The 55,841-nt window shown below is 70.3% G+C and carries 57 protein-coding genes (2 of these 57 running past the window's edge); 28 read left to right on the forward strand and 29 right to left on the reverse strand.

Annotated elements, in window-relative coordinates; translation table 11 throughout:
• Together FCN18_RS21980 and FCN18_RS21985 are read left to right on the forward strand one after the other, a co-directional pair.
• Nucleotides 1–621: the 3' portion of a biliverdin-producing heme oxygenase gene (locus FCN18_RS21980; protein ID WP_112264439.1), read on the forward strand. 33 nt of this gene lie to the left of the window's left edge; the window shows 621 of its 654 coding nt (coding positions 34–654); the start codon falls outside the window, past its left edge; its stop codon occupies nt 619–621.
• 141 nt (nt 622–762) lie between these two features.
• Nucleotides 763–1,386 carry a superoxide dismutase gene (locus FCN18_RS21985; RefSeq protein ID WP_112264441.1) on the forward strand — a complete coding sequence of 208 codons (624 nt, stop codon included), beginning with the start codon at nt 763–765 and terminating at the stop codon, nt 1,384–1,386.
• Between the two features lie 189 nt (nt 1,387–1,575).
• Here FCN18_RS21985 and FCN18_RS21990 read toward each other — a convergent pair whose 3' ends face one another.
• The 3 genes from FCN18_RS21990 to FCN18_RS22000 form a co-directional block, all read right to left on the reverse strand.
• Nucleotides 1,576–2,898: an MFS transporter gene (locus tag FCN18_RS21990; RefSeq protein WP_228714077.1), complete on the reverse strand. Its 1,323-nt coding sequence runs from the start codon at nt 2,896–2,898 to the stop codon at nt 1,576–1,578.
• 36 nt (nt 2,899–2,934) lie between these two features.
• Nucleotides 2,935–3,369: a MarR family winged helix-turn-helix transcriptional regulator gene (locus tag FCN18_RS21995; protein ID WP_137095995.1), complete on the reverse strand. Its 435-nt coding sequence runs from the start codon at nt 3,367–3,369 to the stop codon at nt 2,935–2,937.
• 61 nt (nt 3,370–3,430) lie between these two features.
• Complete coding sequence (locus tag FCN18_RS22000) at nt 3,431–4,213, reverse strand: isocitrate lyase/PEP mutase family protein (RefSeq protein WP_137095996.1); 783 nt, start codon at nt 4,211–4,213, stop codon at nt 3,431–3,433.
• Between the two features lie 66 nt (nt 4,214–4,279).
• Between FCN18_RS22000 and FCN18_RS22005 the strand changes: the two genes are divergently transcribed.
• On the forward strand, nt 4,280–4,984 hold the full coding sequence (locus FCN18_RS22005) for an ArsR/SmtB family transcription factor (protein WP_137095997.1): 705 nt from the start codon (nt 4,280–4,282) through the stop codon (nt 4,982–4,984).
• 145 nt (nt 4,985–5,129) lie between these two features.
• On the opposite strand, the gene FCN18_RS22010 is transcribed toward FCN18_RS22005, so the two are convergent.
• A complete protein-coding gene (locus FCN18_RS22010) occupies nt 5,130–6,584 on the reverse strand; it encodes an NCS2 family permease (RefSeq protein ID WP_112264450.1) in 1,455 nt (484 codons plus the stop codon).
• Between the two features lie 44 nt (nt 6,585–6,628).
• On the opposite strand from FCN18_RS22010, the gene FCN18_RS22015 reads away from it, so the two are divergent.
• Entirely contained in the window at nt 6,629–6,901 is a 273-nt protein-coding gene (locus FCN18_RS22015; RefSeq protein WP_228714078.1) for a DUF2530 domain-containing protein, read from the forward strand.
• A 61-nt stretch (nt 6,902–6,962) separates the two neighbouring features.
• Here FCN18_RS22015 and FCN18_RS22020 read toward each other — a convergent pair whose 3' ends face one another.
• Together FCN18_RS22020 and FCN18_RS22025 are read right to left on the reverse strand one after the other, a co-directional pair.
• A complete protein-coding gene (locus FCN18_RS22020) occupies nt 6,963–9,797 on the reverse strand; it encodes a sacsin N-terminal ATP-binding-like domain-containing protein (protein ID WP_112264452.1) in 2,835 nt (944 codons plus the stop codon).
• On the reverse strand, nt 9,775–10,557 hold the full coding sequence (locus tag FCN18_RS22025) for a DUF3027 domain-containing protein (protein WP_112264454.1): 783 nt from the start codon (nt 10,555–10,557) through the stop codon (nt 9,775–9,777). Before FCN18_RS22025 ends, FCN18_RS22020 begins: the two co-directional genes overlap by 23 nt.
• 64 nt (nt 10,558–10,621) lie before the next feature.
• Here FCN18_RS22025 and FCN18_RS22030 point away from each other — a divergent pair, with 64 nt between their 5' ends.
• The 3 genes from FCN18_RS22030 to FCN18_RS22040 are packed head-to-tail and all read left to right on the forward strand — an operon-like array spanning nt 10,622 to nt 13,763.
• Entirely contained in the window at nt 10,622–11,398 is a 777-nt protein-coding gene (locus tag FCN18_RS22030; protein WP_112264456.1) for a glutaminyl-peptide cyclotransferase, read from the forward strand.
• A 42-nt stretch (nt 11,399–11,440) separates the two neighbouring features.
• Complete coding sequence (locus FCN18_RS22035) at nt 11,441–13,249, forward strand: MFS transporter (RefSeq protein WP_112264458.1); 1,809 nt, start codon at nt 11,441–11,443, stop codon at nt 13,247–13,249.
• Nucleotides 13,250–13,259: 10 nt separating this feature from the next.
• Nucleotides 13,260–13,763 (forward strand): DUF2771 family protein, encoded by a 504-nt coding sequence (locus FCN18_RS22040; RefSeq protein ID WP_112264460.1) that lies wholly within the window; start codon nt 13,260–13,262, stop codon nt 13,761–13,763.
• 164 nt (nt 13,764–13,927) lie between these two features.
• On the opposite strand, the gene FCN18_RS22045 is transcribed toward FCN18_RS22040, so the two are convergent.
• Nucleotides 13,928–14,314: a cold-shock protein gene (locus tag FCN18_RS22045; RefSeq protein WP_110343278.1), complete on the reverse strand. Its 387-nt coding sequence runs from the start codon at nt 14,312–14,314 to the stop codon at nt 13,928–13,930.
• Between the two features lie 162 nt (nt 14,315–14,476).
• On the opposite strand from FCN18_RS22045, the gene FCN18_RS22050 reads away from it, so the two are divergent.
• Entirely contained in the window at nt 14,477–14,698 is a 222-nt protein-coding gene (locus FCN18_RS22050) for a hypothetical protein (RefSeq protein ID WP_112264462.1), read from the forward strand.
• On the opposite strand, the gene FCN18_RS22055 is transcribed toward FCN18_RS22050, so the two are convergent.
• Nucleotides 14,695–15,312 (reverse strand): HAD family hydrolase, encoded by a 618-nt coding sequence (locus FCN18_RS22055; protein ID WP_267285371.1) that lies wholly within the window; start codon nt 15,310–15,312, stop codon nt 14,695–14,697. The two genes, FCN18_RS22050 and FCN18_RS22055, sit on opposite strands and share 4 nt — an antisense overlap.
• A 90-nt stretch (nt 15,313–15,402) precedes the next feature.
• On the opposite strand from FCN18_RS22055, the gene FCN18_RS22060 reads away from it, so the two are divergent.
• From FCN18_RS22060 to FCN18_RS22070, 3 genes are read left to right on the forward strand one after another with little or no spacing between them, the layout of a single operon-like run.
• Nucleotides 15,403–15,993, forward strand: a complete 591-nt coding sequence (locus FCN18_RS22060; RefSeq protein ID WP_112264466.1) for a TetR/AcrR family transcriptional regulator — start codon at nt 15,403–15,405, stop codon at nt 15,991–15,993.
• Between the two features lie 16 nt (nt 15,994–16,009).
• A complete protein-coding gene (locus FCN18_RS22065) occupies nt 16,010–16,969 on the forward strand; it encodes a R2-like ligand-binding oxidase (protein WP_112264711.1) in 960 nt (319 codons plus the stop codon).
• Between the two features lie 47 nt (nt 16,970–17,016).
• Nucleotides 17,017–18,048 (forward strand): ion channel, encoded by a 1,032-nt coding sequence (locus FCN18_RS22070; protein WP_137095999.1) that lies wholly within the window; start codon nt 17,017–17,019, stop codon nt 18,046–18,048.
• A 209-nt stretch (nt 18,049–18,257) separates the two neighbouring features.
• Here the strand turns inward: FCN18_RS22070 and FCN18_RS22075 are convergent, their stop codons facing one another.
• Nucleotides 18,258–19,916, reverse strand: a complete 1,659-nt coding sequence (locus FCN18_RS22075) for an AMP-binding protein (RefSeq protein ID WP_137096000.1) — start codon at nt 19,914–19,916, stop codon at nt 18,258–18,260.
• 116 nt (nt 19,917–20,032) lie between these two features.
• Here FCN18_RS22075 and FCN18_RS22080 point away from each other — a divergent pair, with 116 nt between their 5' ends.
• Genes FCN18_RS22080 through FCN18_RS22090 form a run of 3 tightly spaced genes read left to right on the forward strand, consistent with a single transcriptional unit; the run spans nt 20,033 to nt 21,968 of the window.
• Nucleotides 20,033–20,794: a PhzF family phenazine biosynthesis protein gene (locus FCN18_RS22080; protein ID WP_137096001.1), complete on the forward strand. Its 762-nt coding sequence runs from the start codon at nt 20,033–20,035 to the stop codon at nt 20,792–20,794.
• Entirely contained in the window at nt 20,794–21,555 is a 762-nt protein-coding gene (locus FCN18_RS22085) for a PhzF family phenazine biosynthesis protein (RefSeq protein ID WP_137096002.1), read from the forward strand. The genes FCN18_RS22080 and FCN18_RS22085 overlap by 1 nt, the downstream gene beginning before the upstream one ends.
• Nucleotides 21,556–21,590: 35 nt before the next feature.
• Nucleotides 21,591–21,968, forward strand: coding sequence for a YccF domain-containing protein (locus tag FCN18_RS22090; protein WP_112264495.1), 378 nt, complete (start codon nt 21,591–21,593; stop codon nt 21,966–21,968).
• Here the strand turns inward: FCN18_RS22090 and FCN18_RS22095 are convergent.
• A complete protein-coding gene (locus FCN18_RS22095; protein WP_137096003.1) occupies nt 21,924–22,352 on the reverse strand; it encodes a winged helix-turn-helix transcriptional regulator in 429 nt (142 codons plus the stop codon). The genes FCN18_RS22090 and FCN18_RS22095 overlap by 45 nt on opposite strands.
• Nucleotides 22,353–22,447: 95 nt before the next feature.
• On the opposite strand from FCN18_RS22095, the gene FCN18_RS22100 reads away from it, so the two are divergent.
• Nucleotides 22,448–23,290 (forward strand): SDR family oxidoreductase, encoded by an 843-nt coding sequence (locus FCN18_RS22100; protein WP_137096004.1) that lies wholly within the window; start codon nt 22,448–22,450, stop codon nt 23,288–23,290.
• 81 nt (nt 23,291–23,371) lie between these two features.
• On the opposite strand, the gene FCN18_RS22105 is transcribed toward FCN18_RS22100, so the two are convergent.
• Genes FCN18_RS22105 through FCN18_RS22130 form a run of 6 tightly spaced genes read right to left on the reverse strand, consistent with a single transcriptional unit; the run spans nt 23,372 to nt 28,046 of the window.
• On the reverse strand, nt 23,372–24,175 hold the full coding sequence (locus FCN18_RS22105; RefSeq protein WP_137096005.1) for a metallophosphoesterase: 804 nt from the start codon (nt 24,173–24,175) through the stop codon (nt 23,372–23,374).
• A 37-nt stretch (nt 24,176–24,212) separates the two neighbouring features.
• Nucleotides 24,213–25,007 carry an HAD-IIA family hydrolase gene (locus FCN18_RS22110; RefSeq protein ID WP_112264503.1) on the reverse strand — a complete coding sequence of 265 codons (795 nt, stop codon included), beginning with the start codon at nt 25,005–25,007 and terminating at the stop codon, nt 24,213–24,215.
• Nucleotides 25,008–25,017: 10 nt separating this feature from the next.
• On the reverse strand, nt 25,018–26,112 hold the full coding sequence (locus FCN18_RS22115) for a sulfate/molybdate ABC transporter ATP-binding protein (RefSeq protein ID WP_113645131.1): 1,095 nt from the start codon (nt 26,110–26,112) through the stop codon (nt 25,018–25,020).
• The gene (locus tag FCN18_RS22120) at nt 26,109–26,903 is read right to left on the reverse strand and encodes an ABC transporter permease (RefSeq protein WP_113645130.1); all 795 of its coding nucleotides are present in this window, start codon (nt 26,901–26,903) and stop codon (nt 26,109–26,111) included. The genes FCN18_RS22115 and FCN18_RS22120 overlap by 4 nt, the downstream gene beginning before the upstream one ends.
• Nucleotides 26,890–27,645 carry a molybdate ABC transporter substrate-binding protein gene (gene modA / locus FCN18_RS22125; RefSeq protein WP_137096006.1) on the reverse strand — a complete coding sequence of 252 codons (756 nt, stop codon included), beginning with the start codon at nt 27,643–27,645 and terminating at the stop codon, nt 26,890–26,892. The genes FCN18_RS22120 and modA overlap by 14 nt, the downstream gene beginning before the upstream one ends.
• Entirely contained in the window at nt 27,642–28,046 is a 405-nt protein-coding gene (locus FCN18_RS22130) for a TOBE domain-containing protein (RefSeq protein ID WP_112264512.1), read from the reverse strand. The genes modA and FCN18_RS22130 overlap by 4 nt, the downstream gene beginning before the upstream one ends.
• 104 nt (nt 28,047–28,150) lie before the next feature.
• On the opposite strand from FCN18_RS22130, the gene moaA reads away from it, so the two are divergent.
• The 4 genes from moaA (at nt 28,151) to FCN18_RS22150 (ending at nt 31,523) form a co-directional block, all read left to right on the forward strand.
• On the forward strand, nt 28,151–29,215 hold the full coding sequence (gene moaA, locus FCN18_RS22135) for a GTP 3',8-cyclase MoaA (protein WP_113645128.1): 1,065 nt from the start codon (nt 28,151–28,153) through the stop codon (nt 29,213–29,215).
• 3 nt (nt 29,216–29,218) lie between these two features.
• A complete protein-coding gene (locus FCN18_RS22140) occupies nt 29,219–29,524 on the forward strand; it encodes a MoaD/ThiS family protein (RefSeq protein ID WP_112264515.1) in 306 nt (101 codons plus the stop codon).
• A gap of 80 nt (nt 29,525–29,604) precedes the next feature.
• On the forward strand, nt 29,605–30,465 hold the full coding sequence (locus tag FCN18_RS22145) for a phosphatidylinositol-specific phospholipase C/glycerophosphodiester phosphodiesterase family protein (RefSeq protein ID WP_137096007.1): 861 nt from the start codon (nt 29,605–29,607) through the stop codon (nt 30,463–30,465).
• Nucleotides 30,466–30,881: 416 nt separating this feature from the next.
• On the forward strand, nt 30,882–31,523 hold the full coding sequence (locus FCN18_RS22150; RefSeq protein ID WP_112264517.1) for a LysM peptidoglycan-binding domain-containing protein: 642 nt from the start codon (nt 30,882–30,884) through the stop codon (nt 31,521–31,523).
• A 308-nt stretch (nt 31,524–31,831) separates the two neighbouring features.
• On the opposite strand, the gene FCN18_RS22155 is transcribed toward FCN18_RS22150, so the two are convergent.
• The 4 genes from FCN18_RS22155 to FCN18_RS22170 all read right to left on the reverse strand — a co-directional run bounded on the left by FCN18_RS22155 (nt 31,832) and on the right by FCN18_RS22170 (nt 34,967).
• Nucleotides 31,832–32,782 (reverse strand): molybdenum cofactor biosynthesis protein MoaE, encoded by a 951-nt coding sequence (locus FCN18_RS22155; RefSeq protein WP_112264519.1) that lies wholly within the window; start codon nt 32,780–32,782, stop codon nt 31,832–31,834.
• Nucleotides 32,779–33,258: a cyclic pyranopterin monophosphate synthase MoaC gene (moaC, locus tag FCN18_RS22160; RefSeq protein ID WP_112264521.1), complete on the reverse strand. Its 480-nt coding sequence runs from the start codon at nt 33,256–33,258 to the stop codon at nt 32,779–32,781. Before moaC ends, FCN18_RS22155 begins: the two co-directional genes overlap by 4 nt.
• Nucleotides 33,255–34,655, reverse strand: coding sequence for an NAD-dependent malic enzyme (locus tag FCN18_RS22165; protein WP_112264523.1), 1,401 nt, complete (start codon nt 34,653–34,655; stop codon nt 33,255–33,257). Before FCN18_RS22165 ends, moaC begins: the two co-directional genes overlap by 4 nt.
• A 120-nt stretch (nt 34,656–34,775) precedes the next feature.
• Nucleotides 34,776–34,967 (reverse strand): hypothetical protein, encoded by a 192-nt coding sequence (locus FCN18_RS22170; protein WP_112264715.1) that lies wholly within the window; start codon nt 34,965–34,967, stop codon nt 34,776–34,778.
• 75 nt (nt 34,968–35,042) lie between these two features.
• On the opposite strand from FCN18_RS22170, the gene FCN18_RS22175 reads away from it, so the two are divergent.
• Entirely contained in the window at nt 35,043–37,277 is a 2,235-nt protein-coding gene (locus FCN18_RS22175; RefSeq protein WP_137096008.1) for a helicase-associated domain-containing protein, read from the forward strand.
• A 100-nt stretch (nt 37,278–37,377) separates the two neighbouring features.
• Here the strand turns inward: FCN18_RS22175 and FCN18_RS22180 are convergent, their stop codons facing one another.
• The 6 genes from FCN18_RS22180 to FCN18_RS22205 form a co-directional block, all read right to left on the reverse strand.
• Nucleotides 37,378–37,845, reverse strand: coding sequence for a DUF742 domain-containing protein (locus FCN18_RS22180; RefSeq protein ID WP_112264527.1), 468 nt, complete (start codon nt 37,843–37,845; stop codon nt 37,378–37,380).
• Nucleotides 37,846–37,848: 3 nt separating this feature from the next.
• Nucleotides 37,849–38,268: a roadblock/LC7 domain-containing protein gene (locus tag FCN18_RS22185; protein ID WP_110343253.1), complete on the reverse strand. Its 420-nt coding sequence runs from the start codon at nt 38,266–38,268 to the stop codon at nt 37,849–37,851.
• 134 nt (nt 38,269–38,402) lie between these two features.
• Complete coding sequence (locus tag FCN18_RS22190; protein WP_110343252.1) at nt 38,403–39,011, reverse strand: GTP-binding protein; 609 nt, start codon at nt 39,009–39,011, stop codon at nt 38,403–38,405.
• Nucleotides 38,992–39,765 (reverse strand): DUF742 domain-containing protein, encoded by a 774-nt coding sequence (locus FCN18_RS22195; protein WP_206077963.1) that lies wholly within the window; start codon nt 39,763–39,765, stop codon nt 38,992–38,994. Before FCN18_RS22195 ends, FCN18_RS22190 begins: the two co-directional genes overlap by 20 nt.
• 71 nt (nt 39,766–39,836) lie before the next feature.
• Nucleotides 39,837–40,295 carry a roadblock/LC7 domain-containing protein gene (locus FCN18_RS22200; protein ID WP_110343250.1) on the reverse strand — a complete coding sequence of 153 codons (459 nt, stop codon included), beginning with the start codon at nt 40,293–40,295 and terminating at the stop codon, nt 39,837–39,839.
• 3 nt (nt 40,296–40,298) lie between these two features.
• Nucleotides 40,299–43,394 (reverse strand): sensor histidine kinase, encoded by a 3,096-nt coding sequence (locus FCN18_RS22205; protein WP_137096009.1) that lies wholly within the window; start codon nt 43,392–43,394, stop codon nt 40,299–40,301.
• A 640-nt stretch (nt 43,395–44,034) separates the two neighbouring features.
• Here FCN18_RS22205 and FCN18_RS22210 point away from each other — a divergent pair.
• Genes FCN18_RS22210 through FCN18_RS22225 form a run of 4 tightly spaced genes read left to right on the forward strand, consistent with a single transcriptional unit; the run spans nt 44,035 to nt 47,518 of the window.
• Nucleotides 44,035–44,982: an ABC transporter substrate-binding protein gene (locus FCN18_RS22210; RefSeq protein WP_112264719.1), complete on the forward strand. Its 948-nt coding sequence runs from the start codon at nt 44,035–44,037 to the stop codon at nt 44,980–44,982.
• On the forward strand, nt 44,982–45,752 hold the full coding sequence (locus FCN18_RS22215) for an ABC transporter permease (RefSeq protein ID WP_137096010.1): 771 nt from the start codon (nt 44,982–44,984) through the stop codon (nt 45,750–45,752). The genes FCN18_RS22210 and FCN18_RS22215 overlap by 1 nt, the downstream gene beginning before the upstream one ends.
• A 5-nt stretch (nt 45,753–45,757) precedes the next feature.
• Complete coding sequence (locus FCN18_RS22220) at nt 45,758–46,585, forward strand: ABC transporter permease (RefSeq protein WP_170200583.1); 828 nt, start codon at nt 45,758–45,760, stop codon at nt 46,583–46,585.
• A gap of 48 nt (nt 46,586–46,633) precedes the next feature.
• Nucleotides 46,634–47,518 (forward strand): ABC transporter ATP-binding protein, encoded by an 885-nt coding sequence (locus FCN18_RS22225; RefSeq protein WP_206077966.1) that lies wholly within the window; start codon nt 46,634–46,636, stop codon nt 47,516–47,518.
• 16 nt (nt 47,519–47,534) lie between these two features.
• Here the strand turns inward: FCN18_RS22225 and FCN18_RS22230 are convergent, their stop codons facing one another.
• Nucleotides 47,535–47,936 (reverse strand): nuclear transport factor 2 family protein, encoded by a 402-nt coding sequence (locus tag FCN18_RS22230; RefSeq protein WP_112264537.1) that lies wholly within the window; start codon nt 47,934–47,936, stop codon nt 47,535–47,537.
• Nucleotides 47,937–48,019: 83 nt separating this feature from the next.
• On the opposite strand from FCN18_RS22230, the gene FCN18_RS22235 reads away from it, so the two are divergent.
• Entirely contained in the window at nt 48,020–48,571 is a 552-nt protein-coding gene (locus tag FCN18_RS22235; protein WP_137096013.1) for a TetR/AcrR family transcriptional regulator, read from the forward strand.
• A 6-nt stretch (nt 48,572–48,577) separates the two neighbouring features.
• On the opposite strand, the gene FCN18_RS22240 is transcribed toward FCN18_RS22235, so the two are convergent.
• Complete coding sequence (locus tag FCN18_RS22240; protein WP_137096014.1) at nt 48,578–51,070, reverse strand: sensor histidine kinase; 2,493 nt, start codon at nt 51,068–51,070, stop codon at nt 48,578–48,580.
• A gap of 221 nt (nt 51,071–51,291) precedes the next feature.
• Between FCN18_RS22240 and FCN18_RS22245 the strand changes: the two genes are divergently transcribed.
• Nucleotides 51,292–52,938, forward strand: coding sequence for a DNA repair helicase XPB (locus FCN18_RS22245; protein WP_113645119.1), 1,647 nt, complete (start codon nt 51,292–51,294; stop codon nt 52,936–52,938).
• Between the two features lie 139 nt (nt 52,939–53,077).
• On the opposite strand, the gene FCN18_RS22250 is transcribed toward FCN18_RS22245, so the two are convergent.
• On the reverse strand, nt 53,078–53,935 hold the full coding sequence (locus FCN18_RS22250; protein ID WP_112264545.1) for an SGNH/GDSL hydrolase family protein: 858 nt from the start codon (nt 53,933–53,935) through the stop codon (nt 53,078–53,080).
• A 190-nt stretch (nt 53,936–54,125) separates the two neighbouring features.
• Here FCN18_RS22250 and FCN18_RS22255 point away from each other — a divergent pair, with 190 nt between their 5' ends.
• Both FCN18_RS22255 and FCN18_RS22260 read left to right on the forward strand, forming a co-directional pair.
• Nucleotides 54,126–54,893, forward strand: a complete 768-nt coding sequence (locus FCN18_RS22255; protein WP_112264547.1) for a DUF4253 domain-containing protein — start codon at nt 54,126–54,128, stop codon at nt 54,891–54,893.
• 60 nt (nt 54,894–54,953) lie between these two features.
• Nucleotides 54,954–55,841, forward strand: partial view of a DUF72 domain-containing protein gene (locus tag FCN18_RS22260; RefSeq protein WP_228714085.1) — the 5' portion only. Its footprint extends 24 nt past the window's final position; the window shows 888 of its 912 coding nt (coding positions 1–888); the start codon lies at nt 54,954–54,956; its stop codon lies off the right edge, out of view.

Raw genomic sequence — 55,841 nt, forward strand, 5'->3', positions numbered from 1 at the left:
GAGTCCACGAAGCAGGTGCACGACCGCGCGCACGGCTCGGTCTACATGGGCGCCCTGCTCGACGGAGCGCTGAGCCTCGAGGGCTACACCCGGCTCGCCGCGCAGTACTACTTCATCTACTCGACTCTCGAAGCGGCGTCCGACGCGATGGCCGACGATCCGGTCGGCGCGCCGTTCGTGATCGACGAGCTGCGCCGCACCCCCGCACTGGTGGCCGACCTCGAGTTCCTCGCGGGCCCGAACTGGCGGGCCGAGATCGAGCCCGTGCCCGCGACCGAGGAGTACGTGCGCAGGCTGCGCTCGGTCGCGTTCGACTGGGCGGGCGGCTACGTCGCGCACCACTACACGCGCTACCTCGGCGACCTCGCGGGCGGCCAGGTGGTCGGCTCCCTGCTCAAGCGCACCTACGGCGTCACCGGCCCCGGCGCGCTGTTCTACGACTTCGCCACGCTCGGCAGCCCGTCGGTGTTCCGCAAGCGCTACCGCGCGCTGCTGGACGGGGCACCCTGGGACGAGGCCGAGCGCCAGCGCGTCGTGGACGAGACGCTGATGGCCTTCGAGCTCAACATCGCCGTGCTGGCCGACCTCGCCCGCACGATCGAGGACCACCGGGCCGCGTGAGCGTCGTAACACCCTCTTGACCTCCAGTTAGCTCGACATAGCAAGGTCAACTGGCAGCGGCCCGGTTAGCCAGCGAATCGGCTGGCTACTAGGTTTGCAACCTGAAGGACTTGTGTCGAAAGCACGGAAGAAGGAGGGCTAATGCCCACGTACGAGCTCCCCGATCTCGACTACGACTACGGCGCCCTCGAGCCGCACATCTCGGGTGAGATCAACGAACTGCACCACAGCAAGCACCACCAGACGTACGTGAACGGCGCGAACCAGACCCTCGAGAAGCTCGCCGCCGCGCGGGACGCCAACGACTTCGGCTCGATCGTCGGCCTCGAGACCACGCTCGCGTTCAACCTCGCCGGTCACGCCAACCACGTCGTGTGGTGGAAGATCCTGTCGCCGAACGGTGGCGACAAGCCGACCGGCGAGCTCGCCGCGGCGATCGACGACGCGTTCGGCTCCTTTGACAAGTTCAAGGCGCAGTTCACCGCCGTCTGCACCACGATCCAGGGCAACGGCTGGGGCGCGCTGTCGTGGGACCCGATCGGCAAGACGCTGATCACCCAGCAGCTGCGCGACCACCACAACAACCTGATCCTGCCGACCACGCCGATCCTGCTGGTCGACGTGTGGGAGCACGCGTTCTACCTGCAGTACAAGAACGTGAAGCCGGACTACGTCAACGCCCTGTGGAACGTCTTCGACTGGGCCGAGATCGGCAAGCGCTTCGAGGACGCCAAGGCCGGCCGCAACGGCCTGCTCCTCCCCTGACCCAGGGTTAGCACCACCTGCAGTGAAGGCCACCTTCACTGCGTTCAACGCAGTGAAGGTGGCCTTCACTGCGTGCGGGGTGGATACAGGTGCGGACAGGAACGGGGCCCCGGGTCGGTGTTACCGACCCGGGGCCCCGCCGTTCCCGAACTGACTGCCGCTCCCACCACGAAGCGGACATGTATGAGGTTAGCCTAACCTCATCCCGGTACGCAAGGGGGTCCGTCGCGCACGGTAGAGGACCACCGCGCACACCACCACCGCGAGCGCAGCGATCGCCCCGCCGAGGTAGAACGGCGAGCGCCCGCCGAACGTCTCGGCCATCCAGCCCGTCATCGGCCCGCCGACGGGGTTGCCCCCCATCAACACCAGCACGTACAGGCCCATCACGCGGCCCCGCATCTGCGGGCTGACCGACGTCTGCACAAGCGCGTTGGCCGTGTTGAGGAATGTGATCGTCGCGAACCCCAGCGGCACCAGCGCGAGACCGAACGTCAGGTACGTCGGCATGAACGCCGTCCCGAACTCGATCGCCCCGAGCGCGAACGCCGACAGCAGCAGCACCCGCACGCTCGGCTTGCGCCTGCTGCCCCTGCGCGCCGAGGCCAGCGCGCCCGTGAAGGTGCCGACCGCGAGCAGCGTGGAGAGCATGCCGTAACCGTCGGCCTCGGTCCCGAAGACGTTGCCCGCCACGATCGCCAGTGACGTGAAGAACGTGATGCCGAACGTGCTCACGAAGAACACGAGCACCATCACCGTCATGAGATCCGAACGTCCGCGCACGTAGCGAAGGCCCTCGCGAAGCTGCCCCTTCCCGCGCTCGACCGCCGGTCCCCGGAAGAGCTGGTCGGCCTTCATGAGCGCGAGCCCGGCGATCACGGCGAGGGTGCTCACCGCGTTGGCGACGAACAGCCAGCCGGTGCCGACAGCCACGATCGCGAACCCGGCGATGGCGGGCCCGACGATCCTGGCCATGTTGAAGATCGACGAGTTGAGCGCCACGGCGTTGGCGACCTGGTTCTTGCCGACCATCTCGGCGACGAACGACTGCCGCGTCGGCACCTCGAGCGCCGAGAGGATGCCGAGCACGAAGCACAGCAGGTACACGTGCCACAGCACGGCAACGTCGGTGAGCACCAGCACGCCGAGCACGGCGGCCTGCACGAGCGTGCCCGCCTGAATGGCGATGAGCAGCTTGCGCTTGTCGACACGGTCGGCGAGCACCCCGGCCCACAGCGACAGGAGCAGCGTGGGCGTGAACTGCAGTGCGACCGCGATGCCGAGCGCGACCGGGTCGTAGCCGCTCAGCGTGAACACGAGCCAGTCCTGCGCGATTCGCTGCATCCACGTGCCGACGTTGGAGATGATCTGGCCGGAGAAGAACAGCCGGTAGTTGCGCACTCGCAGGGACGCGAACATGCCGCTGCGCGGTTTGTCCGGTCGGGCGGCTACGGCTGATGGCGTAACGGGTTCGGGAACAGATGTCTGAGCTGCGCTACCCGTGATGCTCACGCCGTGTTGTCGCCTCCCGCGACGAGGGTGGGGGCGTCAGCCGTGGCCCGCCATCCTGTCGATGATCTCGGCGGCTCTGGAGAGCACTTCGCGCTCCTCGCCGCTCAGTTCCGCTAGTTTTCCGTCCAGCCAGGCCTCACGCGCGGAGATCGTCGCGTGCACGTACTCGAGCCCCTTGTCGGTGATCGCCACGATCGCCTGGCGGCCATCGGTGGGATGCGGCGTGCGCTCGACGTAGGCCAGTTCTTCGAGCGCCGCGATCACCCGCGTCATCGACGGAGGCTGCACGCCTTCCTTCGCGGCCAGCTGACCCGGGGTCATCGCGCCGCACTTGTGCAAAGTGGACAGCGCGGAGATCTGGGTCAGCGAGAGGTCCTCGCTGGTTCGCTGTGCCCGTAGCCTGCGGTTCAACCGCACGACCGAGAGCCGCAGGTGGCTCGCCAGCGACCGGTCGTGGGCAGGGTCGGACACATGCTTAGCATACCTTACGATCTGGCCGGACCTGCGTCGATGGTGAGCAAGGCAACGACTGTCACCCGATCAGCCGCTGGACGTCGGAGTACGAGGGCGCCGCGAGGGCCGGTTCGGAACCGTCGCGGATCGCCACGGCGGTGTCGACCGTGGCCCCCAGCGCCGTGCGGAACAGCAGCGAGCCGGTGCTGACGCGCCGCACCCCCAGCTGGCCCAGCTCCGCCACCGAAGGGCCGCCGGGCAGGTAGAGCACGTTGAGCGGCAGGTCGACGCCCTCGGCCACGGCCGCGATGTCCGGCAGCCTCCCCGGCACGAAGATCCCGTCGGCCCCGGCGTCGGCGTACCGCCGCGCGCGGTCGAGCGTGGGCGCGAGCGAACCGGTGTCGACACCGAGCCAGTAGGTGTCCACACGGGCGTTGACGAACAGCCCGGGCACCCGGTCCTTGATCGCCGTGATCAACCCGGCCTGCGCGCCCGGATCGGCGAGTGTGCCCTCACCCCGCCCGTCCTCGATGTTGACGCCCACGACGCCCGCTTCGGCCAGCTCCAGAGCCAGCTCGGCGACCTCGCCGGCGTCGTCGCTGAACCCGCCCTCGACGTCCACCGTGAGCAGGCACGGCAGCTGCGTCAGCCGCCGCGCCAGTACCACGGTCTGCTCGCGGGTGCGGCCCTCGCCGTCGGGTAGACCGTGCGCGGCGGCGACGCCGAGGCTCGTCGTGCCGATCGCGGGGCAACCCGCCGCGACCAGCGCGGCGGCGCCGGCGTGGTCCCAGGCGTTGGGCAGCAACAGCGGCTCAGCGCCGTGGTGCAGGTCGTAAAAGGCGGCGAAGTCGGCGGTGCTCATGGCATTCACGGTAGGAGCGGGACTCTTCGGTGTGGGCCGAACCGTCGGCGGCGGAGAATCGTGGCCATGGCCCGCTCGTCCGAACTCGCCGCGTTGGCCCGGCTGCTCGGCGACGACACGCGCGCCCGGTTCTGCCTCGCGCTGCTCGACGGGCGCGCGTGGACGGCCGGTGAGCTGGCCACGCTCGCGGGCGTCAGCGCGTCCACGGCGAGCGAGCACCTCGGCAAGCTGGTCGCGGGAGGGCTGCTCGTCGAGCGCAGGCAGGGCAGGCACCGCTACGTCCAGCTCGCTGGGCCGAGGGTCGCCGAGCTGCTCGAAGGGCTCGTCGCACACCTCGAACCTGCGCCGGAGCGCCCGGCGTCGCTGCGCACGTCGCGGGTTTCGGCCGCGCTCGCGCGGGGCCGAACGTGTTACGACCACCTCGCGGGCAGGCTGGGCGTGGCGATCACCGACGCGCTCGCCGCGCGTGGCCTGCTCGACACGACGGCCGGGTTCGCACTGACCAGCGACGGCGTGGACTGGCTGACCGGCCCGCTCGGCATCTCGCCCGAGGACCTGCGGAGCAGCCGCAGACCGCTCGCGAAGGCGTGCCTCGACTGGACCGAGCGCCGCTCGCACCTGGCCGGCCTCGCGGGCGCCCGGATCTGCGACCGCCTGCTGGCCACGGGCTGGATCAAGCGCATCGGCACCCACCGCGCGGTGACCGTCACCCCGGCCGGCACCGAAGCCCTGCGAACCCTGCTGGACCTGGACCTCACCCAACTGCAGTGAAGGCCACCTTCACTGCGTCGAACCAACACAGCGGCGCGCAGCGTCTCCGTTTGGGCGGCGGCGGGAGACGGGCGGGCGCAGGCATGGTGGCCTTCACTGCAGTTGGGCGCAGGCATGGTGGCCTTCACTGCGTTGGGCAACGGCCTCAGCTGAGCGCGGCCTGGATCGGGCCGATCGCGAAGTAGACGACGAACGCGACCGAGACGATCCACATCAGCGGGTGGACCGTGCGTGCCCGGCCCGTCGCGGCCTGGAGTACCACGTAGCTCACGAACCCGGCGCCGATGCCGTTGGCGATCGAGTACGTGAACGGCATGACCACGATCGTCAGGAAGGCGGGCAGCGCGACGGTGAAGTCCCGGAAGTCGATCTCGGTGATCTGCCTGATCATCAGCGCACCGACAACCACGAGCGCGGGCGCCGCCGCCTCGATGGGCACCACCTCGTAGAGCGGCGTGAAGAACATCGCGGCAATGAACAGCAGGCCGGTCACCACGTTCGCCAGGCCCGTGCGGGCCCCCTCTGCGATACCGGCGGCCGACTCGACGTAGACGGTGTTCGAGCTCGCCGAGGCCGCCCCACCGGCGACGGCGCCGAGCGAGTCGACGAACAGGCCCTTGCCGACGTTGGGCAGCTGGCCGTCCTTGTCGGCGAGCCCGGCCTCGCGGCCGAGCCCGGTCATGGTGCCGATCGTGTCGAAGAAGTCGGTGAGCACCAGGCTGAACACCAGCAGCGCGGCGGTGATCGCCGGGACCTGCACCCAGGCGTCGAAGTTCACCTCGCCGAGCAGCGAGAGGTCAGGGATGCCGAAGACCTCGCCGGGCAGCGCCGGGTAGCCGAGGTTCCAGCCCGTGGCGACCTCACCGTTCGAGGGTCCCGCGTTCACGATCGCCTCGACGACGATCGCCAGCACCGTGCCGAACAGCACGCCCAGCAGGATCGCGCCCTTGATGTTGCGCGCCACCAGGATCGCCATGACCACGAGCGTCACCACGAAGACGGCCGTGGGCCACGACGCGATGGACCCGTTGATGCCGAGCTGCACCGGCGTGCCAGAGCCCGGCGTGACGAACCCGGCGTCCACGAGGCCGATCAGCGCGATGAACAGGCCGATTCCGACGGCGATGCCGACCTTGAGCTGCGGCGGCACCGCGTTGAACACCATCTTGCGCACGCCGGTGATCACGAGCAGCAGCACGACGAGTCCGTTGACGAGCACGAGCCCCATCGCGGCGGCCCAGGTCATCTGTGGCGCGATCGTGTACGCCACGAGCGCGTTGATGCCGAGCCCCGCCGCCAGCGCGAACGGGAAGTTCGCGACGACGCCCATCAGGATCGTCAGCACCCCTGCGACGAGCGCCGTGACGGCCGCGACCTGCGGGACACCGAGGATGGCCCCCGTCGAGTCCGTCTTCGCGCCCGGCCCCTCGGCGCTGAAGCTGCCGAGGATGAGCGGGTTGAGCACGATGATGTAGGCCATCGTCACGAACGTGACCAGTCCGCCGCGCACCTCTCTGCCGACCGTAGAGCCGCGCTCGCTGATCTTGAAGAAGCGGTCGAGCGGCTTCGTCGTCGGCTTCTCGGTGCTCGTCCGTGCCATCGTCACCTGCCTTCAGTCGTACCGGCAGCGGTAGCCTGTCCCACGTGGACGAAGCCAGCAACTCCCCGGGTGTTACAGGTCAGTTTCGCCCGCCGCCGGACCTGCCGAAGGTGCTGGTGGGTCTATGGGCGCCGGTGATCACAGGGACAGTGATCTGGCTCATCGCGTTCGCGGCGATGCTGATCGCCGGCGTCGACGGTGACTGGCTGTGGACCACGCTGGCGGGCGCTGGCCTCGGCTGCGTCGGTTTCGTCATCATCGCCTGGCAGTCGGCGGCCTCCCGCCGCGGCTCCCGTGGAGCCCAGCGCGTCCTCTGACCACCCGCAGTGAAGGCCACCTTCACTGCGTTGAACGCAGTGAAGGTGGCCTTCACTGCGGCTAGGTGAGCAGGGTGCGCGGGTCGGGGTCGTCCAGCAAGGCCTCGATCGTGAGCCGCTCGGCCCAGCGGTCCGCGGCCCAGGCGAACGCCCTCGCCAGTCCCTCCGAGGTGTCGGCCGCGTGCAGGGCGCCGTCGAACCACCACGGCACCGCGCCCGCGCCCACGGTCAGCTTCTCGTGCACGACGACACCGCCGTCCGGCAGCTCGACACCGAGCAGGTCGGCGACCTCGCCGATCGCGGGCAGGTCCCGCCACGCGGCGAGCTCGCCCTCGCTCGTCACCTCGGCCGTCGTGACGTCACCGGCGAGCGGCAGGTCGAACAGCTCGGCCAGCGCCGGGGCGTCGGCGTAACCGGGCAGCGCGACGAGCCGGTTCGCCTGCCACGCCGCCGTCAGCCACGGCGCGTCCAGCACCGCCGCGTCCGCCGCGTCGGCGACGGAGCCGTCGAGCGCGCGAACGCGCGCGGGCGGGTCGACCTCCTCGGCGTACTCCGGCGGCAGGCCGGCCAGCGCCGCGTGCGCCCTGAGCACGAGCCCCGGCGGCAGCACGCGGTCGGGGTCGGCCAGCCGCGCGCACAGGTCCTCCGCGTCCTCGGCTGCCCTCGGCGTCAGGTCGCGGCGCACGCCGAGCGCCTCCAGCAGGTGGGTCGGCAGTCCGACGTCGGGCACCGGCTCGTAGAGCCCCGCCAGGTGCTCGGCCTCCGGCAGCCGCCACTCGCCGGGCGCGCGGTCTTCGAGCAACGCCGCCCGCGCGAGCCACCAGCGCGTGTGCCCCTCGGGTTCGCTCAGCGCGCGCCACGTCTCCGGTCGCGCCGCGAGGAGCCGCACGGTGGCGGGCCAGGCGTCGTCGGCGACCAGGTCGAGGTCGCGCACGGCGAGCACGCGCGCGGGCGGCGTCTCGCGGGAGTCCCACCACTCGTCCTCGTCCGGCAGGTCGTGGTCGGGTCCCGAGGGCTCCTCGTCGTCGACGACCACGAACGTGTCGAGCACGCCCACGCCCGTCAGCACGTCGTCCGGCCAGCGCCGCGCGAACCCGGCGTCCAGCACGTCGAGCGGCGCCTCCTCGCCGAGCGCCTCGGGATCGAGCACGTCCAGCAACGGGGACTCCGGGAGGACGAGCTCGTCGGCCCGCCGCCAGCCATCGCGCGCAGGCAGCGCGAGCGCGCCGAGGTCCTCACCGGAGGTCCCGCCAGCCAGGCGCAGCACGGTCTCCACGAGCGGCAGAACGTCCACTCCGGACAGCGCGTCCTCGACGCTGCGCTCCACGGCCTCCCGCAGCGCGGGCGCGGCCAGCAGGTCTCCGGGCCCGGCGAGCGTGGCGCCGAGCCGCCGCAGCAGCGGGTGCACGGCGTCGGGATGGACGATGTGCAGCCCGACGATGTGGGCGTCACCAACCGGTTCGGGGTCGTCCACCAGCAGCGCGCCCCTCGGCCCCGGCACCGTGCGGCCGTCGGCGAGCGGCACGGGCAGCGCGCCCAGCTCGTGGGGTGCGATCGCGTGCCGCTCGACGGCGTCGAACAGCACGGCGTAGAGCGCGTGCCACCACGAAGGCTCGCGCGTGATGCCGGTGACCGCCTCGACCAGTTCGGCGACGCCCACGGTGCTCGCGCCCACGCTCGCGAGAACCTTCGCGATCTCGGGCCCGCACAACGGGGCGGCGACGAGGCCGGGCAGCACGTCGGCCAGCAGCTCGGTCAGTCGGGGCTCGTCGGCGCCGAGCACGCGCGCCCGCTCGCCGGGCAGCTCGGCGCCCGAGGCGGCGGGTAACCACGAGTCCTCTGCGAGCCGACGCGTCACCAGCTCGCGCAGCTCGGTGTCCACTTCGGACATCGGAAACCCGGCTCTGGGCACGAGGGCGAGCCGGTACCGGGGCGCCACGCTCCGGACGAGTCCCGGGTAAGCCCGTGCCGCCGCGGCGAGCGCGTCACGAGTGGCGGTACCGGCGAGCACCCGGCGGCGCGACGGCTCCACCGGCACCGAGGCCAGCAGGCGGGCGGGCAGCGAGAGCCGCTCGTCGGTGGGCGTCGGCGTGTGGAGCACGTCCTGCTCGACCGGCCGCGGCACCCCGTCGGCGTCCACCGGGACCGCCCACACGCAGGCCTCGCCGGAATGCGTGAGCCAGCGCGTGCCCTGCCCGTCCGGTGCGGTCAGCTCCACGACGTCGCCATCGGCCGAACGCCGCCAGACCTCGCCGTCGACGTCGATCTCCGCGAGCCACGGCAGCGCCAGCAGCAGATCCGGCACCTCGGTACGGATGCGGTCGAGCACCTCGGTGTGCCCCTGGGTGCCCGTGCGCAGCGGCAGGCGCACCTCGGTGTCGAAGCCCTCGGGCACGGGTGGTTCGCCGGCGGTCACCGGCCACGGCAGCCGCAGGATCGGCACGGCCCCGTCCCGTCCGGACTCCGCGCGCGTGCGGTCCTCGGAGAACGCGACCCCGCCGGTGCGGGACACCACGCGCGGCGCCGACGTCACCGCAAGCACCGCGGCGAACCCGACACCGAACCGGCCGACCGCGCCCTCGCGCTTGCCCGACGCCCGCAGCGAAGCGAGCGCGGCCACGCCCTCGGCGTCCAGCGGAGCCCCGGTGTTCGCGACGCGCAGCTCACCGTCCACAACGGAAACCCGAATCCGCCCGGGCTCGCCGGAAGCCGCTGCCGCGTCGGCGGCGTTCTGGGCCAGCTCGACGAAGAGGCGGTCGCGGTAGCCGCCCGCCCTCAGGTCACGCTCGGCGTTGGTGTCCTCGGTGAACCGGGTCGGCGAATCCCGCCAGGCCCGCAGGACCGACGAGCGGAGCGCACCCGTCGCGAAGGGGTCAGGACTCGGCGGGCTGCTCACCGGCCGCCGGTTCCATGTCGAGCAGCGAGTCGTCGTAGACGAGTTCGGCGACCGGCACCGACGACGTCACCTCCACCTCGACCTCGGAGTGCGCGCCGCAGCCGTACTCGGTGTGCACCACGTGCCCGTCGGCTGGCGAGATCTCGTTGCCGCACACTCCGAAGGCCGCGCGCAGCGAGCCGCCGAGCTGGAGGTAGAAGCCGCACGTGCCGCACACGTCGGGGGCGCTGCGCGCCATGTCCGAGCGGGGCCCGAACTCACTTCGGTGCCACCTGGTCGCGGCCTCCTCGCGGCCGTAGCGCGAGAGCACCCGCACCCGGCCGAGACCCAGCTCGTGGGCCGTCTCCTCCACCTCGGGGTCGTCGGAGTCGAGGTAGGCGGGCGCGAGCCGGAGGTCGTCGGCGTCGGTCGGGAAGATGTCGCCGACCCCGAGGTCACCGGGACGCACGCGGTGCTCCCACGGCACCCACCGGGGGGCCACCAGCGCGTCCGGCCCCGGCCGCAGCACGACCTCGCTGACCGTCACGGGCTCGTCGACCCCGGCCGTGGCCACGGTCACCGACCAGTGCCAGCCCCGGTATCCGGCGAGCTTGGAGTCGAACAGGTGGGTCGCCGACACGGCGTCCTCGTGCTCGACGGCGACGTGCTCGCCAACGTGCTCCGCTCCCGCGTCGAGCACGGCGGCCTCACGCGCCAGCTCGACCGCATCGACCAGCTTCTGGCGAATCGCGCCGTCGTCGAGGGTGAGCAGCAGGGTCATAAGCACCAATTGTGCAGCACGTAACCCAGCGCGTTCGTGTCAGGCTGGTGACGTGAAGCGCGTCATGATTGTCGTCGCCGTCGTGGGGGCCGTCGGAGCCTGCGGAGCCGCCGCTGAGGACCCCGCTCCCGGCCCTGGCTCCGCCGAACGGCTGCGGGTCGAGGTGGTCGAGGAACTGCCCCACGACCCCCAGGCGTTCACCCAGGGCCTCGAGTTCGCGGGCGACACCCTCTACGAGGGCACCGGCCTCGTCGGCCGCTCGTCGCTGCGCGCGGGCCCGGCAGGTGGAGAGCCGACGCGGCAGGTCGCGCTGCCCGAGCCGCTCTTCGGCGAGGGCATCACCGTGGTCGACACCACGATCTGGCAGCTGACCTGGCAGAACGGCGTCGCCATCGAGCGCGACGCGCAGACGCTCGCCGAGCGGCGCCGCGTCGAGTACTCCGGCGAGGGCTGGGGAATCTGCCACCAGCCGGACCGCGACCGGCTCGTCATGAGCGACGGCACGTCCACGCTGACGTTCCGCGACCCCCGGACCTTCGCCGAGACGGGCTCGGTGACGGTCGCCGACGCGGGCCGTCGGATCGAGGACCTCAACGAGCTGGAATGCGTCGGCGACGCCGTCTACGCCAACGTCTGGCAGACCGACGAGATCGTGCGGATCGACTCCAGCACCGGCGCCGTGACCGCCCGGATCGACGCCTCCGGGCTGCTCGAGCCCGGCGAGGAGGAGGGCGCCGACGTGCTCAACGGCATCGCCGCGTATCCGGGGACGGACCAGTTCCTGATCACTGGGAAGCTGTGGCCCAAGATGTTCAGGGTGAATCTCGTCCCGGTGTCCTGATCGCGCAGCGCGGGACGCCCTGAGTACGGCAGGATTGGGTACATGCGTTCGAGCAGGAGGGGCAAGCGGAAATGGACGCCCGAACCGGGGGCGAACCAGCCGCCTGCTGAGCGCACCCGCGTCAACCCGCCGCCGAGGCCGACCAGGGCCTACCGCCCCGAGCCCGCTCCGCAGCCGACCGCCGACGACGCCCCGACCGGGGCCGTGCCGGTGCAGACCCCGCCCGCTTCGTCGCAGTCGCAGCCGCCACCCCACCAGCCGCCGCCGGGACCACACCGGGGCGCCCGCCCGTACCCGCCGCCTCCGCCGAGGCCGTGGAACCAGCCGCCACCCCCGCCGCAGCCTCCTCGGAACTACGAGCGCTACGACACCGGCGGCTACGCGCCCGGCCAGCCGAGGGACAGCGACGACCCGGGCAGGCAGGCGGACGACGACAAGACCCGCGCCGAGCACCGCTTCGACGGCGCCGACAACAGCCTGCCGAAGCTGCCGAAGAAGCTCACCGTCACGCGCGTCGCCGCGTTGCGCAGCCGGCAGCTCTCGGGCCAGGCCGTCGACGCCTTCCGCAGGGCCACCAAGGCCGACGGCGCGGAGAAGTCAGGGCTCACGTCGCTGACCTACGCGGTGATGCTCAACTACGCCAGCGACGCCGCCATGGCCGTCGCGCTGGCGAACACGCTCTTCTTCGCGGCCAGCAGCGGCGAGAGCCGCGGCAAGGTCGCGCTGTACCTGCTGATCACCATCGCGCCGTTCGCGCTCGTCGCTCCCGTGATCGGCCCGGCGCTCGACAAGATCCAGCGGGGCCGCAGGCTCGCGATGTGCGTGGCGTCGGCCGGGCAGGCGCTCATGTGCGTGCTGATGGCGCTGAACTTCGACTCGTGGGTGCTCTACCCCGCCGCGCTCGGGAAGATGGTGCTCTCGAAGTCGTTCATGGTGCTCAAGGCTGCCGTGACGCCACGCGTGCTGCCGCCCGAGATCACACTGTCGAAGACCAATGCGCGGCTCGCCGTGTTCGGGCTCGCAGCCGGCGGCGCGTTCGGCGCCGTGGCCGCCGGCATCAACTCCGTCATCGGCTCGGCGGGCGCGCTCTGGTTCACGGCCGCCATCTGCGTGGCCGGTGCGGCGCAGGCGATGCGGATCCCGTCGTGGGTCGAGGTCACCGAGGGCGAGGTGCCCGCGTCCCTCAGCCAGCGCATGCCGGTGCAGAAGAAACGCCAGCCGATGGGCAGGCACATCGTGGTCGCGTTGTGGGGCAACGGGACCATCCGCGTGCTCACCGGCTTCCTGATGATGTTCGCCGCGTTCGCGGTGAAGGCGCAGACCGAGGAGGGCAACTACAGCCCCTTCATGCAGCTGCTGCTGCTCGGCATCATCGGCGCCGCGGCCGGTGCGGGCGGCTTCCTCGGCAACGCGCTGGGCTCGCGCATGCACTTCGGCAAGTCCGACCAGGTGGTGCTCGGCTGCGTCGCGGCGACGCTCGCGTCGACGATCCTCGCGGCACTGCTGGCCGGGCTCGCGACCGCGGCCGTGGTGGGTCTCGTCGGCGCCACCGCGAGCGCGCTCGCCAAGAACAGCCTCGACGCCGTGATCCAGGACGACCTGCCCGAGGAGTCCCGCGCGTCGGCGTTCGGCCGTTCCGAGACGGTGCTGCAGCTGGCGTGGGTGTTCGGCGGCGCGGTTGGTCTGCTGCTGCCGCCGACGTACTGGATCGGCTTCCTGGTGGTGTCGGTCCTGCTCGCGCTCGGGCTCACACAGACCTACCTCGTGCGCAAGGGTTCCTCGCTCGTCCCCGGCCTCGGCGGGGACCGGCCACTGCGCCCCGATCCCGCCGGTGCCAGGCGGGGACCGTAATCTTCGGGCCATGCGACGTGCGGTAGTGGCGGTCCTCGGTGCCGCGGCGGTGGTTCTGGCGGGCTGCTCCGGCACCCATTTCCCGGAGGTCACCTTCTACGCCGACGGCGAGTCGGTGGCAGCCGAGCCGATGGACCAGTACTGCGACGGCATGTTGAAGGAATGCGAGCCCGCGGGTGAGCGCGTGTCGCTGAAGGTGCGGCCAGGCAAGTCCGTCCAGGTGTCGCTGCCCTCGGAGGTCACGAGCACCGTGTGGACGCTGTACGCGGAGTACCGCGACGCGTCCGGCGCCGTGAAGTTGCTGCCCCCGCGCACGTTCACCGACCGCGACGATCCCCAGCAGGCCGTCACGGTCACGCCGGAGAAGCCGACCGACCAGCTGCTGACGGTGGAGATCCAGCAGCTCGGTGGCGTGTACGCCGCCGATCAGCAGGGCAACCCGATCCTCGACGAGAACGGCAATCCCCAGCTGCTCGCTCGCGGCGTGTGGTCGCTGAAGATCGACCCGGCCTGACCCCGTTGACCCGCTGAGCCCGAAGCCCGCGGTGAAGGCCACCATGCCTGCGCCCACCCGTCTCCCACCACCACCCAAACGGAGACGCTGCGCGCCACTGTGTTCGATCAACGCAGTGAAGGTGGCCTTCACTGCGGCTTTGGGGCAGCTGAGGGCTGAGCGGGTTAGGGGTCGAGGTCCCTGGCGACGGCGCGCATGACCTCGGCGATCCGCTTGATGTTCTTGCGGTCCGGGTAACGGCCACGGCGCAGGTCCGGCTGAACCCGCATCTCCAGGAGCTTGATCATGTCCTCGATCAGGCCGTGCAACTCCTCGGCGGGGCGCCTGCGCGCCTCGGCCACCGAGGGCGGCGGGTCGAGCAGCCGGACGGAGAGTGCCTGGGGCCCGCGCCTGCCGTCGGCGACGCCGAACTCCAGCCGCTGCCCGGCCTTGAGGGCCTCCACCCCCTGCGGTAGCGCGGACTTCCGAATGTAGACGTCCTCTCCGCCATCCTGCGTGACGAAGCCGAACCCCTTGTCCGCGTCGTACCACTTGACCTTGCCGGTCGGCACTGCCCTCACCCGTTCCTTCGCTACTCCTGCAACGCGCCCGGCCGCAGTGGCCGGCCCCGCACGACGAACGCGCCCCAGGTGCGTACCCAGGACGCGTATCCACCAAGCCTATCTCGCCACACACCGTACGGAGAAGGACATAACGCGCTCTAAGATGGCGACATGGAGACCGCCGTCCGCGACACCGCCCGTAAGTCCTGGTTGATGAGGCTCGGCATCGCGCTGTTCGCCCTCGGCATGCTGGCCGTGATCGTCGTGTTCGTACTCTTCGCCGCCGGGCTCGAGGACCTGCCCGTGTGGCTGTCGGCGGCCGCGGGCGTGATCACGCCGCTCGGTCTCGGCCTGGGCCTCATCGCGCTGGTCCGCGAACACCGCCAGCGTTAGTCGCTGTTCGCCGCCAGCCAGTCCGGGAACTCGGCGAGCGAGCCGAGCACCACGTCCGCGCCTGCCGCCAGCAGTTGCTCACGCGTGCACGGTCCCGTGACGACGCCGACGGCGAGCGCCCCCGCGGCCTTCGCGCCCTCCATGTCCCCGGTGTAGTCGCCGACGTAGGCCACCGCGCCGTGCTCGGTGAGCGCCACCGCCTTGCCGGTCGCCCACAGGTCGCCCACGAGCGCGTCGACATCGAACGCGAGCGCCTTCACGTGCAGTGCCGCGTTGGGCTCGTACTTGCCCGTCACGACCAGCGTCGTGCCGCCGAGCCGGTGCACGGCTCCCAGCGACTCGGCCGCGCCGGGCAGCGCGACCGTGCGCGGGACCACCACGTCCGGGTAGATCTCGCGGAACCGGGAGACGAGCTCTGGAATGCGCTCCTCCGGGGTCTCGAACCCGCGTAGCACGTGGTCGAGCGGCGGACCCAGGTTGGCCGCGAAGTACTCGCCGTCGAGCGGGTAACCGCTCTCCTCGGCGAGCTCGCCCATGGCCGCGATCATGCCCGACCGAGGGTCGATCAACGTCATGTCCAGGTCGAAACCGACACACCCCACACGTATCCCCACCAGCTCACCGTATCGGGTCGCCGCGTTTGACATTCGAACGGAGGATGTCGAGCTTCTTGACACCAGACGTGTCTGTGTCAAGCTGAATACGTGTCGCAGGTCACTTCATTCACCGAACGCACGAAGGCGTCGCTGCGGGAGCAGCTGCTCGACGCCGCCACCGACCTGCTGCCCGCACGCGGGTACGCGGGGCTGCGGATGGCCGACGTCGCGGCGAAGGTGGGGGTGAGCAGGCAGACCGTCTACAACGAGTTCGGCAGCAAGGCCGCGCTCGTGCAGGCGGTGGCACTGCGCACGATGGCCGAGTTCGCCGAGGGCATCCAGCAGCGGCTCGACGCCGCGGCCGACGTGCTCACCGGTGTCCACGACGCGACCGTGTTCACCATCGAGCACGCGCGGCGCAACCGGCTGGTCGCCGCCGCGCTCGGCACCGAGGCAGGCGAGGACCTGCTGCCCTACCTCACCACGCGCGGCGAGCCGATCCTGCGCGCCGCGGGTGAGGTGGCCGTGGCCTACCTGCGCGACCGGCTGCCCGGACTGTCCGATCCGGACTTCGTCGCCGAGACCCAGATCCGGCTCACGCTGAGCTACCTGGTGTTGCCGACTCACACGGCCGAGGAGGCGGCGGACGGAGTCTGCACCGTGCTGACGGCACTGATCCATTCGTCCACAACGGAGTGAAACGGAAGGGATGACCATGACCGGAACCATCGCACCGCACCGGGAAGGCTTTCAGTCACTGCGCCGCGGCGGGCTCAACTGGGAGTCGTTCCCGCTGCGCCTGTTCGTCAAGGGCAACAAGAAGTTCTGGAACCCCGCGGACATCGACTTCAGCGCCGACCGCGCCGACTGGGAGTCGCTGAACGACGAGGAACGCCGCTCGGCGACGTACCTGTGCGCGCAGTTCATCGCGGGCGAGGAGGCGGTGACCGAGGACATCCAGCCGTTCATGCAGGCGATGGCGGCCGAAGGCAGGCTCGCCGACGAGATGTACCTGACGCAGTTCTGCTTCGAGGAAGCCAAGCACACCGAGGTGTTCCGGCGCTGGATGGACGCCGTCGGGCTCACCGACGACCTCCATCCCTATGTCGCCGAGAACCCCCACTACCGCAAGCTCTTCTACGAGGAGCTGCCCGAGTCGTTGCACGTGCTGGCGAGCGATCCTAGCCCCGTCAACCAGATCCGCGCGAGCGTCACCTACAACCACGTCATCGAGGGCAGTCTGGCGCTCACCGGGTACTACGCGTGGCAGAAGGTCTGTACCGTGCGCGGCATCCTGCCCGGCATGCAGGAGCTGGTCCGCCGCATCGGCGACGACGAGCGCAGGCACATGGCGTGGGGCACCTTCACGTGCCGCAGGCACATCGCGGCCGACGACTCGCTGTGGGAGGTCGTCCAGCAACGCATGGGTGAGCTGCTGCCGCACGCGCTCGGCATGATCGAGTGGGTCAACGCCCAGTTCGAGGAACCGCCCTTCGGCATCGACAACCAGGAGTTCGTCCAGTACGCGGCCGACCGGGCACAGCGCAGGCTCGGCGCGATCGAGTCGGCGAGGGGCGCCGACGTCGCCGCCATCGACGTGGACTACTCACCGGAGCAACTGGAGGAGACCTTCGGTAGCGAGGACGCGAAGGCGTTCGCGGAGGTCGCTGGCTGATCATCGGCTAGGCTGCGCGGAAAAGGGGCGAGAACTCCGGGAGAAGCGTGCCGTTCCTGCTGTCGCGACTGCTTGCCAGGTTCAGCGTGCTCACGAGCTGGGCCACGCCCGTCGCGGTGATCCTGGTCGTCTTCGGGACGAGCTGGCCGCTCATGGCGCTGGCCGAGCCCGCGGGCAGCGAGCTGGTGCGGCCCGGCAACTACTGGTGGTACTTCGTGATCACCACGTCGACCGTCGGCTACGGCGACTTCTTCCCGGAAACGGTGCCCGGCCGCGTGGTGGGCGCCTACGTGGTCGTCGGCGGCATCACCGCGCTCACAACGGTGTTCACCAAGATCGCGTCCGTGCTCGAACGGCGAAGGGGACGGCGAATGCAGGGTTCCGGGACCGTCGACGCGGCAGGTCACGTCGTGCTCATCGGCTACACCCCCGGCCGCACCGAGCGCATCGCGGCCGAGCTGCTGGCCGATACCACGGCGAACAGGCTCGTGCTGTGCGCTTGGGACGACGTCGGCGCGCACCCGATGGCCGACCAGCCCGTCGACTACGTGCGGGGCGACCTCACCGACGACGACGTGCTGCGCCGGGCCGGCGTGCACCGCGCCGCCGGGGTGCTCGTGGACGCCCGCGACGACAACGAGGCGCTCGCGATCGCGCTCGCGGTCGACCACCTCACCCGCGAGGCGCACACCGTGGTGACGCTGCGGGACCTCGCGCGCACGTCGCTGCTCGGCTACATCGGCGAGCGGATCCGCTGCATCCAGTGGCACACGCCCCGGATGATCACCGAGGAGCTGCAGTCGCCCGGCATCGCGGAGGTGTACGCGGAGCTGATGACCCACGGCGGCGCCAACACCTACTCGGTCACGATGCCCGAGGCGGCGGGCGCGGTGCGGGCGGGGCACCTCCGCACCGCGCTGGGCCGCCGTCACGGCGCGACGCTGCTCGCCGCCCGCACCGGAGGCCGGCTCCTGGTCAACCCCGGCTGGGACGACGAGCTGACACCGGGCGCGGTGCTGTACTACGTCGGCTCGCGACGGCTGACATCCGAGGAGGTCGCGGGCGCGTTGCGTGCCTAGGAGCGCTGAACAACCGTTGCCCTGCGCGACGCCCAGACGGCGCCTCGCCGCGTTGCCGGAAATCCCGAGCACGACCCGATAGAGGGCTTCCCTCCGCCTTGCTGGGCTCGGGTGCCCGGTGTCCCGCAAGGACCTCGGGTGGCGAGTGTCCCGCAAGGACACCGCCGCCTGATCGCCGCTCGCTACGGGCGGGGCTGTTCAGCACACTCCTAGGCGTGCTTCAGCCGCGCGACGTCCTCGAGTCCCAGCAGTTCCACGGACTTTGCGCGCATCTCGACCTTGCGGACCTTGCCGGTGACCGTCATCGGGAACTCCTCGACGACGTGGACGTAGCGCGGGATCTTGTAGTGCGCGAGCTTGCCTGCGCAGAACTCGCGCAGGCTCTCGGCGGTCAGCGCCTCGGCGCCCTCCCGCATCCGGACCCACGCCATCAGCTCCTCGCCGTACTTGGCGTCGGGCACGCCGATCACCTGCGCGTCGATGATGTCCGGGTGCGTGTAGAGGAACTCCTCGATCTCCCTCGGGTAGATGTTCTCGCCACCGCGGATCACCATGTCCTTGATGCGACCGGTGATGTTCACGTAGCCCTCGTCGTCCATCACCGCGAGGTCGCCGGTGTGCATCCAGCGTGCCGCGTCGATCGCCTCGGCCGTCTTGTCCGGCTGCTCCCAGTACCCGAGCATCACCGAGTACCCGCGCGTGCACAGCTCGCCCGGCTCCCCGCGCGGCGCGGTGAGGCCCGTCTCCGGGTCGACGATCTTGACCTCGAGGTGCGGGCCGACCCGGCCGACCGTCGAGACGCGGCGCTCGATCGAGTCGTCCGCGCGCGTCTGCGTGGACACCGGCGAGGTCTCCGTCATGCCGTAGCAGATCGACACCTCCGCCATGCCCATCCGCTCGATGACCTGCTTCATCACCTCGACGGGGCACGGCGAGCCCGCCATGATGCCGGTGCGCAGCGACGAGAGGTCGAACGACTCGAACGACGGATCGGACAGCTCGGCGATGAACATCGTCGGCACGCCGTACAACGACGTGCAGCGCTCCGCCTGCACGGCCTCCAGCGTGGCCTTCGGCTCGAAGGACGGCGCCGGGATCACCATGCACGCGCCGTGGCTCGTGGCCGCGAGGTTGCCCATCACCATGCCGAAGCAGTGGTAGAAGGGCACCGGGATGCAGATGCGGTCGGCTTCGGTGTAGCCGCACAGCTCGCCGACGAAGAAGCCGTTGTTGAGGATGTTGTGGTGGCTGAGCGTCGCGCCCTTAGGGAAGCCCGTGGTGCCCGACGTGTACTGGATGTTGATGGGGTCGTCGGCGCTGAGCGTGGCCTGCACCTCAGCGAGCCGCGCGCGGTCGGCCTGCCGCCCGGTGTCCAGCAGCGCCGTCCAGTCGCCGCTGCCGAGCAGGATGACGTCGGTCAACGCCTCGCAGCGCGGTCGGACCTCGGCGATCATGCCGGCGTAGTCGGAGGTCTTGAACTTCTCCGCGGCCACCAGCATGCGGATGCCCGCCTGGTTGAGCACGTACTCCAGTTCGTGCGAGCGGTACGCGGGGTTGATGTTCACGAGAATCGCGCCGATCTTCGCCGTCGCGTACTGCGTGAAGGTCCACTCGGCACAGTTCGGCGCCCAGATGCCCACCCGGTCGCCCTTGCCGATCCCCTTCTCCAGCAGGCCGAGCGCGAGCGCGTCGACCTCGGCGGCCAGTTCGCGGTAGGTCCACCGCTGCCCCTTCGGCCGGTCGACGAGTGCGTCGCGGTCGCCGAAGCTCTGGACGGTGCGGTCGAGGTTGTCGCCGATCGTGTCGCCGAGCAAGGGGACGTCGGAGACACCGGATGAGTAACTGGGAACTGCGGGCGCGTGCGGCATGATGCCCCTCCTCCACGTCGGCTATGACGGCTCGGTCGAAGTCTAGGAACGCCAGGTGGAACCGGCCATCTGCAAATGGAGGGGATCGCGCCACCCGATCGACCTATTGTCGGCGTATGCGCCTGTACCTCGTCGATGCCTTCACCGACCGGCCCTTCTCGGGCAACCCCGCCGGCGTCGTGCTGCTGGACGAGCCCGCCGACGCGGGCTGGATGCAGCACGTCGCCGCCGAGTTGAAGCACTCGGAGACCGCGTTCGTGGTGACGGAGGAGGAGGAACCGAAGCCGCTGCGCTGGTTCACGCCCACCACGGAGGTCGACCTGTGCGGGCACGCGACGCTCGCCACGGCGCACGTCCTCGGCGGCGAGCAGGTGTTTCGCACCCGCTCCGGTGAGCTGCGCTGCACGGCGGCGGATGGCCGCGTTTCGATGGAGTTTCCCGCCGATCCGCCGAAACCGGCCGAGGTGGACGTGTCGGCGGGACTGCCAGGGCTCACGCCCGAGCACGTCGCCAGGGGTGTGTCGGATGTGCTCGTGGTGGTCGGAGACGCCGCACTGGTGCGCGGCGCCGAGCCCGACCTCGGCGCGCTCGCGGAGGTGGACGCGCGCTGCGTCATCCTCAGCGCGCCCGGCGACCGGCCAGGCATCGACTTCGTCAGCCGGGTGTTCGGCCCCGCGGTCGGCGTGCCGGAGGACCCGGTGACGGGCTCCGCGCACTGCACGCTCGCTCCCTACTGGACGGAGCGGCTGGGCCGCACGGAGCTGGTGGGCGAGCAGGCGTCGGCACGGGGCGGCACCGTGCACACGGCTCTGCTGGGTGAGCGGGTCCGGCTCTCGGGCTCCGCCGTCACCGTCGCCGAGGGCGAGCTGCTGGTCTGATGCGTCTCTACGTCGTCGACGCGTTCACCGACCGGGCCTTCGCGGGCAACCCGGCCGGGGTGGTGCTGCTGGACGAACCGGTCGACGCCGAGTGGATGCGGCACGTGGCCGCGGAACTGCGGCACGCCGACACGGCGTTTGTCGTGCTCGGCGAGGAGCCGGAACCGCTGCGCTGGTTCACCCCGCTCGCCGAGGTGAACCTCTGCGGGCACGCGACGCTCGCCACCACGCACGTGCTCGGAGGGTCGCACGTCTTCACCACCCGCGTGGGCGAGCTGCGGTGCGAGTCGCGCGACGGCTGGGTGCACCTCGACCTGCCCGCCGACGTGCCGGTGCCCGCGAGTGACGACGTCTCGGCACTGCTGCCGGGCGTCGGGATCGAGGACGTCACCCGCACCTCCGACGACATTCTCGTGCGGGCGGCCACGGCCGGGCAGGTGCGGGCCGTCGAGCCGGACCTCGCGGGGCTGGCCGTGCTCGAAGTGCCGTGTGGGGTGACGGTGACCGCGCCGGGCGACCGGCCTGGGCTCGACTTCGTGAGCCGGGTGTTCGCGCCCAAGGTCGGCATCCCCGAGGACCCGGTCACCGGTTCGGCACACTGCGCCCTGGCGCCGTACTGGGCGGAGCGACTGGGCCGCACCGAGCTGGTGGGCGAGCAGGCGTCCCCTCGCGGCGGCATGGTCCGCATGCGCCTGCGTGGTGACCGCGTACACCTGTCGGGGCAGGCGGTGACGGTCTTCGCGGGGTCACTGAACTGCTGAGCCGCCGCGACCGGCAAACCGGGCACAATGGGCTCATGAGCTTGTTGCTGAACGTGATCTGGCTGGTGCTCGCGGGTTTCTGGATGGCCGTCGGTTACGTCGTCGCCGGGATCATCTGCTGCATCCTGATCATCACGATCCCGTTCGGGCTCGCCTCGTTCCGCATCGCGAACTACGCGCTCTGGCCGTTCGGCCGCACGCTCACCGACCGCCGCGACGCGGGGGCGTTCTCCCTTCTCGGCAACATCATCTGGATCGTCTTCGCCGGCTGGTGGCTCGCGCTCGGCCACCTGGTCACCGGCATCCTGCTGTGCATCACGATCATCGGCATCCCGCTGGGCATCGGAAACCTCAAGATGATCCCGGTGTCACTGGTGCCGCTGGGCCGCGAGATCGTTCCCGTGCGCGACTGACGCCGGCTCCGCCCTGGCCGCGTCGTAGGCTGCCCTCGCGCCGAGCACCTCGGGCATGCTCGACTCCACGAGCATGATCAGGTCCACGAGCTTCTCGGCGGTCCGCCTGCCCAGTGGCGTGAGGCTGTACTCCACCCTCGGCGGGATGCTCGGCTGAGCGTCGCGGTGCACGAAGCCGTCGCGCTCGAGCGCCTGCAACGTCTGGGCCAGCATCTTCTCGCTCACGCCGTCGACACGGCGGCGCAGCGCGTTGAACCGGAACGACCCTTCATGCAGCGCGGCGAGCGCGAGGATTCCCCACCTGCCGGCCACGTGTTCGACGACACTGCGCGACTCGCACGCGCGCGCGAACACGTCCGGCAGCAGCCGATCCACGTCCTCCATGTCACAAAGATAGCACTAACTCCTGGGTTGCACTTTCCAGAAGTTAGTACACACTCGTAGGTGAGCATTCAACTACCCGCGAGGAGTGAACCCACGTGATCGTCGTGACCGGTGCGAACGGGCACCTTGGCCGCCTGGTGATCGAGGCACTGAAGCAGACCGTCCCCGCCGACCGGATCGTCGCCGCGGCGCGCCGTCCGGAGAAGGCGGCCGACCTCGGCGTCGAGGTGCGCGAGGCCGACTACGACCGGCCGGACACCCTCAAGACGGCGTTCGACGGCGCCGAGAAGGTGCTGCTGATCTCGGGCAGCGAGGTCGGCAAGCGCGTGCCGCAGCACACCGCCGTGGTCGAGGCCGCCGAGCAGGCGGGGGTCTCACTGCTGGCCTACACGAGCGCGCCCAAGGCCGACACGAGCCCGCTGATCCTCGCGCCGGAGCACAAGGCGACGGAGGAGGTCATCCGCGACTCGGGCCTGCCGTACGCGATCCTGCGCAACAACTGGTACATCGAGAACTACGAGCAGAGCATCCGCCAGGCCGCCGAGACCGGCGCCTACGTCGGCAGCGCCGGCGAGGGCAGGGTCGCGGGCGCGACGAGGGCCGACTACGCGGCGGGCGCCGCAGCCGTGCTCGCGGGCGAGGGCCACGAGAACAAGGTGTACGAGTTCTCCGGCGACACGGCGTTCAGCTACGCCGACATCGCGGCCGCGGTCGCCGAGGCGACCGGCAAGGACGTCACCTACCAGGACCTGAGCCCCGAGGACCACAGGGCGGCGCTGCTCGCCGCCGGCCTGCCCGAGGAGACGGCCGGGTTCCTCGTCGCGCTCGACGGCAACACCCGCGACGGCCTGCTCTCCGAGGCCACGGGCGAGCTCGCGCGCCTCATCGGCCGCCCCACCACACCCCTGCGTGACGCGGTGGCGAAGCTGCTCGCGTGACACGCCGCCGACCGCGGTGCCCAACTGCAGTGAAGGCCACCTTCACTGCGTTCAACGCAGGCATGGTGGCCTTCACTGCAGTCAGTCCTGCGGTTCCCAGGGGAGCTTCACGACCAGGCACGGCCCGCCCACGAAGAGGCCGCCGTCGATGCCGAGCGCCTTGCCGCCCGCGTAGAGGAACGGCGCCTCGATCTGGGCCGGATGGATGCCGAGCTGGTCGGCGATGACACTGTGGCCGTGCACGATCCGCTCGCCGCCGAGCTGGTCGAGCAGGGTCTCGGCCGCCTGCTGCCCGTGCGGGCCGCGGAAGGCGTACCGGGTGGTCATGCGGCGCCAGACGTCCCACCACTGCGCGAGATCGTCACCGGCGAGCACCTCGCGGACCGCGTCGTTGATCTCCTCGGTGGTGTCGCCCCACTCCAGGTACTCCAGCGTGTCGGAGTGCAGCAGCAGGTGGTCGGCCGTGTTCGCGGCGACAGGGCGCTCGCTCAGCCAGCTCACGAGCTCGGGGGTGAGGTCGTCCTGGTCGGCGAGCTGCCCGCCGTTGATCTCCCAGCTGCGGGCGAAGCTGCGCGGACCGAAGTCGGACGGCACGGCCGTGTCGCCGAAGTGGTACATGCCGAGCAGCAGGATCTCGTGGTTGCCGAGCAGCGTCTCCACGGAGCCACCCGCCTGCTCTGCCTGCTCCTGCAGCTTCTTCACCAGCTCGATCGCGGCGACCCCGTCAGGTCCCCGGTCCACGAAGTCGCCGAGGAACCACAGGTGGGCCTCACCGCCCGCCCAGTCGTCGGAGTCGTCGACCAGCTCGTGTTCCCGCAGGGCGTCCGCGAGCTCGTCGCGGTAGCCGTGGACATCGCCGACGACGAACGTGGGATGGTCCGTCACCTTTCCGACGATAAGGCCTGGCCGCCGGGCCGGAAGATCAGGCCGCCCCGAACGGGTCCTTCGTGCGTCCCACGAGGTCGGCGATCGAGTCCACCACGAGCGTCGGCCGGAACGGGTAACGCTCGGCCGTCTCCCGCGTGGAGATGCCGGACAGCACGAGAATCGTCTGCAGTCCCGCCTCGATCCCGGAGTGCACGTCGGTGTCCATGCGGTCGCCGATCATCAGGGTGTGCTCGGAATGCGCGCCGAGCGCACGCAGCGCCGAGCGCATCATGAGCGGGTTGGGCTTGCCGACGTAATAAGGAGACTTGCCGGTGGCCCGCTCGATCAGCGCCGCGATCGAGCCGGTCGCGGGCAGGATCCCCTCGCGGCTGGGTCCCGTCGGGTCCGGGTTCGTCGCGATGAACCGGGCGCCGCGCTCGATCAGGCGGATCGCCCTCGTGATCGCGGTGAAGCTGTACGTGCGCGTCTCGCCGAGCACGACGTAGTCAGGGTCGCTGTCGGTGAGCACGTAGCCCACCTCGTGCAGCGCCGTGGTGAGCCCGGCCTCGCCGATCACGTACGCCGAGCCGTTCGGGCGCTGGGCCTGCAGGAACTTCGCCGTGGCGAGCGCGGAGGTCCAGATCGCCTCCTCCGGCACGTCCAGTCCCGTGCGCAGCAGCCGCGCACGCAGGTCACGCGGCGTGTAGATGGAGTTGTTGGTCAGTACGAGAAACGCGGCGTCGCCCGCGCGCAGCTCGGCGAGGAACTCGTCGGCGCCCGGCACGAGGTGCTCCTCGTGCACCAGCACACCGTCCATGTCGGTCAGGTAGCTCCACCGCTGATCGCTCATGGCCCTAAGCCTATTTGCCGAACGCGGGATGGATCGCCACCGCGGTCGCCTTCACCGCGAGCCGGATCGGCGTGCCGGGTTCGAGCGCCAGCTCGGCGACCGCCGCCGGGGTCACGTCGGCGGACAGGCCCTCGGCCCAGCCGTCCCCGTCGACCGTGCGCAGCCGCACCACCGGACCGTGCGGCTCGAGCGTGCCCACCGCCGCGGCGACGGTGTTGCGCGGGCTGCCCGCCGGGGTGTCCTCGGCCGGGTACACCGCCACCGATCCGGGAGCGAACACGGCGACCGCGGGCTCCCCCGCCACCACGTCGGGCGAGGGGATGCCGCTGATCAGCCCGCCGTCGGCCGTGCGAACGCCCTGTCCCTCCGCCGTTCCTGCGACCAGGTTGAGCCCGGCGATCCGCGCGGTGAACGGCGTCCTCGGCGCGGACAGCACCTCCCGCGTCGCCCCGCGTTCCACGACGCGTCCACCGTCGAGCACCACGACGTGGTCGGCCAGCGCGAGCGCGTCGAGCGGATCGTGGGTCACCAGCACCGTCGACCTGCGGTTGCCCGGCGAGCGCAGCACCCTGCGCAGCAGGCCCCGGATGGCGGGCGCAGCGTCCACGTCCAGCGCGGCGAGCGGCTCGTCGAGCAGCAGCAGGTCCGGTTCCCCGGCCAGCGCGCGGGCGACGGCGACCCGCTGTGCCTGCCCACCGGACAGCTGAGCGGGCTTGCGGTCGGCCAGCTCGGCGGCATCCACTTCGGACAGCCAACGACGCGCGGCGGCCCGCGACTCCGCGCGGGAGGCGCCCCGCGAGCGGGGCGCGAAGGCCACGTTGTCCACGACGGACAGATGCGGGAACAGCAGCGCGTCCTGCGCGAGCAGGCCGACACCCCGGTCGTGCGGCTGTACCTGCAGGCGTGGGCTGCGCGTCAGCGTCCGCTCCCCCAGCGTCACCACGCCGTCGTCGGGCACGAGCAGTCCCGCGAGGCACCCGAGCAGCGTCGACTTTCCCGAACCGTTGGGCCCGAGCACCGCGAGCACCGTGCCCTCGGGGACGTCGACGGTCACGGACAGCGAGAAGGAACCCCTGCTCAGTTCGAGCTCGGCACGCAGCGTCATGGCCTGCCCTCCAGCGCACGCGGCCTCGCCACGGCGATCACCACCACCGCGACCACGACGAGCAGCAGCGCGAGCGCCACGGCACTGTCCACGTCGGCCTCGGCCTGGTTGTAGACCTCAAGCGGCAGCGTCCTGGTCACGCCCTCGAGGCTGCCCGCGAACGTGATGGTGGCCCCGAACTCGCCCAGCGCCCTCGCGAAGCTCAGCACCGCACCCGAACCGAGCGCGGGCAACAGTAACGGAACGGTCACCCTGCGAAACACCGTCCACGGCCTGGCGCCCAGGGTCGCGGCAACGCGCTCGTAGCGGTCGCCCGCACCGCGCAGCGCGCCCTCCAGGCTCACCACGAGGAACGGCATGGCCACGAACGTCTGCGCGATCACCACCGCCGTCGTCGTGAACGGGATGCGCACACCCGCCGTGACGTCGAGGAGGTAGCCCAGGAAACCGTTGCGCCCCAGCAGGAACAGCAGCGCCAGGCCGCCGACCACCGGGGGCAGCACGAGCGGCAGCAGGACCACCGCCCGCAGCACCCGCACGCCGCGGCTCCGCGAGCGCGCGAGCACCACGGCGAGCGGAACGCCGAGCAGCACACACAGCACAGTGGACAGCACGGCGGTGACCAACGAGAGCCGCAGCGCGTTCAGCGACGCGCTCGACGTCAGCAGCTCGGGCAGCCGGGCGTAGTCCGTGCGCGCGAGCAGGCCCACCACGGGCAGCACCACGAGCGCGAGCGCCAGCCCGGCCGGGATCCACAGCACCCACGGGACGGAGCGGCTACGGCGTGCCAAAGCCCACCCTGGCCAGTTCCTCCCGGCCGGCCTCGCCGAGCACGAGGTCCCGGAACTGCCTGGCCAGCTCCGGCTCCCCGGCCGCGGAGAGCGCCGCGATCGGGTAGTCGTTGACCGCCTGCTCCGATTCGGGGAACTCCACGGACTCCACCTTGTCTCCCGCCGACGTCACGTCGGTGACGTAGACCAGGCCGGCGTCGGCCTCGCCGAGCCGCACCTTGTTGAGCACTGCCTTGACGTCCTGTTCCTCGCTGGCCGGCGCGAGCGTCACGCCGGTGGCCTGCTCGACCTCCTCGGTCGCCGACCCGCACGGCACCTGCGCCGCGCACACCACCACGGTCAGGTCCTCGCGCGCGAGGTCGGCGAAACCCTCGATGCCCTTGGGGTTGCCCGGTGCGACGGCGATCGTCAGCTCGTTGGTCGCGAACGTCTCAGGCCGCCCGTCGACACCACCGGCGTCCACCACCTTGTCCATGTTCTTCTCGTTGGCCGAGGCGAACACGTCTGCCGGGGCGCCCTCGTTGATCTGGCTGGCGAGCTGCGACGAACCGGCGAGGTTCAGCCGCACGTCGACCCCTTCGTGCTGAGCCTCGAACCGCTTCTCCAGCGCGCCGAACGCCTCGGAGAGCGAGGCGGCGGCGAAGACGTTCAGCGTCCGGTTGCCGTCCCCCTCGCCGGAGGACGTGCCGCACGCGGAGGCGAGGAGCAGGCAGGCGAGTGCCGAGGGCAGGAGCTTCCTCACTGTTTGCCTCCGGGCGTCTCGACGATGACCTGAGTGGCCTTGACGACGGCGACCGCGAGCACGCCGGGCCGCAGCCCCAGTTCCTCCACGGCCTCCGAGCTCATGAGGGACACCACGCGGTGCGTCCCGCACTGGAGCTCCACCTGCGCCATCACCTTGTCCGTCACGACCTCGGTGACGAGTCCCACGAAGTGATTGCGGGCGGAGCGGCCCACCTCGGTGGGGTCCGGTGACTCGGCGGCCTGCGCCCTGGCGAACCCGGCCAGCTCGGAACCTTCGACGACCTTGCGGCCCGAGGAGTCCTCCCCGGCACGCAGCTGCCCGGCCTTGACCCAGCGGCGGACTGTGTCGTCGCTGACACCCAGCAGCCGGGCGGCTTCTGAGAACCGAAAATGCGGCATGAAGTAGAGATTATCTCCGCAGGTGCGCATTCGGCCATGCCGCTGCCGATTCGGTATGCAAGCAAGCTCACAACCGCCGCGCATCCCGCATTAGGCTGGGACCGATGACAGCGGTAGATCTCGGCACCCCCAGGGTGCCCGGCGCACGCACGACGTCCGGTGCACCGCGCCCGGACGATCCCGCCCTGATCGACACCTTCGGCCGGGTGGCGACCGACCTGCGGGTCTCGCTGACCGACAAGTGCAACCTCCGTTGCACCTACTGCATGCCGGCGGAGGGCCTCGACTGGATGCCCGGCGAGCAGCTGCTCACCGACGACGAGCTGGTGCGACTCATGCGCATCGCGGTGTCGCTGCTTGGCGTCACCGACATCCGGCTCACCGGCGGCGAACCGCTGTTGCGGCCCCGGCTGGAGCAACTGGTCGCGCGGATCAAGGCCCTCGACCCGGCTCCCCGGCTTTCCATGACCACCAACGGTATCGGCCTCGCCAAGCGCGCACAGGCGTTCGCCGACGCGGGCCTCGACCGGATCAACGTCTCGCTCGACTCGGTCGACCGCGCGACGTTCGAGCGGATCACCCGGCGCGACCGGTTGCGCCACGTGCTCGACGCGCTGGCGGCCGCGAGGGATGCCGGGCTGAACCCCGTGAAGATCAACGCGGTGCTGATGCGGGGCATCAACGAGCACGAGGCGACGGCACTGCTGCGCTTCGCGCTCGACAACGGCTACCACCTGCGGTTCATCGAGCAGATGCCGCTCGACGCCCAGCACGGCTGGAACCGCAAGGAGATGATCACGGCCGACGAGATCCTGGAGTTGCTCGGCGCCGAGTTCACGCTCACGCCGAGCCCGGCCGAACGTGGCGGCGCCCCCGCCGAACGCTGGTTGGTCGACGGAGGACCCGCCGAGGTGGGCGTGATCCCCTCGGTCAGCAGGCCGTTCTGCGCCGCGTGCGAGCGCACCAGGCTCACAGCCGACGGGGCGATCCGCTCGTGCCTGTTCAGCACCGAAGAGACCGACCTGCGGGCCCTGCTGCGCGGCGGGGCCGGTGACGACGACATCGCCGACACCTGGCGCGCCACCATGTGGGGCAAGCTCGCGGGCCACGAGATCAACGAGGCCGGCTTCGCCCAGCCGATCCGGCCGATGAGCGCCATCGGAGGCTGAGCAGTGGGATCGCCGTCGTCCGGGCAGGTCGCGGACACGCAGGGGGAACAGCACGCCACGACAGTGCTGGTGCGGTACTTCGCATCGGCCCGCGCGGCGAGCGGGGTCGAGGAGGAGGTGCTGCGGCTGCCCGCGGGCGCGTCGGTGAGCGAGGCCATCGACGAGCTCCGGAAGCTGCACCCGGCCGAGCTGCCGCGCATCCTGGACGCGGCGAGCTTCCTGCTCGATGGGATCGCCGTGCGCGACATCAGCAGGCAGCTGCCGGACGGCGCCGAACTGGATGTCCTGCCGCCGTTCGCGGGCGGCTGAGACCGGACTTCGCCTGCTCTTGACCGGCTGGTGCCGGTCCGTTCACCCGGTGGTCGGCCGGGCGGCAGAGGCTGGCCTCCATGCCGCTGTCGCGCCGCTCGTTCACGATCCTCACGGCTTCGACCGTCACCGCCGGCCTGCTCGGCGCCCCTTCGGTCGCACAGGCACGCCTTCAGGCGCCGGTGCGCCCGCTTGCCAGGGCGCACGCGCACAACGACTACGAGCACGAGCGCCCGCTGTTCGACGCACTCGCCGAGGGCTTCACGAGCGTCGAGGCCGACATCCACCTGGTGGAAGGCGAGTTGCTCGTCGGGCACGACCCAGAGGACCTCACCCCGTCTCGCACGCTGGAATCGCTGTACCTGGAGCCCCTGCGCGATCGCGTCCTCGCCAACCACGGGGGCGTCTACCGGCGCCGGGCGGACTTCCAGCTGCTGGTGGACATCAAGACCGACGCGGAGAGCACGTACGCGGCGCTGGAGCGGCGGCTGCGGCACCCTCGTTACGAGTTCCTCTTCTCCGCGTACGCGCGCGGGCGCGTACGCGGAGGCGCCGTGACGGTCGTGCTGTCCGGCAACCGCCCGAGAGCCGTGCTGAGCGCCCAGAGCCACCGGCTCGCGTTCTACGACGGCCGGATCGCCGATGCCACCGACCTCGGGCCGGGCTCCGACGCACGGCTGACGCCACTGGTGTCGGACAACTGGACGAAATTGTTCACCTGGGCCGGTGAAGGTCCCTTCCCGGCCGCCGAGCGAGCGCTGCTCGAGGAGGTCGTGAACAAGGCGCACGCAGCGGGCCAGCGCGTGCGGTTCTGGGCGACACCCGACACCCCCGGCAACGCCCGAACGGCGCTCTGGAAGGCTCTCGTGGAGGCCGGAGTGGACCACATCAACACGGATGATTTGCCCGGTTTGGCCGCCTTCCTCCGCTCCAAGTGGTAGTCACAAACGGAGCATTCGCGCCGAATCCACGTGACACAGACCTCACTTACCGTGAAATATCTCGAGAAGGAAACGGCTGGATAACGGCCTTCTGACCAGTGCAAACACCGGAATCGCTCGAGGTTGCGTGGTGTTACTGTGACCTAGGTCACAGGCTTGATAATTTCCGATCACGGGTGTCGTTACGTACCGTCGCTTCTCGGTTGGCCCCGACCGACCAGAGCAAGACCGGGACTCCCGTAGCGCCGAACCCAGTCCGGCGGGAGACCCGGACCAAACCCCGAGCGAGAGAGACTTCCGGACTGGGACGAGAGGAAACGGAGCCTGACGGCGATGTGAGCCGGCTTGGAGAGCCGGCCAGGTCCATGCGGCCTGCCTCGCTGCACGGAGGCGCGGAAGACGAGACCGAGTCAAAAATGGCTTATCGAGGCAAGCACCGTAAGACCTCCGCCGCTTCCCGCACCTTCGCCCGCGTCGCTGTCGCGGGTCTTGCTGTGGGTGCCCCGCTGGCGATCGCTGCGACCCCCGCGCAGGCCGACAGCGTCAACTGGGACGCCATCGCGCAGTGCGAGAGCGGCGGCAACTGGAGCATCAACACCGGCAACGGCTACTACGGCGGTCTGCAGTTCTCCCCGAGCACGTGGCAGGCGTACGGCGGCACGGGCTCGGCCCACGAGGCTTCCCGCGAGGAGCAGATCGCGGTCGCCGAGCGCGTTCTCCAGGGCCAGGGCATCGGCGCGTGGCCGGTGTGCGGCGCTCAGGCCGGCTCGAGCGCGAGCTACTCGGGCAGCAACACCGCGGGCGCCGCGGACACGAGCACCTCGTACGAGAGCGCCCCTGTCGAGCAGTCGGCTCCGGCCCCGCAGGCCCCGCCGCTCACCGGTGTCGCGAAGTCCAACCCGAAGGGCGACTACACGGTCGTCGAGGGTGACACCCTCACCAAGATCGCCGAGAAGAAGAACGTTCAGGGCGGCTACACCAAGCTGGCCGAGCTGAACAAGGACTTCATCTCGAACCCCGACTACATCGTGGTCGGCCAGAAGATCGCCACCAAGTGACCCGCTGACGCGGACTCACTCGCCCCTGACGGCGCGGATGCTGGGTCCGCGGGCCATCCCGAAGGCTTGCGGACCCAGCACACAGGGCCCCACCGTGTCCCCCGGACGGTGGGGCCCTTGTGCCGTTCGCGAGTCGCGCACTCAGGACCGCGAGTTCCGCGTTCCCGTTCGCGAGTCGCGCACCCAGAACCGCGAGTTGCCCGTTCCCGTTCGCGAGTCGCGCACCCAGAACCGCGAGTTGCCCATTCCCGTTCGCGAGTCGCGCACCCAGAACCGCGAGTTCCGCGTTCCCGTTCGCGAGTCGCGCACTACGGCGAGTTGACCCACTCGTCGGTGCCGTCCGTGAACTTCTGGTACTTCCACACCGGCAGGCGGGCCTTGACCTCATCCACCAGCTCCGCGCAGGCGGCGAACGCCTCGGCCCGGTGGTCGGCCGCGACCGCGCACGCGAGTGCCACGTCGCCGATCTCCAGCGCACCCAGCCGGTGGCTCACCGCGACGGCACGCAGCCCGGACCGGTGGGTCGCCACCTCGGAGACCACGCGCGCGAGCACGTCGCCCGCGCTCGGGTGGCCCTCGTAGTACAGAGAGGTCACCGACCGGCCGTCGTCGTGGTCGCGCACCACCCCGCCGAAGGTCACCACGGCGCCCGCGCCCGCGTCGCGCACCAGCTGGGCGTGCTCCTCGACGGACAGCTCGGTCTCGGTCACCTGCGCCAGTGCCACACGCGCGGGAGCACCGCCGTCGGCATCCTGGGCCGGCTTGGCGTGACCGGAGCCGTGCCGCGGATGGTCGCCGCCCGCGATCTGGTCCACGGCATGGTCGAGCACCGTGTCGAGCACGTCCAGGCCGTCGTTCACGCCGCCCCGCGAGCCGGGCAGGTTCACCACGAGCGTGCGGCCCGCGATCCCGGCGAGCCCGCGCGACAGGATCGCGGTGGGCACCTTGTCCTGCCCCGCTGCCCTGACGGCGTCCGCGAGGCCGGGCAGCTCGAAGTCCAGCAGCGGTGCCGTCGCCTCCGGCGTGCGGTCCGTCGGCGAGATGCCGGTGCCGCCGGTGGTGATCACCACGTCCACGCCGTCAGAGAGACAGCCGCGCAGCGCCTGCGCCACCGGCTCGCCGTCCTCGACGACGATCGGCTCGGGCACGTCGTAGGAACGCTCGGTCAGCCACTTGGCGATGATCGGACCGGTCTGGTCGGCGTAGACGCCGGTGGCGGCCCGGTTCGACGCCACAATCACCCTCGCCGTGCGTGTCATCGGTTCTCCTCCCGGCGCCAACTTCCCGTCTTGCCGCCGTCCTTGGTCTCGAGCCGGACGCCGTCGAGTGTGGCGGCCGGGTCGACCGCCTTGATCATGTCGTGCAGCGTCAGTCCGGCGACGGCGACCGCGGTGAGCGCCTCCATCTCGACGCCCGTGCGGTCGCTCGTGCGCGCCATCGCCTCGATGCGCACGCTGTCGGTGCCGAGCTCGAAGCTCACGTCCACCTTGGTCAGCGCGATCTGGTGGCACAGCGGGATCAGCTCGGAGGTGCGCTTGGCACCCATCACGCCCGCGATGCGCGCCGTGGCCAGCGCGTCGCCCTTGGGCAGGCCGCCCTCGGACAGCAGCCCGATCACCTCGGCCGTGGTGCGGACGTGGCCACTGGCGACCGCCGTGCGCGCGGAGACGGCCTTGCCGGAGACGTCGACCATGCGGGCCGCGCCCGCCTCGTCGACGTGGCTCAGTTCACTCACGACGTCGAGGCTACTTCTTCCTTCCTTGCGGCCGTCTTCACGGCCTCCGCAACGGCGGGCGCGACGGCCGCGTCGAACACGCTCGGCACGATGAACGAGGCGTTGAGCCGGTCGTCCACCACGTCGGCGATCGCGTTGGCCGCGGCCAGGAGCATCTCGTCGTCGATGTGGTGTGCCTGCGCGTCCAGCAGCCCGCGGAACACACCGGGGAAAGCGAGCACGTTGTTGATCTGGTTCGGGTAGTCGCTGCGGCCCGTGGCGACCACGGCGGCGTGCTTCTGCGCCTCCAGCGGGTCGATCTCCGGGTCCGGGTTGGCGAGCGCGAACACCACGGCGTCGTCGGCCATCGTGGCGACCTGCTCGGCGCCGAACAGATTGGGCGCGGACACGCCGATGAACACGTCGGCGCCGACGAGGGCGTCGTGCAGGGTGCCCGACACGCCGTCCTTGTTGGTGTGCTCGGCGACCCAGCGCAGGTTGTCGTCGAGATTGTCCCGGCCGCTGTGCACGATCCCGTCGATGTCGGCGGCGACGATGTCGGCGGGGCCCTTGCGCTGCAGCAGGCGGATGATCGCCGAGCCGGCCGCGCCGACCCCACTCACGACGATCTTGCACTTCTCGATGGGCTTGCCGACCACTCGCAGCGCGTTGCGCAGCGCGGCGACCACCACGATCGCGGTGCCGTGCTGGTCGTCGTGGAAGACGGGGATGTCGAGCTGCTCGCGCAGGCGCCGCTCGATCTCGAAGCAGCGCGGCGCGGCGATGTCCTCGAGGTTGATCCCGGCGTAGACGGGGGCGAGCGCGCGCACGATCCGGATGATCTCCTCGGTGTCCTGGGTGTCCAGGCACACCGGCCAGGCGTCGACGCCCGCGAACTTCTTGAACAGCGCCGCCTTGCCCTCCATCACCGGTAGCGCCGCCGACGGGCCGATGTTGCCAAGACCCAGCACGGCCGAACCGTCGGTGACCACGGCGACCGTGTTGCGCTTGATGGTCAGCCTGCGCGCGTCCTCCGGGTTGGCCGCGATCGCCTGGCAGACCCTGGCCACGCCGGGGGTGTAGGCGCGGGAGAGGTCGTCGCGATTGCGGAGCGCGACCTTGGGGCTGACCTCCAGCTTGCCGCCGAGGTGCATGAGGAACGTGCGGTCGGAAATCTTCCGCACGTGCACGCCGGGCAGCGTGTTGAGGGCCTTGGTGAGGTCCTCGGCGTGATCGGCCGAGGAGACGTTCGCCGTGATGTCGACGACGATGGCGTCGCTGTGCGATTCCACGACGTCGAACGCGGTGAGCACGCCCCCCACCTGCCCGACCGCGGTGGTCAGGTCACCGGCGGCGCTGGCCGAGGGCGGTGCCTCCAACCGCACGGTGATCGAGTACCCAGGACCGGGAACGGGCATCGGACTACCCCCGTATCGAAATTCGACCTATACGGGTGAGAACACTAGCCCCGTGACCGCCGCCACCAACGGTCAGGATCGGTGACCGGCGAGTAACAAATCCCGAGGTCCAGCGCCTCGTCAGCCGCGCTTGTTGATCTCGGTCTCGGGGTGCTCGTAGGGCACGGTCTCGAGTGGGAACGTCATTTCGCCGAACGGGGAGAGGGCACCCTGCCGGTCCGCTGCGAGCTCCGAGACGGGGTGCTCGCCCGCGGGCACCTCGGGCCACGTCGGATCGATCCGCTTGCTCTTCCGGCTGTCGGCCTTCGCCACGTCGTCCTCCACAACTCGACCAACGGTGCCCTCAGTGTGCCCGATGGCGAAAAGCACGGGATATCGTGGTCAGCGATGGCCGCCCTTTCACTCGCGGACTGGCTGCGCTCGCTGCCCGACGACGCTTTGAGCGGTCTGCTGCGCGCCCGGCGCGATCTCGCGACGCCCCCTCCGGCCGACTCCTCGGTGCTCGCCACTCGTGCCGGCACGGCGGGTTCGATCGCGCGTGCCTGCGAGAACCTCGACACCGCCACGCTCGCCGTGCTGGAGACGCTGGTGGTGGCCGGGGCCGACTCCGGGCCGGTGAGCCGCGAGGAGGTGACCGAGCTTCTCGGCACCGACGTGGGGACGGCGCTGGACCGGCTCCGCGGCCTGGCCTTGGTGTGGGGCGACGACGACGCGCTCGCCATCGCACCGGCCGCCCGGGAGGTGTTCGGCCCGTTCCCGGCCGGCCTGGGCGCGCCCGCGGGCTCGGTGCCCGACCTCGCGGCCGTACTCGCCGAGGTGGGCGAGGACGAACGCGCGCTGCTCACCAAGCTCTCGGCGGGCCCGCCGATCGGCCGGACCCGCGATGCCGCCGCGGACGTGGCCCTGGAGGAGGCGCAGACGCCGGTGCAGCGGCTGCTCGCCCGGGGGCTGCTGATCCGGCGTGACGACCAGACCGTGGAACTGCCACGCGAGGTCGGGCTGGCGCTGCGCGGCGGCGCGGTCTACCCGAAGGAGTCGTTGAGCGAGCCGGAGCTGCCCACCAACCCGCACCAGCCGTCCACTGTGGATCAGGTGGCGGCCGGCGAGGCGATGGAGCTCCTGCGGCACCTGGAATCCCTGCTGCACCTGTGGTCGGCGCAGCCGTCCCCGGTGCTCAAGTCGGGTGGACTCGGCGTCCGCGAGCTGCGCCGCATCGCCAAGGAGCTCGACGTCGACGACACCAGGGCCACGCTGCTCGCCGAGCTGGCGCTCGGCGCGGGTCTGGTGGCGGCGAGCGACGACACCGCGCCCGAATGGGTGCCGACCACGCTCACCGACTCGTGGCTGTCGTCGCCGCCCGCGCTGCGCTGGCTGGGAGTCGCGCAGGCATGGCTGGACCTGCCCCGGCTACCCGGCCTTGCCGGCCAGCGGGACGCGCGGGACAAGGCACTCGCCCCGCTGTCGGAGGACCTGCGCCGCCCGCTGGCGCCGAGTGCGCGGCGCCGAGTGCTGGGTGTGCTCGCCGAGCTGCCGGGTGGCACGGGTGTGAAGGGTGTCGACGAGCTAGTGGCGCTACTGGCCTGGCGGGCGCCCCGGCGCGGTGGGCGGCTGCGCGACGAGCTCGTCCGCTGGACGATGGCCGAGGCGTCGGCGATCGGCATGGTGGCACTCGGAGCGCTGACGTCGGCGGCGGGCGCGCTGCTCGAGGATGATCCGCACGGCGCCGCGAGCGCGATGGCCGACGCGCTGCCGCGGCCCGTCGACCACGTGCTCGTGCAGGCCGATCTGACGGTGGTCGCGCCGGGCCCGCTGGAGGCAGATCTCGCGGCCGCGATCACGGCGGTGGCCGACGTGGAGTCGGCGGGCCACGCGACGGTGTACCGGGTGACCGAGGCGTCGGTGCGGAGGGCGCTGGACAGCGGGCGCACCGCCGACGAGCTGCACGAGCTGTTCCGCACCCGCTCGGCGACGCCGGTGCCCCAGTCGCTGACGTACCTGATCGACGACGTCGCCCGCAGGCACGGGCGGCTGCGTGGCGGGGCGGCCTCGTCGTTCCTGCGCTGCGACGACGAGGTGCTGCTGGCGGAGGTGCTCGGCACCCCGGCGGCGCAGGAGTTCGAGCTGCGCAAGATCGCGCCGACCGTGTTGGTGAGCCCCTATCCGCTCGCGGACATGCTCGACGGGCTGCGCGCGGCGGGCTTCGCCCCGGCGGCGGAGGACGCGGCGGGCCGGATACTCGACCTGCGCCCGAGCGGACGCCGGATCGCCGCGCGGGGCCGCCCGGTGCGCAGGACGGCGCCCCAGCAGAGCCCGATCAGCCCCGAGCAGCTCAAGGCCGTGCTGGCGCACATCCGGGCGGGGGACCGCGCCGCGGCGACGAGGCGCGGCAAAACCGTGCGCCTGCCGGCGGGCGGTGGCTCGGACACGTCGGCCACGCTGGCACTGCTCGCCCAGGCGACCCGCGAGCAACGGGAGGTGTGGATCGGCTTCGTCGACTCCCACGGCACGGCGAGCCAGCGCGTGGTGACGCCGGTCCGGGTCGGCGGCGGCATCCTGGAAAGCTCGGACAACGAGCGCTACCCGCTGCACCGCATCACCTCGGCGGCCCTCGTCGAAGACTGACCTCCCGCCCGGCCCAGAAGGGAGCAAGGGAGCTTTACTCCCGTTTTCCGGGAGCAAAGGTCCCCTGCTCCCACTCAGAACCGCACGTGTGGGTGACGGGTCAGAGTGCACGGAGCCCGTCGAGGATGCGGGTCATGAAATCGCGCGACGAGCGGTCCGTCAGCAACATGCCCGGCTGCTGGATCTCCACCGCACCGGCCGCGGCGAGGTCGTCGACGATCACCTTCGCCACGTTCAACGGCAGGCGCGAGTACGCGGCGACCTCCGCCACCGAGCGGACCTCGACACACAGGTCGCAGATGAACCGCTGCACGGTGGTCGCGGCCCCCAGGTAGCGGCGGCCCCGTTCGCTCGTCGTCACAAGCGACTCCAGCTGGAGGTCCTGTCCCGGCCTGGTCCGGCCCCCGGTCCGCGCGTACGGCCGCACCAGCGAACGGTGTTCGAACCGGGCCGGTCCGCGCGCGGGCTCCCGGCGAGTGAGCTTCGGCAGGCTCGTCAGATCGAACCGCTCGGGCGAGTCGAAGCCCTCACGGCCGGTCCCCTGGTGCAAGGCGTCCCATGCGTCCACGCGTTATCCACGCACCCCGCCCTGCAGCTGCGCCCGCAGTTCGGGCGTGAGCTGCTGGCCGACCCGATCCACGAGCAGCGTCATCTCGTAGGCGACCGTGCCGATGTCGGACGTGGGCGCGGCGAGCACCGCGAGGCAGGAGCCGTCACTGATCGACATGAGGAACAGGTACCCGCGTTCCATCTCGACAACCGTCTGATTCACGTTGCCTGCCTCGAAGCATCGCGCGGCACCCAGCGTCAACGAGATCAGGCCGGAGGCGACGGCGGAGAGCTGGTCGGCCCGGTCCCTCGGCAGGCCGTCCGACGCGGCCAGCAGCAACCCGTCCGCGGAGACGACAACGGCGTGCGCGGCGCCCGGCACCCTGCGCACGAAGTCGGTGATGAGCCAGCCGAAGCTGCCCTGCTGGGCCGAAGCCGTCACTGTCCCCTCCTCGCCTGCGCACACTGTTCCAGCGGCCAGACTATTAGCCAGGTCAAACCGGTCGCGGACAAGTCCCCCGTACGCGCGTGCGGTTCACGCGGGCGGCGGCACGACCCTGTGACCTGGCCCGGGGACTAACCGGCTTGCAGCGCGCTGTCGTGCGCGATGGCGTGCTGGACGACCGAGATCAGCACCTGCTTCGCCGACTCCCTGTCCCTGGCGTCGCACGCCATGATCGGCACCGACGGCGAGATCGTGAGCGCGTGGCGCACGTCCTCGATCTGGTGGTGGAGCAATCGGTCGAAGCAGTTGATCGCCACGATGTACGGCAGCTTCCGGTTCTCGAAGAAATCGATGGACGGGAACGCGTCGGCCAGCCGCCGCGTGTCCACGAGCACCACCGCGCCGATCGCGCCGAGCGCGAGGTCGTCCCACATGAACCAGAACCGGTGCTGACCCGGCGTGCCGAAGACGTAGAGGACCAGGTCGGAGTCGAGCGAGATTCGCCCGAAGTCCATCGCGACCGTGGTGGTCATCTTGTGCGGCGTGGCGGAGAGGTCGTCGACCGACAGACTCGCCTCGGTCATCGACGCCTCCGTAGTCAGCGGGGCGATCTCCGAGACCGCGCCGACCAGCGTGGTCTTGCCGACGCCGAACCCACCGGCCACCACGATCTTGGCCGACGAGGTCGGGCCGCTAGCCGCAGACGTAGTCGCGTCGGAGTCAAATTCTCCGAAGGCCACTGAGCACCCTTTCCATGAACTCGATACTGGGCCGGTCCCCCACCATGGAGGTCGCGGAGTGCACGAGCACCAGCCCGAGACCGGCAACGTCACCAACCAGAACACGCACCACGCCCAGTGGAAGCTTCAGGTGCGCGGCCACCTCCGCGACCGACCGGGTGTCCAGGCACAGCCCGCAAATCGAACGGTGCTCCGGCACGCGGACCCGCTCGAGCCTGCGACCCTGGTCGCTGGTCGAAACCAGTGCCTCAAGCGCGAGGTCGTAGGCGGGCTTGGTCCTGCCCTTGGTGCGGAAGTACGGCCGGACCAGGCCGGACGTGGTCTCGACAGGCCGTTCCGGCTCCACACTCGCCTGCCTCGGCACCGGGGACGGCACGAGGTCCTGCGAAGGCGGGCCGCCGTCGAGCGAACGCTCGGCGAACGCCGAGAAGGCCGCTGACTCGTCCGGCTCGACGAGCCCGCCGCCGCCCATGCCGTAGAGCTCGGAGCCGGGACCGCTCATCAGCCGCTCCCGGTACTCGCTCACGTCGAAATCGGCAGGGCCCTGCGTGCCCGTGTCCAGTGGGCTGAGCCATTCCCCCGAATCCGTCGGCCGCCCGCTCGCCGGACCGTCGAACCGTGCGGGGCGCCAATCACGCTCACCCCGGTCGTCCCAATCGCGGTAGGCCACGTCGTTGTCCGACTCGTCCGGCCAGCGTCCGGCCGGTCGGCCTCTGTCTAGTCGGCGGTCACCCCGCGAGTGCCCGGAATCCACGGCGGTCTCCTCAGTGTTTTCTCACTGTGCCTGTCGGACGCGTCGTCGCCGTGCGATCTGGCTGCACCGGCTCACCGCCGCACCGCACCCTGAAGCTGAGCACGAAGCTCCGGTGTCATCTGCTGGCCGACCCGATCGACCAGCAACGTCATCTCGTACACGACCAGCCCGATGTCACTGTCCGGCGAGCCGAGCACGGCGAGGCAGGACCCATCGGACACCGACATCAGGAACAGGAAGCCGTTGGCCATCTCGACCACCGTCTGCGCGACCGCGCCACCCTCGAAGACCTGGGCCGCGCCCCGCGCGAGGCTGGTCAAGCCCGAGGCGACGGCGGCGAGCTGGTCCGCCCGGTCCTTCGGCAACCCGCGTGATGCCGCGAGCAACAGGCCGTCGGCGGAGACCACGACGGCGTGCGCCGCGCCCGGCACGCGGTGCACGAAGTCCGTGATGAGCCAAGCGAAGCTTCCCTTCTGACCGGAGCCGCCCTGCTTCGGCGCCCCCGGCTGCGCTGCACCAGCCCGTGTCAACTCTTACTCCTTCGCCCCGTTGTCGGTGGACCGGTCGCCCGACCCGCTCGACGTAACAGAATCGAACTGTGTCCCTTCGGCCGACGGCTCCTTCAGCGCGTGGCGGCCACTCTGGTACCCGCGCTGGAAGCTCATCATGCGGTTGCGTGCCGCATCGGCCGATCTGGCGATGGCACCCTGCCCGGGCTTTCCGACCGTGGTGTCCCTGAACGCGTCGCCCTCGGCCGGCCGGATCGAGCCCGGCACCAAGTATGCGTTGGGCACCCTCTTGGGCAGGCCGGCGGGCGTGATCTCCTCGTCCTTCGACTCCAGCAGGGCGTGTGCCGCCTGCCACCCGCTGTCGGAGACACTCCGCCACTCGTCCTCGGAAGTGGCGGGTGGCTCCTCGGCATAGCTTTCCGGCTCCACTTGCTGCTCCGGTTCGGGCTGCTCCTGCTCCGGCTCTTCCTCGCTGAACCAGCGCGAGAGTACGGACTGATAGATCGGCAACCTCCGGGTCGGGACGTCGTCCTCCAATGCACTGCCGTCACCCCCGGCGGGTTCCTGCTCGGCCGGTTGTTCCGGTGTGACCGGAACGTAGCGTGGTTCCCGCTTCGGCAGGGCGAGCGTGTAGTCACTGTCACCTGGCCCGTGCCCGCGGCCGTTGCTGGTCTCGGCTTCCGGCTGGTCGACCGGCCATTGAGGTTCCGGCTCCCGCTCCGGCGCGGGTGGCGGCTCCGGCGGCGCGGAGCTGACGAACGGGCCCGCCGCCCTGGTGGCGCCGCCGACCAGGTCGTCGAGGCTGATCGGCTGGTCCAGCGGCACCAGCCCGTTCGCGTCGCGCTGCGGCTCGCCCGAGGACGGCGAGGCGAGCGCCTGGGGGTTGGCAGGCGCGGGCGACGTCGAGGGCAGCTGGGTGGTCTCGGCCGGATCGGTGAGGCTCGTGATCGGCGGCAGCGACGGCGACGAGCTGTCCTCGTGGGAGCCGTTGCGCTGGGCGCTGATCCTCGGCGACGCGACCGGTTCCTCCGCCTGCGGCGGGCTGGTGAGCAGCTCGGTCGGCACCACGACGCGCGCGATCACACCGCCCTCGATGTCCTCGTTCTCCCGCAGGCGGACCTCGATGCCGTGCCGTTTGGCGAGGCGTGCGACCACGTACAGACCCATGCGCCTCGTCACCGACACGTCCAGGTCCGGCGGATCAGCCAGCCGCTCGTTCGCCTCGGTCAGCTGCTGCTCGGTCATGCCGACACCGCGGTCGGTGATCTGGATGGCGAGCGCGTGCCGCCTCGTCACGACCGCGCGAACGCTGATCCTGGTATCGGGCTCAGAGAAGTACGTCGCGTTGTCGAGCAGCTCCGCGAGCAGGTGCACGAGGTCGTGGATCGCGCGGCCCTGCACCGCGACGTCCGGGATGGTCCCGACCTCGACCCTGGCGTACTGCTCGATCTCGGACACGGCGGCGCCGACCACATCGGCGGCGGGCACCGGCCGGGAGACCGACTTCGCGAGACCGGCGCCGGAGAGCACCAGCAGGCTTTCGCCGTTGCGCCGCAAACGGGTGGCGAGGTGGTCGAGCTCGAAGAGACTCGCGAGCTGGTCCGGGTCCTGCTCGTCGGCCTCGAGCTGGTCGATGACGCCGAGTTGCCGTTCGACCAGGCGCTGGCTGCGCCGGGACAGGTTGACGAAGATGCCGTTGACGTTCTCGCGCAGGAGCGCCTGCTCGGCCGCCATCCGGATCGCCCGCTCGTGCACCACGTCGAACGAGCGCGCGACCTCGCCGATCTCCTCCCTGGTGTACACGGGCACCGGCGCGATGGCGTTGCGGGACGCCTCGATCGGGTTGGGGTCGGCGAGGATGCGCCGGACCGTCTCGGGCAGCCGCACGTAGGCGACCTCCAGCGCGCTGCTGCGCAGCACGCGCAGCGGCCCGAGCATGAGGCGGGCGATGGCGAGCATCAGCAGGAGCGCGGCGGCGAGCGCTGCGAGCACGATGCCCGAGTCGCGCCACGCGGCGGTGGTGGCCGAGTCGGCGAGGCTGCCCGCGTGGGCCCGCAGGTTGTCGAGCAGCTGCGACTCGACCGTGCGGAACTTGTCGAGCGTGACCGTCGTGTTGTTCGCCAGCTCGTTGCTGTTGATGAACAACGGCTCGTTCAGCTCGGCGCGGACGAAGGACTGTTCCCTGATCCGCTGCCGCCCGTCGACCTCCGGGCCGCTGACGGTGTCGGAGAACAGCTGGCGCTGCTCTGGTGAGGAGAAGGCGTTGAACGTCTCGACGGCCGCCTCACCACCGGCGAACGCGGAACGTGCCTGATCGAGCAGGTCGGCGGGGAACTCGTTGTGGAGAGCGGCGATCTGCAGCGCGGCGTCCTGCCGGGCGACGAACTCCTTCGCCTCGCTGACCGCCTGGATCGTCGTCCCCTCGCGGAGCAGGTCCTGGTCGGTGACCGCGGTGTTCACCTCGCGGCCGAGCCGGACCAGTTCGTCCAAAATCGACGAATAGGTGGACAGCGCGGAAACATCCGAGAACGGCGAGGAGTTGATGGCGTTGCGAAGGGGCGCCAGCGCGTCGAGCCGCTGGATGCCCCGGTCGTACCGGTCCCTGGCGGAGGGGTCCTCCGTTTCGATCTCGTCCGCGACGCCGCGCAGCTGCGACACGGCCCGATCGACCTGCAGGATCTGCGCGTCGAGGGCGCCGCGCCTCCTAGGGTCGCCGTTGGAGGCGACCGTGGCCACGGCCAGCGTGCGCTCGGCCTGCAGCTCGTGCACGACGGAGGTGATGCTGATGGCGAGATCCACCTGCTCCGCCGTCTGCTGGAACTCGTCGGCCCTGTCCAGCGCGTCGAACGCACGCAGGCCGCCGAGCACGAGAGCGGTCGCCGTCGGAATGATCAGCACCAGCGCGAGCTTCGAGCGCACGCGCCAGTTGCGTAGTCCCCGGCGAGAGCGCTCCTGTTCCGCGGCGCCTTCCGGGGCCGGCTGGGGAGCATTCGGCGCGGCAGGTGCGCCGGCGCCTGCCGCGCCGAGTCCTTCCTCCGCGTTCTGGTCGAGCACTACGAGCACACTCCCAAGACTCGAGCCAGCAGGTCCTCGGACATCCGCGGCTCGAACGGACGCCATCCACCAGATAACAAGCCTGTTCTCGGCACGACCGCACCACAGGGACAGGGCGACGGGGTTCGCTTCAGCGCCAGCATCGTGTCGGGGCCTTGCCCTTGCTCAACTCGCCGGACTACCTAGCTGACCAGGTAGTAGCTCGTCGCCGCCGTCTCGCCGACGTCTCCGACCTGCGGGAAACGCCCCGTCCGCTCAGCCATCACAGGCACTCTCTCACTGAAGTGGTGGTCTGTACCGAGTTCGCAGAGGCAGAGAGTAGCGAAGACCTCGTGAACATGTAACCCTTACAGGCGAGGGCTGTGCATAAGCACCAACAGGCCTACTGCCAACCGGCGCAACTTTCTTCGCGTCGAGCAGGACGAACACGTTAAGTAGCGCAGCTCACCCATTAGTTCGAACAATCTAGTGACGTGCACCACTTGACCCGGGGTGGTGAACACCCATTGTGATGTGTTCACTCCGTTCTCTAGAGTGACCGCGTACTGCGATGGTCCGACTTTGAACCATCCTCCAATCCACTCAGTACACAACTACAGTGACCTCTTTGTTCCTCTAGGAGTTGGCCTTGCTTCGACAAACACTCCGCTTGGCACGAGGCTCCAGACGGCGCGCGAGGGTCGGTGTCTTCGCGACCGCCCTCGTCATGCTGGCCTCCACCAGTGGCTGCGGCATGCTGGGCGGATCCGACGACTCGTCGGAGGGCGGCAGCGGAAATCTGGAGAAGTCCAAGATCTCCGTGTCCGTCATGCCGACGATCGACCTCGCGCCGTTCCATCTCGCGATGAAGAACGGCTATTTCAAGGACGAGGGTCTCGACGTCGAGGTCGTCAACGCCCCCAGCGGCCAGGCGTCGCTGACGAAGCTCATCAACGGCGAAGTCGATGTCGCCTACAGCAGTTACACGCCCTTCTTCATCGCGCAGAGCAAGGGCGCGGCGGAGTTCAAGTTCGTCGCTGACGCCTCCTCCGCAGGACCGAAGAGCACCATGGTCGTCACGATGCCGAACTCCCCGGTGAAGAAGGTTCAGGACCTGCCCGGCAAGTCCGTCGCCATCACCAGCGAGAACACCATGTCCGACACGCTCACCAAGTCGGTCATGAAGACCAACGGTGTGGATTTCTCCGACGTGCAGTGGGTTTCGCTGCCGTTCCCGGAGATGGCGGGCGCCCTTCAGCGTGGTGACGTGGACGCGGCGTTCATGACCGAACCATTCATCACCTCCGCGGCCAAGACGATCGGCGCCGTGCCGGTGTTCGACACCGCGACCGGTCCCACCAAGGACTTTCCGACGGCGGGCTACGCGTCGCAGGCGCAGTTCGCCGACGAGAACCCGAACGTCGTCGCCGCATTCCAGCGTGCGCTGGACAAGGCCACCCGGGAAGCCGCCGACCGCAGCAAGATCGAGCCGCTGATGGTCGAGTTCGCGAAGGTGGACAAGGAGATCGCGTCGATGACGAATCTCCTGACTTTCCAGTCCAAGTTGGACGCTCAGCGCCTGCAGCGCGTTCCCGACCTGCTCCTGGAGTTCGGTGGTATCCCGGAGAAGATGGACGCCGCCTCGATGATCGCGCAGCCGGCGGCTGATAGTTAGTGCGCTCCCTGTACCGAAACCTGGCCGGCCTGATCGGCTTCTTCCTGATCTGGGAAGGAGCCGTGAGGGTCGGCCTGGTGCCAGAGCTGTTCGTACCGCCACCGTCCGAGGTGCTATCGACCACGGCCCAGCTACTCGGCCAGGAGCCGTTCATCCGGGACGTGATCGCCACGGTGCTGGCGTGGGCCATCGCGCTGGGGATCTCGATCGCCATCGCGGTGCCCGCCGGCCTGCTGCTCGGCAGCATCGCGTGGCTGCGCACGGCGACTCGGGCGATCGTGGAGTTCCTGCGACCGATCCCGTCGGTGGCACTGATTCCGTTGGTGCTCCTCGTGGTCGGCGGCGGGCCGGAAGCCAAGATCACGCTCGCCGTGTACGCCGCGGTATGGCCGATCCTGTTCAACACGATCTACGCCCTCGCCGAGATCGACCCGGTGCTGATGGACACCGCCCGCGCCTGCGGCACGAGCCGCGCGCGCATGCTCACATCCGTCGCGCTGCCCCACGCGGCGCCGTTCGTCTTCACCGGCATCCGCATGTCCGCGGCGATCGCGCTGATCCTCGTTGTGAGCACCGAATACGTCGCCGGTGCGTCGAGCGGCCTCGGCAACTTCATCCTCGAGGCCAGCTCCGGTGGGACCAACATGGACCAGGTGCTCGCCGGAACGGTGGTGGCAGGCGTGATCGGGTATCTCATCAATGACGGCCTCGAGCGCGTTGGCAGGCGCATGTTCCGCTGGAACGAAGCCGTGGGGGAGGCTGCGAAGTGACCCAGGTGACCGAACGCGCCACGCGGCTTCGCAGCCAGGCGGCCGCCGGGATCTCCGGCTTCGCCCGCAACTGGCTCGTCTTCATCGGAGCCGTCGCGGTGTGGGAACTGGCGACCCGCCTCGCGGCGAGCGTCTTCTTCCCGCCACCGAGCGAGATCGTGGCCACGGCCGGGCAGTTGTGGTTCTCGGGACCCGCCTCGCAGCTGTTCCTCTCCGAGACCGTCTTCGACCACATCCTGCCCAGCATCGGCAGATGTCTCGGTGGGTGGGCCATCGCCGTGGTGCTGGGTGTCGGCCTGGGCACGGCGCTCGGGCGCTCGCGAACGGGCATGGAGTACGTCGGTCCGCTGTTCGCGTTCTTCCGCGCCATTCCGCCACCGACCCTCGTGCCCGTGTTCATGGTGCTGTTCGGGCTCGGGCCAGGAATGCAGGTGGCCACGATCATCTTCGGTGCGATCTGGCCGATCCTGCTCAACACCGTCGACGGCGTGCGCTCGGTGGACTCGGTGAAGGTCGACACGGCACGGTCGTTCCGGACGCCCGCTCCGTACTGGATCGGCATGGTGGTACTGCCCGCGGCACTGCCGAAGATCTTCGCCGGGCTGCGCCTGAGCCTGTCGATCTCGTTGATCCTGATGGTCGTGTCGGAGCTGATCGGTTCGCTGAACGGAATCGGGCATCAGCTCATCTCGTCCCAGCAGCAGTTCGAGTTTCCGCTGATGTGGTCGTGGATCGTGCTGCTTGGCATTCTCGGCTACGGTCTGAACGCGGTGCTGCTCGCCGTCGAGCGTCGCGTACTCCGCTGGCAACCCACTCGGAACGACGATGCGTGACCGCCCGTTCCGTTTCCTCGCAACCCACAGGAGGCTGACGTGCCGACCATGCTCGAGGTGACCGGCCTCAACCACCGCTACGGCAAGGGCGACGGCGCTCATGTGGCCGTGCGAGAGCTGTCCTTCTCCGTCGACGCGGGCGAACTCGCCTGCATCGTCGGCCCTTCCGGCTGCGGGAAGTCCACGCTCCTGCGGTGCATCGCGGGGCTGATCCCGCCGACCGGCGGCTCGGTGCGGCTGCACGGCGACGAGGTGTCCGGTGTCCCGGACGACCTCGCCGTGGTGTTCCAGGACTACAGCCGGTCGCTCTTCCCGTGGCTCACCGTGGCACGCAACGTGGAGTTCCCGCTGCGCTGGCGGAAGCTGAGCAAGCAGGAACGGGCCGAGCGTGCCCAGGAGGCCCTCGACGCGGTGGGCCTCTCCGGTGTCGGCAAGAAGTTTCCCTGGCAACTCTCCGGCGGCATGCAACAGCGCGTCTCGATCGCCCGCGCTCTCGCCAGCAAGCCGGCTCTGCTGATCATGGACGAGCCGTTCGCGTCCGTGGACGCGCAGACACGGTTCGAACTGGAGGACCTGCTGCGGCGGGTCCAGCGGGAGCAGCAGAGCACGATCCTGCTGGTGACCCACGACATCGACGAAAGCGTCTACCTGGGCGACCGGGTGCTGGTGCTGTCGAAGTCGCCGGCGACGATCGTCGCGGACCTGGCCGTGGACCTCCCCGCAGAGCGGGACCAGATCGCCACGAGGGAGTCCGCGAAGTTCGTGACATTGCGGGGTGAGGTCGCGCGGCTGCTCCAGACTGGACCGGCGGCACCGGCCACGACGGAAGAGGCGTCCGACGAGGTCACCGCCGCCGCGGACGCCGCTGAATGGGCGGCGACCGAGGAGGAGGCTGCCGAGACCGGCGGCGCCACGAAGGAGGCCCGCCACTGACGGGAACGGCATCACGTCACCCCAGTGCTCCGGCGAGCGCCACGGGGTCGTGGTAATCGCGCGACCACACGATCCGGCCATCGCGCACCCTGACCACGAAGATGTTGTGAACGGAGAGCTCGCGACCGCTCGTCGTGACGGTCACGTCGTAGTCACACTCGGCGACCACCACCTCTGGATCTGTGGTCTCGTACACGACGAGGTCGCGAGCGCGCATCCGCAGCGGAAGACCGGCCGCGCCAGCGAAATGCCTTCTGATCGCCTCGCGCCCTACGAGCCGTACCTCTCGTGGTTTGGCGAAGGGCTGTTCCACCACCGCGTCCTCCGCGTAAAGCTCGGGCACCGTGTCCCATTCCCCGCACATGACACCGCACAGCTGCGCCTCGAAAACCTCGCGCGGGCTCCTGACTTCGGCCATCGGCCACCTCCCGGTAGTATCGGAGTCATGACTCCGCTTGAAGAATACGGAGCCGCGACTCCGGTTGTCAACGAGGTGCCGCGATGAGCCCGCGCGCGGACGCGCTTCGCAACAGGGCGAAGGTGCTCACCGCCGCCGACGAGGTGTTCCTCGAGCAGGGCACGACGGCCTCCACCGAGGAGGTCGCCAGGAGAGCAGGAGTCGGCGTGGGCACGGTGTTCCGGCACTTCCCGACCAAGGAGGCGCTTCTCGAAGCCGTCTACCTGGAACGGCTCCGGCAGGTCGGCGCGGACGCCGCCGAACTGGCCGCCGGCGACGACGCCGGAGCCGCCTTCCACGAGTTCTTCGAACGGCTCGTCGGGCAGTCAGGCCCGAAGCAGGCGCTGACGGAAGCGCTGGCCGCGGCGGGTGTGGACGTCGCAGCCACGGACTCCCCCGTGCGCCAGGAGGTCCGCGAGTCGCTGGCCACCCTGCTCGAACGGGCCCAGCAGGCGGGCAAGGTGCGCGAGGACGTCGGAGTCGACGAGGTGATCGCCCTGCTCATCGGCGCGAGCCAGGCTACGAGGTGGACCACCGACGTCTCCATGCGGGGCCGCACACTCAACGTCATCCTCGACGGGCTGCGCCCGCACTGAGCACGGTCACTCGGCGCGGGCGTGCCGTCCACGCCGAACGCCGTTCTGCAGGCTGGTCATCCTCGTGCGCACGTCCTCCGGCGAGCGACTCACCGTCGGGCTCTCGTCGTCCTCGGTCGGCCACTCGACGTGCTCGGCCACCTGTTCCTCGGAGGTCTCGAACCACTGCGTCAGGACCTCCTGGTACGCGGGCAGGCGGTCGGTCGGGGTGTCGATGGCGAGCGCTGGCTGCGGCTCGGTGATCTCCTCGGGCGACGGTTCGTCGGGCTCCACCGGCCACTCCGGTGGGGGCGCCCACTGCACCGCGGCCCGATGCGACACGGCCTGCCCGGGTTCCCGCCACACGTCGACCGGTTTCGCGGGTACGGGCAACGGCTCCTCCTCCGGCCAGCGCCGGGGCTCGACCCGGGGCCGCCGCTCCTCCGGCTCGGGTTCCGGCTCGGGTTCCGGAGTAGGCGCGGGGGCGGGCGGCTGCTCCGGCAGCGCCGGAGCAGCCGTCTCCACCGGCAACGGCGGCGGCACGGGGTCGCCGGGCTGGATCAGGGTGGCGGGCACGACCACCGTCGCGGTCAACCCCCGGATGTCGGCGGCCGAGAGCCGGACGCGGATCTGGTGCCTGCGGGCCAGGCGCGCCACGACGTAGAGCCCCATGCGCCGCGAGACCTCGACGTCGACCTCAGGAGGCTCGGCGAGACGCGCGTTGGCCCTCCGGATCTCGGTCTCCGGCATGCCCGCGCCCCTGTCGGTGATGTCGATGCGCCACTCACCATGCTCCGTCATGGAGCTGACCACCGACACCGGCGCGTCATCACCGGAGTAGTCGGTGGCGTTCTCGAAGAGCTCCGAGATCACGTGCACGAGGTCGCTGACGGCCTCCCCCAGCACGGCCAGTCGCGGGGTCGCGGCGACGTTGATGCGCTGGTAGTGCTCGACCTCGGACAGCGCCGCTCCGATGATCTCGTCAGCCGACACCGAGCCGGGCAGCGGGCGTCCCGCGTCCTGGCCCGCGAGCACGAGCAGGTTCTCGCTGTTGCGCCGCATGCGGGTGGCCAGGTGGTCCAGCTCGAACAGCCCGCCCAGGATGTCCGGGTCCTGCTCGTGCTCCTCCATGCGGTCGAGCACCGACAGCTGGCGTTCGACGAGGTCCTGGCTGCGCCGCGAGAGGTTGACGAACATCGAGTTGACGTTCTCCCGCAGCATCGCCTGCTCGCCCGCGAGCCGCACGGCCTCACCGTGCACCGCGTCGAAGGCCCTCGCCACCTGCCCCAGCTCCTCCCTGGTGAACACGGGCACGGGCTCGACTGCGCGGCGATGGGCGTCCTCGGGCCGCGGGTCCGGGTCGGCGAGGATGCCCTTGACGGCCTCGGGCAGCCGGTGCTGCGCCACCTCGAGCGCGCTGCTGCGCAGGACCCGCAGTGGCCGCAGCAGCGAGCGGGCGATGACCATGGTGAGCACCGCCGCCACGAGCAGCACACCAAGGATCACGGCGCCGTCGGTCATCGCGGACCTTCGCGCGTCGGCGGCGAGCGCGTCCGAACGCTGTTGGATCTGGCCGTACAGCCCGTCCTGGACCTGCTTGACGAGGTCCACGGTCTCGGTCGCGGCCGCGTCCCACTCGTCGGAGTCGATCTCGGGAAAGGCCTCGTTCGCCTCCGCACTGCTGAGCACCGACTCGACCATGCCGTTTCCGGCATCGACAGCGGGGCCGCGCACGATCTCGTCGTACCGCGCCCGCTGGGTCTCGGTCGCGAACTTCGCGAAGTCCTTGTACGCGGCCCCCAGCTCCGCCTCCGCGCCGAGGAGCGCCCGCATCCGGTCGGCCGGGAGGTCCTCGAGCACCAGGGACTCGGCGACGAGGGCGCGCCGAACCGAGAGCTGGTCCTTGACTCTCGCGAGCGCGTTCGCCGCGAGCCACGTGCGAGCCAGGTCCTGGTCGCTGAGGCCGGGAGCGGCCTGGTCACCGATGTCGAGCAGCCCGGAGACGAGCTCACTGTACGAGCGCAGCACGACATCGGCGGGCGATGTCGAGTTCTCGCCGTCGAACCGGAGGTCGGTGAGCACGCCGAGGCGCTCGTCCAGTTGCCGGAAGCCGTCGACGGCCTGCTGCGAAAGGTCCGGGGTCGCCGCGCTCAGGGTTCGGTCGAAGTCGCCGATCGCCGCGTCGACGCGCTCGCGCTGCGCGCGCAGTCCGGCGAGGTCGCCCTGCCGGTCCTCCGCGACGTACCGCACAGTGAGGGCACGTTCCCGTTGGAGCTCGTGCACCACGACGGCCACCGTGGTGTCGACGCGCACCCGTTGGGCGCCGTCGGCGAACTCGTCGGCGCGGTCGAGGTCGGACGCGATGCGGAGGCCCACCAGCACGACGACCGCGAGCACCGGGATGAGCAGCACCGCGAGCAGCCGGGTCCGCAGCTTCCAGTTGCCGAGCCGCCAACGGCCTCCCGCGAGCCCAGGTTCCGTCGCGCCATCCCGACGGGGACGTTTGCTGCGACGGGTCACCTGGCTTCCTTTGCACACCTGTGGGGCTGGTCCCCGGGAAACCACTGGAGGGTAGCGGCACGCGCGATGGCCGCCGACGACGCCCGCAGGTCCAGCAGGGGCTGCCCGGCGATGGTATTGCCTCCCCCACCCCCAGCTCCACAAGAACGGAAGATCTCTCCCGCCTGCTGGGACTCGAGGGCCGGGCCCTTTCCGGCCGAGGGGAACGTATAAAGGAGGGCGTGACTGATGGCCCCCTGATCGTCCAGTCGGACAAGACCGTGCTGCTCGAGGTCGATCACGAGCGCGCGGACGATGCCCGGATCGCGATCGCGCCTTTCGCCGAACTGGAACGCGCCCCCGAGCACGTCCACACCTACCGGGTCACCCCGCTGGCACTGTGGAACGCTCGCGCCGCCGGGCACGACGCGGAGCAGGTGGTGGACGCCCTCACGTCGTACTCCCGCTTCCCGGTGCCGCAGCCACTGCTGATCGACGTGGTCGACACGATGGGGCGCTTCGGCCGGCTGCAGATCCAGAACCACCCCGCGCACGGGCTCGTGATGGCGACCACCGACCGGGCCGTGCTCGAAGAGGTGCTGCGCAACAGGAAGATCAACCCGATGCTGGGTGCGCGCATCGACGAGGACACCGTGATCGTGCACCCGTCCGAGCGCGGCAGGCTCAAGCAGATGCTGTTGAAGATCGGCTGGCCTGCGGAGGACTTCGCGGGCTACGTCGACGGCGAGGCCCACCCGATCTCGCTGCATGAGGACGGCTGGGCGCTGCGGCACTATCAGCGTGAGGCGGCGGAGGCGTTCTGGGCAGGGGGTTCGGGTGTCGTGGTGCTGCCCTGCGGAGCGGGAAAGACGCTGGTCGGCGCGGCGGCGATGGCGAAGGCCGAGGCGACCACGCTGATCCTGGTGACCAACACGGTCGCGGGCAGGCAGTGGAAGCGCGAGCTCGTGGCCAGGACGTCGCTGACCGAGGACGAGATCGGCGAGTACTCGGGCGAGAAGAAGGAGATCCGCCCGGTCACAATCGCCACCTACCAGGTGATCACCCGCAAGAGCAAGGGCGAGTACCGGCACCTGGAACTGTTCGACTCTCGCGACTGGGGCCTCGTCGTCTACGACGAGGTGCACCTGCTGCCCGCGCCGGTGTTCCGGATGACGGCGGATCTCCAGTCGCGGCGCAGGCTCGGCTTGACCGCGACGCTCGTGCGCGAGGACGGCCGCGAGGGTGACGTCTTCTCCCTCATCGGCCCGAAGCGCTACGACGTCCCGTGGCGCGACATCGAGGCGCAGGGCTGGATCGCGCCCGCCGACTGCATCGAGGTGCGCGTGACGCTCACCGACGCGGAGCGGCTGTCCTACGCCACAGCCGAGAGCGACGAGCGCTACCGGCTCGCGTCGACGGCGCACACCAAGATCGGGGTCATCAAGTCCATTGTCGACAAGCACGCCGGCGAGCCCACGCTCGTGATCGGCGCCTACCTCGACCAGCTGGAGGAGCTCGGCGCCGAGCTCGACGCTCCCGTCATCCAAGGCTCCACCAAGAACAAGGAGCGCGAGGCGCTGTTCGACGCGTTCCGCAAGGGCGAGATCGACAAGCTCGTGGTGTCGAAGGTCGCGAACTTTTCGATCGACCTGCCCGAGGCGTCGGTCGCGATCCAGGTGTCGGGCACCTTCGGCTCCCGCCAGGAAGAGGCCCAGCGGCTCGGCAGGCTGCTGCGCCCCAAGGAAGACGGCAGGCAGGCGCATTTCTACTCCGTGGTCTCGCGCGACACCCTGGACACCGAGTACGCGGCGCACCGGCAGCGGTTCCTCGCCGAGCAGGGCTACGCCTACCGGATCATCGACGCCGACGACCTGCTGCGGCCGCTGTAGTCAGGTCGTGCCTGACCATGCCGTTGCCGGCTGCGCGGCGCCGCGTTGCCGGAAGTCCCGAGTACGGCCGGAGGGTCTCCCTTCGCCTTGCGAGACATCGCGCTGCTCCTCGCTCGCACCGCAGCTTGTCAGCCGCGACCTACCCGCCGAGCGCGGCCAGCACCTGCCGCGCCTGGTTCTCGGCGCCGAGCGCGTTGGGGTGCACCGGCGCCGCGGGGGACCCCGGCAGGATGCCCTCGACCCACCTGACGCCGGCGGGCGCGCACATGTCGTGCCCGATGCTGCTGGTGTAGGTGTCGACGAAGGTGGCGTCGTACGCCGCGGCCTGCTCGGCCAGCACCTCGTTGAGCAGCTTGGTGATGTCGCGCAGGTAGGGCGCGTCGCCGGCCGCGATCGGCACGAGCGGCCAGCAACTGGCTCCCGACTCCGGCAGCAGGCTGGGGTAGCCGACCAGCACGACGTGCGCCGCCGGCGAACGGTCCCTTATGCCCTGCAGGACCGCCCCGACCTGCGGGCCGACGGCGCGAACCTTCTCGACGAGCCGGTCGGCGCCTCGGGTGTTGTAGTACGCCTTACACGGCGCACCCTTCGGGGCGGTCGCGCTCAGCCCCGCGCATGTCGTCACCACCTCGACGAACGGGATGTCGTTGCCGCCGACGCCCACGCTGACCAACTCGGTGTCCTGGCGGAGTGCGTCGAACTGCGGCCGGTTGGCGATGCCCCACTGCGGTCGGGTCATGTCCTCCGTGGTCGCGCCGCCACAGCTCACGTCGGTGAACTCCACGGGAGCAAGCGCTTGCGCCACGAGTGACGGGTAGTTGCGGTCCGACCGCGTGCAGGCGAGGTGGACCTGGTTCGGAATCAACGAGCCCGAGGTGTAGGAGTCCCCGAGCGAAACGTAGGACGAGTAGGCCGGTTGAGCCGCGGTCGCGGCGGGCGCGGCGACCAGCAGCACGACGGTGAGCGCGGACAGTACGACAGCCAGGACCCGACGCATGGGGCCTCCTCAACACTGAGCGGCCGGCTACTTCTGAGTAGCCTACTGAAAAGTAACCAGACGCCCTCGGGTCTCGTCAGTCCCCCACCTGAGTGAACCGCAGCCCAACCTCCGCACTGGGGGCAAAACTGTCGCACCCTCGAACTAGTGTTCGAAGCATCAAAAGAACGCCTGTTCAGAGGGGTTGGCCATGACCGTCGTCCACTTCCGCTCGCGCCGCCTGATTCATCCGTCGTCCGACCTGGAGCTGCCCCCGGGCCGGATGCACAACGACCTCTGGCTCTCGGACGAACCGATCGCCGACGCGAGCTTGTACCTGGCGTGTGTGGCCGCCTACCCGCGAACGGGGCGCTGGCCGGTGCTGATCCCGCGCGACCCTCGCTTCGAGCTGACCGGGGAGGACTGGATCGACGACCGCGGCTGGCTACCACCGGCAGGCGCAGAAGTCGACCACGTCGACGCCGAGCAAGCCCTCGCGAGCTGGTGGGCAGAGCCGTGCTGCGAAGGCAGGTGCCTGCACCCCTTCGGCACCGCGTTCCCCGGCCTCGCCCGCAAGTCGCCCCGCCGGGCCGATCCACTCGCCGAGGCCGGCAACACCGGCTCCATCCTGGCCGCGCGCGGTGACTGCAGACTCGGCATCGTCGAGTCGCCGCGACCCGCCGACGTCCCGGCGGTGCTCGGCTGGCCGGGCATGCGGAAGCTGACCGAGCAGGTCGCCGCGACCTCGGCGGTGCTGCGCAGCTGGGAGGACCGGTTCGGTGCGGTGCTGATCTCGCTCGGCTTCGACACGCTGGACCTCTCGGTCGCGGCACCGCCGAAGAGCCGCGACCGAGCACTCGTGGTCGCCGCCGAGCACCGCGCCTTCTGCATCGGCAACTTCACCGAGCAGCCGGGAAGCCTGCGGGAGTTCGCCACCAACCTCACCGGCAAGCGCCTGTGGTCGTTCTGGTGGGACTGAGCGAGATGGGCCGGTTCGTGTCAGTCTGGAAGCGGAGTACGCGCGCGGGAAGAGGTGGCGATTCCGGTTCACGGCAAGGGAATCCACATCGGCACGTCGGGCTGGCTGTATCCGCCGTGGCGCGGCACTTTCTATCCGAAGGGCCTCGCCCACCGCCGGGAACTGGAGTACCTGTCCAGGCGCGTGAACTCGCTGGAGATCAACGGCTCGTTCTACTCGCTCCAACGGCCGGAGCGGTACCGCGGCTGGTTCGAGCAGACTCCGGACGAGTTCCTGTTCTCGGTCAAGGGCGGCCGCTTCATCACGCACATGAAGCAGCTGCGGGACGTGGAGGCGGCGCTCGGGAACTTCTTCGCCTCGGGAGTGCTCGCGCTGGACCACAAGCTCGGGCCGCTGCTGTGGCAGCTGCCGCCTCGGCTGAGGTTCGATCCCGAGCGACTCGTGGGCTTCTTCGACCTACTGCCCCGCACGACCGAGGAAGCGGCCGCGCTGGGAAAGCGGCACGACGAGAAGTTGAAGGCCGAGCCCTACCTGCGCATCGACGAGAACCGCCCGCTACGGCACGCGCTGGAGGTGCGGCATCCGAGCTTCGCGAACGCCGAGGCAGTGGAGCTATTGCGGGAACACGACATCGGCCTCGTCGTCGCGGACACCGCGGGTACCTGGCCGTATCTGGAGGACGTGACGTCTGACTTCGTCTACGTGCGACTGCACGGCGACGAGGAACTCTACGCCAGCGGCTACACCGACGCCGCACTCACCGGCTGGGCGCGGAAGGTCAAGGCGTGGCGCGCAGGCGGAAGCCCGCGCACGAGGCACACGGTCGCCGGGCCTGCCGAACGGAAACAGAGGGAGGTGTACGTCTACTTCGACAACGACATGAAGGTGAAAGCGCCCGGCGACGCCATCGCGCTGGCCGAGAAGGTCGGCCTGTGCGTGACATCACCG

The organism is Prauserella endophytica, assembly GCF_005146945.1.
Classification (GTDB): domain Bacteria; phylum Actinomycetota; class Actinomycetes; order Mycobacteriales; family Pseudonocardiaceae; genus Prauserella_A; species Prauserella_A endophytica.

Coding starts and splice junctions, on each gene's coding strand:
- FCN18_RS22165 (WP_112264523.1), bottom strand. CDS start 34,655: ATGCCCGTTCCCGGTCCTGGGTACTCGATCACCGTGCGGTTGGAGGCA.
- FCN18_RS22080 (WP_137096001.1), top strand. CDS start 20,033: ATGCGCCTGTACCTCGTCGATGCCTTCACCGACCGGCCCTTCTCGGGC.
- FCN18_RS22145 (WP_137096007.1), top strand. CDS start 29,605: ATGCCGCTGTCGCGCCGCTCGTTCACGATCCTCACGGCTTCGACCGTC.
- FCN18_RS22230 (WP_112264537.1), bottom strand. CDS start 47,936: ATGGCCGAAGTCAGGAGCCCGCGCGAGGTTTTCGAGGCGCAGCTGTGC.
- FCN18_RS22035 (WP_112264458.1), top strand. CDS start 11,441: ATGCGTTCGAGCAGGAGGGGCAAGCGGAAATGGACGCCCGAACCGGGG.
- FCN18_RS22250 (WP_112264545.1), bottom strand. CDS start 53,935: ATGCGTCGGGTCCTGGCTGTCGTACTGTCCGCGCTCACCGTCGTGCTG.
- FCN18_RS22030 (WP_112264456.1), top strand. CDS start 10,622: ATGATTGTCGTCGCCGTCGTGGGGGCCGTCGGAGCCTGCGGAGCCGCC.
- FCN18_RS22115 (WP_113645131.1), bottom strand. CDS start 26,112: ATGACGCTGCGTGCCGAGCTCGAACTGAGCAGGGGTTCCTTCTCGCTG.
- FCN18_RS22225 (WP_206077966.1), top strand. CDS start 46,634: ATGCTCGAGGTGACCGGCCTCAACCACCGCTACGGCAAGGGCGACGGC.
- FCN18_RS22025 (WP_112264454.1), bottom strand. CDS start 10,557: ATGACCCTGCTGCTCACCCTCGACGACGGCGCGATTCGCCAGAAGCTG.
- FCN18_RS22150 (WP_112264517.1), top strand. CDS start 30,882: ATGGCTTATCGAGGCAAGCACCGTAAGACCTCCGCCGCTTCCCGCACC.
- FCN18_RS21985 (WP_112264441.1), top strand. CDS start 763: ATGCCCACGTACGAGCTCCCCGATCTCGACTACGACTACGGCGCCCTC.
- moaA (WP_113645128.1), top strand. CDS start 28,151: ATGACAGCGGTAGATCTCGGCACCCCCAGGGTGCCCGGCGCACGCACG.
- FCN18_RS22000 (WP_137095996.1), bottom strand. CDS start 4,213: ATGAGCACCGCCGACTTCGCCGCCTTTTACGACCTGCACCACGGCGCT.
- FCN18_RS22085 (WP_137096002.1), top strand. CDS start 20,794: ATGCGTCTCTACGTCGTCGACGCGTTCACCGACCGGGCCTTCGCGGGC.
- FCN18_RS22010 (WP_112264450.1), bottom strand. CDS start 6,584: ATGGCACGGACGAGCACCGAGAAGCCGACGACGAAGCCGCTCGACCGC.
- FCN18_RS22075 (WP_137096000.1), bottom strand. CDS start 19,916: ATGCCGCACGCGCCCGCAGTTCCCAGTTACTCATCCGGTGTCTCCGAC.
- FCN18_RS22205 (WP_137096009.1), bottom strand. CDS start 43,394: ATGGCGTCCGTTCGAGCCGCGGATGTCCGAGGACCTGCTGGCTCGAGT.
- FCN18_RS22065 (WP_112264711.1), top strand. CDS start 16,010: ATGACCGGAACCATCGCACCGCACCGGGAAGGCTTTCAGTCACTGCGC.
- FCN18_RS22040 (WP_112264460.1), top strand. CDS start 13,260: ATGCGACGTGCGGTAGTGGCGGTCCTCGGTGCCGCGGCGGTGGTTCTG.
- FCN18_RS22005 (WP_137095997.1), top strand. CDS start 4,280: ATGGCCCGCTCGTCCGAACTCGCCGCGTTGGCCCGGCTGCTCGGCGAC.
- FCN18_RS22175 (WP_137096008.1), top strand. CDS start 35,043: ATGGCCGCCCTTTCACTCGCGGACTGGCTGCGCTCGCTGCCCGACGAC.
- FCN18_RS22130 (WP_112264512.1), bottom strand. CDS start 28,046: ATGCCGCATTTTCGGTTCTCAGAAGCCGCCCGGCTGCTGGGTGTCAGC.
- FCN18_RS22155 (WP_112264519.1), bottom strand. CDS start 32,782: ATGACACGCACGGCGAGGGTGATTGTGGCGTCGAACCGGGCCGCCACC.
- FCN18_RS22090 (WP_112264495.1), top strand. CDS start 21,591: ATGAGCTTGTTGCTGAACGTGATCTGGCTGGTGCTCGCGGGTTTCTGG.
- FCN18_RS22235 (WP_137096013.1), top strand. CDS start 48,020: ATGAGCCCGCGCGCGGACGCGCTTCGCAACAGGGCGAAGGTGCTCACC.
- FCN18_RS22110 (WP_112264503.1), bottom strand. CDS start 25,007: ATGAGCGATCAGCGGTGGAGCTACCTGACCGACATGGACGGTGTGCTG.
- FCN18_RS22095 (WP_137096003.1), bottom strand. CDS start 22,352: ATGGAGGACGTGGATCGGCTGCTGCCGGACGTGTTCGCGCGCGCGTGC.
- FCN18_RS22255 (WP_112264547.1), top strand. CDS start 54,126: ATGACCGTCGTCCACTTCCGCTCGCGCCGCCTGATTCATCCGTCGTCC.
- FCN18_RS22050 (WP_112264462.1), top strand. CDS start 14,477: ATGGAGACCGCCGTCCGCGACACCGCCCGTAAGTCCTGGTTGATGAGG.
- FCN18_RS22210 (WP_112264719.1), top strand. CDS start 44,035: ATGCTGGCCTCCACCAGTGGCTGCGGCATGCTGGGCGGATCCGACGAC.